The 54,467-nt window shown below is 43.6% G+C and carries 69 protein-coding genes, 2 tRNA genes and 2 pseudogenes (2 of these 73 running past the window's edge); 54 read left to right on the top strand and 19 right to left on the bottom strand.

Annotated features, from left to right (window positions below; all coding sequences use genetic code 11):
- The 4 genes from L2D08_RS03470 to L2D08_RS03455 all read left to right on the top strand — a co-directional run.
- Positions 1–269: the final stretch of a general stress protein gene (locus L2D08_RS03470; RefSeq protein WP_242232333.1), read on the top strand. It extends 283 nt beyond the left edge of the window; 269 of the gene's 552 nt are visible here — the last part of the coding sequence; its start codon lies beyond the left edge, outside the window; its stop codon occupies positions 267–269.
- A 144-nt stretch (positions 270–413) separates the two neighbouring features.
- Positions 414–920 (top strand): hypothetical protein, encoded by a 507-nt coding sequence (locus L2D08_RS03465; RefSeq protein ID WP_242232332.1) that lies wholly within the window; start codon positions 414–416, stop codon positions 918–920.
- 494 nt (positions 921–1,414) lie between these two features.
- Positions 1,415–2,803 (top strand): glycoside-pentoside-hexuronide (GPH):cation symporter, encoded by a 1,389-nt coding sequence (locus L2D08_RS03460; RefSeq protein ID WP_242232331.1) that lies wholly within the window; start codon positions 1,415–1,417, stop codon positions 2,801–2,803.
- A gap of 77 nt (positions 2,804–2,880) precedes the next feature.
- Positions 2,881–3,882, top strand: a complete 1,002-nt coding sequence (locus L2D08_RS03455; protein WP_242232330.1) for a LacI family DNA-binding transcriptional regulator — start codon at positions 2,881–2,883, stop codon at positions 3,880–3,882.
- A 106-nt stretch (positions 3,883–3,988) separates the two neighbouring features.
- On the opposite strand, the gene L2D08_RS03450 is transcribed toward L2D08_RS03455, so the two are convergent.
- The 3 genes from L2D08_RS03450 to L2D08_RS23980 form a co-directional block, all read right to left on the bottom strand.
- Positions 3,989–4,074 (bottom strand) — tRNA-OTHER (locus L2D08_RS03450).
- Positions 4,075–4,245: 171 nt separating this feature from the next.
- A complete protein-coding gene (locus tag L2D08_RS03445) occupies positions 4,246–4,509 on the bottom strand; it encodes a DUF3243 domain-containing protein (RefSeq protein WP_375337560.1) in 264 nt (87 codons plus the stop codon).
- 197 nt (positions 4,510–4,706) lie between these two features.
- On the bottom strand, positions 4,707–4,835 hold the full coding sequence (locus L2D08_RS23980; protein WP_255821798.1) for a hypothetical protein: 129 nt from the start codon (positions 4,833–4,835) through the stop codon (positions 4,707–4,709).
- 222 nt (positions 4,836–5,057) lie between these two features.
- On the opposite strand from L2D08_RS23980, the gene L2D08_RS03440 reads away from it, so the two are divergent.
- A complete protein-coding gene (locus L2D08_RS03440) occupies positions 5,058–5,204 on the top strand; it encodes a hypothetical protein (protein ID WP_242232328.1) in 147 nt (48 codons plus the stop codon).
- Positions 5,205–5,408: 204 nt separating this feature from the next.
- Here L2D08_RS03440 and speD read toward each other — a convergent pair whose 3' ends face one another.
- Together speD and L2D08_RS03430 are read right to left on the bottom strand one after the other, a co-directional pair.
- The gene (gene speD / locus L2D08_RS03435) at positions 5,409–6,242 is read right to left on the bottom strand and encodes an adenosylmethionine decarboxylase (protein WP_242232327.1); all 834 of its coding nucleotides are present in this window, start codon (positions 6,240–6,242) and stop codon (positions 5,409–5,411) included.
- 131 nt (positions 6,243–6,373) lie between these two features.
- Positions 6,374–7,159, bottom strand: coding sequence for an SDR family oxidoreductase (locus L2D08_RS03430; RefSeq protein ID WP_242232326.1), 786 nt, complete (start codon positions 7,157–7,159; stop codon positions 6,374–6,376).
- Positions 7,160–7,511: 352 nt separating this feature from the next.
- On the opposite strand from L2D08_RS03430, the gene L2D08_RS03425 reads away from it, so the two are divergent.
- Together L2D08_RS03425 and L2D08_RS03420 are read left to right on the top strand one after the other, a co-directional pair.
- Entirely contained in the window at positions 7,512–7,766 is a 255-nt protein-coding gene (locus L2D08_RS03425) for a helix-turn-helix domain-containing protein (protein ID WP_242232325.1), read from the top strand.
- Positions 7,767–7,858: 92 nt separating this feature from the next.
- A complete protein-coding gene (locus tag L2D08_RS03420) occupies positions 7,859–8,212 on the top strand; it encodes a hydrolase (protein WP_242232324.1) in 354 nt (117 codons plus the stop codon).
- A gap of 11 nt (positions 8,213–8,223) precedes the next feature.
- Here the strand turns inward: L2D08_RS03420 and yyaC are convergent, their stop codons facing one another.
- The gene (yyaC, locus tag L2D08_RS03415) at positions 8,224–8,805 is read right to left on the bottom strand and encodes a spore protease YyaC (RefSeq protein WP_242232323.1); all 582 of its coding nucleotides are present in this window, start codon (positions 8,803–8,805) and stop codon (positions 8,224–8,226) included.
- A 534-nt stretch (positions 8,806–9,339) separates the two neighbouring features.
- Between yyaC and L2D08_RS03410 the strand changes: the two genes are divergently transcribed.
- A complete protein-coding gene (locus L2D08_RS03410) occupies positions 9,340–9,534 on the top strand; it encodes a hypothetical protein (protein WP_242232322.1) in 195 nt (64 codons plus the stop codon).
- Between the two features lie 361 nt (positions 9,535–9,895).
- Positions 9,896–10,056 (top strand): annotated as a pseudogene (locus L2D08_RS03405) (low molecular weight phosphatase family protein); the annotation flags it as partial.
- A gap of 285 nt (positions 10,057–10,341) precedes the next feature.
- Here L2D08_RS03405 and L2D08_RS03400 read toward each other — a convergent pair.
- Positions 10,342–10,485: a hypothetical protein gene (locus tag L2D08_RS03400; RefSeq protein WP_242232321.1), complete on the bottom strand. Its 144-nt coding sequence runs from the start codon at positions 10,483–10,485 to the stop codon at positions 10,342–10,344.
- A 240-nt stretch (positions 10,486–10,725) separates the two neighbouring features.
- On the opposite strand from L2D08_RS03400, the gene L2D08_RS03395 reads away from it, so the two are divergent.
- Both L2D08_RS03395 and L2D08_RS03390 read left to right on the top strand, forming a co-directional pair.
- Positions 10,726–11,109, top strand: a complete 384-nt coding sequence (locus L2D08_RS03395; RefSeq protein WP_242232320.1) for a sporulation protein — start codon at positions 10,726–10,728, stop codon at positions 11,107–11,109.
- A gap of 67 nt (positions 11,110–11,176) precedes the next feature.
- Complete coding sequence (locus tag L2D08_RS03390) at positions 11,177–11,698, top strand: cupin domain-containing protein (protein WP_242232319.1); 522 nt, start codon at positions 11,177–11,179, stop codon at positions 11,696–11,698.
- Between the two features lie 63 nt (positions 11,699–11,761).
- Here L2D08_RS03390 and thiT read toward each other — a convergent pair whose 3' ends face one another.
- A complete protein-coding gene (gene thiT, locus L2D08_RS03385; RefSeq protein ID WP_242232318.1) occupies positions 11,762–12,295 on the bottom strand; it encodes an energy-coupled thiamine transporter ThiT in 534 nt (177 codons plus the stop codon).
- Between the two features lie 286 nt (positions 12,296–12,581).
- On the opposite strand from thiT, the gene L2D08_RS03380 reads away from it, so the two are divergent.
- A complete protein-coding gene (locus L2D08_RS03380) occupies positions 12,582–12,875 on the top strand; it encodes an HNH endonuclease (RefSeq protein WP_242232317.1) in 294 nt (97 codons plus the stop codon).
- A gap of 41 nt (positions 12,876–12,916) precedes the next feature.
- On the opposite strand, the gene L2D08_RS03375 is transcribed toward L2D08_RS03380, so the two are convergent.
- Positions 12,917–13,903, bottom strand: coding sequence for an S-layer homology domain-containing protein (locus tag L2D08_RS03375; protein WP_242232316.1), 987 nt, complete (start codon positions 13,901–13,903; stop codon positions 12,917–12,919).
- A 162-nt stretch (positions 13,904–14,065) separates the two neighbouring features.
- Here L2D08_RS03375 and L2D08_RS03370 point away from each other — a divergent pair, with 162 nt between their 5' ends.
- Entirely contained in the window at positions 14,066–14,308 is a 243-nt protein-coding gene (locus L2D08_RS03370) for a hypothetical protein (RefSeq protein WP_242232315.1), read from the top strand.
- A gap of 82 nt (positions 14,309–14,390) precedes the next feature.
- Here L2D08_RS03370 and L2D08_RS03365 read toward each other — a convergent pair whose 3' ends face one another.
- A complete protein-coding gene (locus L2D08_RS03365) occupies positions 14,391–14,570 on the bottom strand; it encodes a hypothetical protein (RefSeq protein WP_242232314.1) in 180 nt (59 codons plus the stop codon).
- A gap of 256 nt (positions 14,571–14,826) precedes the next feature.
- On the opposite strand from L2D08_RS03365, the gene ltaS reads away from it, so the two are divergent.
- The 13 genes from ltaS to L2D08_RS03305 all read left to right on the top strand — a co-directional run bounded on the left by ltaS (position 14,827) and on the right by L2D08_RS03305 (position 26,471).
- A complete protein-coding gene (ltaS, locus tag L2D08_RS03360; protein WP_242232313.1) occupies positions 14,827–16,740 on the top strand; it encodes a lipoteichoic acid synthase in 1,914 nt (637 codons plus the stop codon).
- Between the two features lie 715 nt (positions 16,741–17,455).
- Positions 17,456–17,779: a PadR family transcriptional regulator gene (locus L2D08_RS03355; RefSeq protein ID WP_242232312.1), complete on the top strand. Its 324-nt coding sequence runs from the start codon at positions 17,456–17,458 to the stop codon at positions 17,777–17,779.
- The gene (locus tag L2D08_RS03350) at positions 17,772–18,332 is read left to right on the top strand and encodes an HAAS signaling domain-containing protein (RefSeq protein ID WP_242232311.1); all 561 of its coding nucleotides are present in this window, start codon (positions 17,772–17,774) and stop codon (positions 18,330–18,332) included. Before L2D08_RS03355 ends, L2D08_RS03350 begins: the two co-directional genes overlap by 8 nt.
- Positions 18,325–19,110 carry a DUF4097 family beta strand repeat-containing protein gene (locus L2D08_RS03345; protein WP_242232310.1) on the top strand — a complete coding sequence of 262 codons (786 nt, stop codon included), beginning with the start codon at positions 18,325–18,327 and terminating at the stop codon, positions 19,108–19,110. The genes L2D08_RS03350 and L2D08_RS03345 overlap by 8 nt, the downstream gene beginning before the upstream one ends.
- A gap of 42 nt (positions 19,111–19,152) precedes the next feature.
- Positions 19,153–19,335: a hypothetical protein gene (locus tag L2D08_RS03340; protein WP_242232309.1), complete on the top strand. Its 183-nt coding sequence runs from the start codon at positions 19,153–19,155 to the stop codon at positions 19,333–19,335.
- 31 nt (positions 19,336–19,366) lie between these two features.
- Positions 19,367–19,489, top strand: a complete 123-nt coding sequence (locus L2D08_RS23975; protein WP_255821797.1) for a hypothetical protein — start codon at positions 19,367–19,369, stop codon at positions 19,487–19,489.
- Positions 19,486–19,980, top strand: a complete 495-nt coding sequence (locus L2D08_RS03335; protein WP_242232308.1) for a hypothetical protein — start codon at positions 19,486–19,488, stop codon at positions 19,978–19,980. Before L2D08_RS23975 ends, L2D08_RS03335 begins: the two co-directional genes overlap by 4 nt.
- 43 nt (positions 19,981–20,023) lie before the next feature.
- Entirely contained in the window at positions 20,024–21,580 is a 1,557-nt protein-coding gene (locus tag L2D08_RS03330) for a histidine kinase N-terminal 7TM domain-containing diguanylate cyclase (RefSeq protein WP_242232307.1), read from the top strand.
- Positions 21,581–21,801: 221 nt separating this feature from the next.
- The gene (locus tag L2D08_RS03325) at positions 21,802–23,022 is read left to right on the top strand and encodes a PD-(D/E)XK nuclease family protein (protein ID WP_242232306.1); all 1,221 of its coding nucleotides are present in this window, start codon (positions 21,802–21,804) and stop codon (positions 23,020–23,022) included.
- Between the two features lie 771 nt (positions 23,023–23,793).
- Entirely contained in the window at positions 23,794–24,399 is a 606-nt protein-coding gene (locus tag L2D08_RS03320; protein WP_242232305.1) for a hypothetical protein, read from the top strand.
- Positions 24,400–24,561: 162 nt separating this feature from the next.
- Positions 24,562–25,449, top strand: a complete 888-nt coding sequence (locus tag L2D08_RS03315; RefSeq protein WP_242232304.1) for a TIGR01777 family oxidoreductase — start codon at positions 24,562–24,564, stop codon at positions 25,447–25,449.
- A 66-nt stretch (positions 25,450–25,515) separates the two neighbouring features.
- A complete protein-coding gene (locus L2D08_RS03310; protein WP_242232303.1) occupies positions 25,516–26,142 on the top strand; it encodes a TVP38/TMEM64 family protein in 627 nt (208 codons plus the stop codon).
- 179 nt (positions 26,143–26,321) lie between these two features.
- Positions 26,322–26,471 (top strand): hypothetical protein, encoded by a 150-nt coding sequence (locus L2D08_RS03305; RefSeq protein WP_242232302.1) that lies wholly within the window; start codon positions 26,322–26,324, stop codon positions 26,469–26,471.
- A gap of 35 nt (positions 26,472–26,506) precedes the next feature.
- Here the strand turns inward: L2D08_RS03305 and L2D08_RS03300 are convergent, their stop codons facing one another.
- Complete coding sequence (locus L2D08_RS03300) at positions 26,507–26,887, bottom strand: hypothetical protein (protein WP_242232301.1); 381 nt, start codon at positions 26,885–26,887, stop codon at positions 26,507–26,509.
- Between the two features lie 178 nt (positions 26,888–27,065).
- Between L2D08_RS03300 and L2D08_RS03295 the strand changes: the two genes are divergently transcribed.
- Together L2D08_RS03295 and L2D08_RS03290 are read left to right on the top strand one after the other, a co-directional pair.
- Positions 27,066–27,761, top strand: coding sequence for a hypothetical protein (locus L2D08_RS03295; RefSeq protein WP_242232300.1), 696 nt, complete (start codon positions 27,066–27,068; stop codon positions 27,759–27,761).
- A 99-nt stretch (positions 27,762–27,860) separates the two neighbouring features.
- Positions 27,861–28,301: a hypothetical protein gene (locus tag L2D08_RS03290; protein ID WP_242232299.1), complete on the top strand. Its 441-nt coding sequence runs from the start codon at positions 27,861–27,863 to the stop codon at positions 28,299–28,301.
- A 16-nt stretch (positions 28,302–28,317) separates the two neighbouring features.
- Here the strand turns inward: L2D08_RS03290 and L2D08_RS03285 are convergent, their stop codons facing one another.
- A complete protein-coding gene (locus tag L2D08_RS03285) occupies positions 28,318–29,037 on the bottom strand; it encodes a hypothetical protein (RefSeq protein WP_242232298.1) in 720 nt (239 codons plus the stop codon).
- Positions 29,038–29,271: 234 nt separating this feature from the next.
- Between L2D08_RS03285 and L2D08_RS03280 the strand changes: the two genes are divergently transcribed.
- The 4 genes and pseudogenes from L2D08_RS03280 (at position 29,272) to L2D08_RS03265 (ending at position 31,474) form a co-directional block, all read left to right on the top strand.
- Complete coding sequence (locus tag L2D08_RS03280) at positions 29,272–29,703, top strand: MarR family winged helix-turn-helix transcriptional regulator (RefSeq protein ID WP_242232297.1); 432 nt, start codon at positions 29,272–29,274, stop codon at positions 29,701–29,703.
- 19 nt (positions 29,704–29,722) lie between these two features.
- Positions 29,723–30,357, top strand: a pseudogene (locus L2D08_RS03275) (nitroreductase family protein).
- Between the two features lie 20 nt (positions 30,358–30,377).
- The gene (locus L2D08_RS03270; RefSeq protein ID WP_242232296.1) at positions 30,378–30,674 is read left to right on the top strand and encodes a putative quinol monooxygenase; all 297 of its coding nucleotides are present in this window, start codon (positions 30,378–30,380) and stop codon (positions 30,672–30,674) included.
- A 293-nt stretch (positions 30,675–30,967) separates the two neighbouring features.
- Positions 30,968–31,474: a GNAT family N-acetyltransferase gene (locus L2D08_RS03265; protein ID WP_242232463.1), complete on the top strand. Its 507-nt coding sequence runs from the start codon at positions 30,968–30,970 to the stop codon at positions 31,472–31,474.
- 162 nt (positions 31,475–31,636) lie between these two features.
- On the opposite strand, the gene L2D08_RS03260 is transcribed toward L2D08_RS03265, so the two are convergent.
- Positions 31,637–31,707 (bottom strand) — tRNA-Cys (locus tag L2D08_RS03260).
- Between the two features lie 342 nt (positions 31,708–32,049).
- Between L2D08_RS03260 and trhO the strand changes: the two genes are divergently transcribed.
- Entirely contained in the window at positions 32,050–32,994 is a 945-nt protein-coding gene (trhO, locus tag L2D08_RS03255; protein WP_242232295.1) for an oxygen-dependent tRNA uridine(34) hydroxylase TrhO, read from the top strand.
- Positions 32,995–33,246: 252 nt separating this feature from the next.
- Here trhO and L2D08_RS03250 read toward each other — a convergent pair whose 3' ends face one another.
- Genes L2D08_RS03250 through sspK form a run of 3 tightly spaced genes read right to left on the bottom strand, consistent with a single transcriptional unit; the run spans position 33,247 to position 33,802 of the window.
- Positions 33,247–33,435 carry an H-type small acid-soluble spore protein gene (locus L2D08_RS03250; protein WP_242232294.1) on the bottom strand — a complete coding sequence of 63 codons (189 nt, stop codon included), beginning with the start codon at positions 33,433–33,435 and terminating at the stop codon, positions 33,247–33,249.
- Between the two features lie 16 nt (positions 33,436–33,451).
- Complete coding sequence (locus tag L2D08_RS03245; RefSeq protein ID WP_242232293.1) at positions 33,452–33,628, bottom strand: YfhD family protein; 177 nt, start codon at positions 33,626–33,628, stop codon at positions 33,452–33,454.
- A gap of 18 nt (positions 33,629–33,646) precedes the next feature.
- Positions 33,647–33,802, bottom strand: a complete 156-nt coding sequence (gene sspK, locus L2D08_RS03240) for a small, acid-soluble spore protein K (protein WP_242232292.1) — start codon at positions 33,800–33,802, stop codon at positions 33,647–33,649.
- A 509-nt stretch (positions 33,803–34,311) separates the two neighbouring features.
- Here sspK and L2D08_RS03235 point away from each other — a divergent pair.
- Positions 34,312–35,166 carry a glycerophosphodiester phosphodiesterase gene (locus L2D08_RS03235; RefSeq protein WP_242232291.1) on the top strand — a complete coding sequence of 285 codons (855 nt, stop codon included), beginning with the start codon at positions 34,312–34,314 and terminating at the stop codon, positions 35,164–35,166.
- A gap of 181 nt (positions 35,167–35,347) precedes the next feature.
- Here L2D08_RS03235 and L2D08_RS03230 read toward each other — a convergent pair whose 3' ends face one another.
- A complete protein-coding gene (locus tag L2D08_RS03230; protein WP_242232290.1) occupies positions 35,348–36,091 on the bottom strand; it encodes a gamma-glutamyl-gamma-aminobutyrate hydrolase family protein in 744 nt (247 codons plus the stop codon).
- Between the two features lie 252 nt (positions 36,092–36,343).
- On the opposite strand from L2D08_RS03230, the gene L2D08_RS03225 reads away from it, so the two are divergent.
- From L2D08_RS03225 to L2D08_RS03215, 3 genes are all read left to right on the top strand, one after another.
- Positions 36,344–36,649, top strand: coding sequence for an iron-sulfur cluster assembly accessory protein (locus L2D08_RS03225; protein ID WP_242232289.1), 306 nt, complete (start codon positions 36,344–36,346; stop codon positions 36,647–36,649).
- Between the two features lie 271 nt (positions 36,650–36,920).
- Complete coding sequence (locus L2D08_RS03220; protein WP_242232288.1) at positions 36,921–37,901, top strand: BMP family ABC transporter substrate-binding protein; 981 nt, start codon at positions 36,921–36,923, stop codon at positions 37,899–37,901.
- 18 nt (positions 37,902–37,919) lie between these two features.
- Entirely contained in the window at positions 37,920–39,713 is a 1,794-nt protein-coding gene (locus tag L2D08_RS03215; RefSeq protein WP_242232287.1) for a sensor histidine kinase, read from the top strand.
- Between the two features lie 50 nt (positions 39,714–39,763).
- On the opposite strand, the gene L2D08_RS03210 is transcribed toward L2D08_RS03215, so the two are convergent.
- Positions 39,764–40,363 (bottom strand): TetR/AcrR family transcriptional regulator, encoded by a 600-nt coding sequence (locus L2D08_RS03210; RefSeq protein WP_242232286.1) that lies wholly within the window; start codon positions 40,361–40,363, stop codon positions 39,764–39,766.
- Positions 40,364–40,481: 118 nt separating this feature from the next.
- Between L2D08_RS03210 and L2D08_RS03205 the strand changes: the two genes are divergently transcribed.
- Complete coding sequence (locus L2D08_RS03205) at positions 40,482–41,033, top strand: hypothetical protein (protein WP_242232285.1); 552 nt, start codon at positions 40,482–40,484, stop codon at positions 41,031–41,033.
- 14 nt (positions 41,034–41,047) lie between these two features.
- Here L2D08_RS03205 and L2D08_RS24230 read toward each other — a convergent pair whose 3' ends face one another.
- Positions 41,048–41,935, bottom strand: coding sequence for an exonuclease domain-containing protein (locus L2D08_RS24230; RefSeq protein ID WP_242232284.1), 888 nt, complete (start codon positions 41,933–41,935; stop codon positions 41,048–41,050).
- A gap of 120 nt (positions 41,936–42,055) precedes the next feature.
- Between L2D08_RS24230 and L2D08_RS03195 the strand changes: the two genes are divergently transcribed.
- From L2D08_RS03195 to L2D08_RS03120, 16 genes are all read left to right on the top strand, one after another.
- Positions 42,056–42,232, top strand: a complete 177-nt coding sequence (locus tag L2D08_RS03195; RefSeq protein ID WP_242232283.1) for a hypothetical protein — start codon at positions 42,056–42,058, stop codon at positions 42,230–42,232.
- A gap of 99 nt (positions 42,233–42,331) precedes the next feature.
- On the top strand, positions 42,332–42,472 hold the full coding sequence (locus L2D08_RS03190; protein ID WP_242232282.1) for a 3-methyladenine DNA glycosylase: 141 nt from the start codon (positions 42,332–42,334) through the stop codon (positions 42,470–42,472).
- A 79-nt stretch (positions 42,473–42,551) separates the two neighbouring features.
- Complete coding sequence (locus tag L2D08_RS03185; RefSeq protein WP_375337559.1) at positions 42,552–43,505, top strand: TRM11 family SAM-dependent methyltransferase; 954 nt, start codon at positions 42,552–42,554, stop codon at positions 43,503–43,505.
- A gap of 126 nt (positions 43,506–43,631) precedes the next feature.
- A complete protein-coding gene (locus L2D08_RS03180; RefSeq protein ID WP_242232280.1) occupies positions 43,632–43,775 on the top strand; it encodes a hypothetical protein in 144 nt (47 codons plus the stop codon).
- A 162-nt stretch (positions 43,776–43,937) separates the two neighbouring features.
- Complete coding sequence (locus L2D08_RS03175; protein WP_242232279.1) at positions 43,938–46,418, top strand: bifunctional 2',3'-cyclic-nucleotide 2'-phosphodiesterase/3'-nucleotidase; 2,481 nt, start codon at positions 43,938–43,940, stop codon at positions 46,416–46,418.
- A 99-nt stretch (positions 46,419–46,517) separates the two neighbouring features.
- Positions 46,518–47,543: a Delta(5) desaturase DesA gene (gene desA, locus L2D08_RS03170; RefSeq protein ID WP_242232278.1), complete on the top strand. Its 1,026-nt coding sequence runs from the start codon at positions 46,518–46,520 to the stop codon at positions 47,541–47,543.
- Positions 47,544–47,613: 70 nt separating this feature from the next.
- Positions 47,614–48,747 (top strand): sensor histidine kinase, encoded by a 1,134-nt coding sequence (locus L2D08_RS03165; protein ID WP_242232277.1) that lies wholly within the window; start codon positions 47,614–47,616, stop codon positions 48,745–48,747.
- Positions 48,744–49,343 carry a response regulator transcription factor gene (locus L2D08_RS03160; RefSeq protein ID WP_242232276.1) on the top strand — a complete coding sequence of 200 codons (600 nt, stop codon included), beginning with the start codon at positions 48,744–48,746 and terminating at the stop codon, positions 49,341–49,343. The genes L2D08_RS03165 and L2D08_RS03160 overlap by 4 nt, the downstream gene beginning before the upstream one ends.
- Positions 49,344–49,447: 104 nt before the next feature.
- Positions 49,448–49,744: a DNA-binding protein gene (locus tag L2D08_RS03155; RefSeq protein ID WP_242232275.1), complete on the top strand. Its 297-nt coding sequence runs from the start codon at positions 49,448–49,450 to the stop codon at positions 49,742–49,744.
- Between the two features lie 61 nt (positions 49,745–49,805).
- Positions 49,806–50,201, top strand: a complete 396-nt coding sequence (locus L2D08_RS03150; RefSeq protein ID WP_242232274.1) for a hypothetical protein — start codon at positions 49,806–49,808, stop codon at positions 50,199–50,201.
- Positions 50,202–50,573: 372 nt separating this feature from the next.
- Positions 50,574–51,203: a GTP pyrophosphokinase gene (locus L2D08_RS03145; protein WP_242232273.1), complete on the top strand. Its 630-nt coding sequence runs from the start codon at positions 50,574–50,576 to the stop codon at positions 51,201–51,203.
- 67 nt (positions 51,204–51,270) lie between these two features.
- On the top strand, positions 51,271–52,155 hold the full coding sequence (locus L2D08_RS03140; protein WP_242232272.1) for a foldase protein PrsA: 885 nt from the start codon (positions 51,271–51,273) through the stop codon (positions 52,153–52,155).
- Positions 52,156–52,397: 242 nt separating this feature from the next.
- Positions 52,398–53,201, top strand: a complete 804-nt coding sequence (locus L2D08_RS03135) for a GDSL-type esterase/lipase family protein (RefSeq protein ID WP_242232271.1) — start codon at positions 52,398–52,400, stop codon at positions 53,199–53,201.
- Between the two features lie 67 nt (positions 53,202–53,268).
- Positions 53,269–53,862 (top strand): TerD family protein, encoded by a 594-nt coding sequence (locus tag L2D08_RS03130; protein WP_242232270.1) that lies wholly within the window; start codon positions 53,269–53,271, stop codon positions 53,860–53,862.
- A gap of 91 nt (positions 53,863–53,953) precedes the next feature.
- Positions 53,954–54,376 carry an organic hydroperoxide resistance protein gene (locus L2D08_RS03125; RefSeq protein WP_242232269.1) on the top strand — a complete coding sequence of 141 codons (423 nt, stop codon included), beginning with the start codon at positions 53,954–53,956 and terminating at the stop codon, positions 54,374–54,376.
- Between the two features lie 15 nt (positions 54,377–54,391).
- Positions 54,392–54,467: the beginning of a glutathione peroxidase gene (locus L2D08_RS03120; RefSeq protein ID WP_309241324.1), read on the top strand. It continues 404 nt past the right edge of the window; 76 of the gene's 480 nt are visible here — the first part of the coding sequence; its start codon is at positions 54,392–54,394; its stop codon lies off the right edge, out of view.

Below are 54,467 nucleotides of genomic sequence, written 5' to 3'. Positions count from 1 at the left end.
CGGGCATTGGACCGATTGTGGCGGCTGGCCCAATTGTAGCCGGCCTGACGGGAGCGGGTGTCGGCCTGGGAAGCGGCGGTATTATTGGAGCGCTCGCCGGAGCCGGTATACCGGAGGAAAAAGCAAAAGAGTATGAGCGTTATTTAAAAGAAGGAAACATTGTAGTGCTTGTGGATGCTAGAGAAAACCATGAAGCCGAAATCAACCGTATATTCGAAACACATAATACAGCTACAAGAGCGACGTATCGGAACCATAGAGAACGATAATTCAGCTCGAGCATGATCCATAAAAGAAAGAGCCGCCTTACGCTGACAGCAGGGCGGTTTTCTCATTTTTTTCCTCATTGTCCACTTTGTCAAAACTAATGAGGTGCTTCGATCGTACAGGAATAAAATAAAGCGGGGGATGACATGCAGAAAAAAGTAGAGAAAAAGTTAGTCAGCTTATGTACAGGTGAACTATTCGCTGCCCTTCTTTTTGCAGGTATGTGGATTATGTATATAGGGATAATGGAATGGACACAACCATACTTAACCTCTTTGCCGCCTTTATATGCGTTTGGTTTATTAGAACTGATTCTGCTGCAGGGAAGCATGTATTGGTTTTTGAAGCTGAGGCAGATCAGGCGCAAGAGCCGTACCCGTTTGCCCGAAGGCCAGCGGCAAATGTTCCAATGGTTTAAACGGATCGATCAATGTTTGATTGGCGTTGGCGTTCTCATTCTTATCAAGCAGCTGCTCGACTTTCCTGCAACATTTTATTGGTTTTTGTTTTTATACGTATTTGCCCTTATTGAATACATTAATTATTTTCATATTCGGCTTTCTTACCAAACGAAAGAGGAAATTAAAGATTTCCTTCATCAAAAAGAATTTAGGCGGTCGAAACTGGCGGACGAATTAAAGTATTTTAACTGATTGATTAAGGCTTCAAGACAAAAGCTTTCCTCTTGAGGGAAGTTTTTGTTTTGGCCCATATCAGCTTGTTCTTTGCGCACTGCGGCGGTTTTGATGGGAGCGCAAGAGAAGGGAAAGAAAATAAAGGGATTGTATTTAAAGGAAGATTTGATATAATACCTCTATAAATGTTAACGTTAACATAAAAAGAGATTTTAGTTATTCTGCTCAATATTAAGGTTCATATTGAAAGCTTTCTGTTTGATATGAAAAAATGTTAACGTTAACATTTTGATGAAGAGGAAAGGAGCTGAGGTGAAAAGCCGCCCGCAGGTCAAACATCATAAGGCAACAGAAAATAAGTATCGTCTTTTTGTAAGCGTTTTAGTATTGTGGGGAGGAAAGACTTTCTATTCGCCAGTCGCCAAACCAAGAATAGAAAGCCCTTTTGAAAAAATATTTGTCTCCAGTATAGCAGATTTCAAGCAATCACTTCAATGCACAGGAGGGTTATGATGAGTACTGTTTTTGCAGCTGATCCTGCGCCGAAAGGACAGGAGACCAAAAAGGAAAAGCTGAGTTTAAAAGAAAAGGTTTCTTATGGCATGGGCGATTTTGGAAACGGTTTTATGTTCGATTTAGGCCAGTTATATTTGTTGAAATTTTTAACGGATGTAGCCGGTATTTCAGCCGCTGCAGCAGGCACTATTTTTCTGGTCAGCAAATTGTTTAATGCAGTTATGGACCCGCTTGTCGGCTCCTCGATTGATTATCGAAAAAACATCGGCAGGCGTGGAAAATTTCGGCCGTATCTTTTATTCGGCAGCTTAGCACTTGCCGTTGTAACCGTACTGCTTTTTATCTCGCCATCTGTACCGCCCGCAGGCAAGCTTGCGTATGCATATGCTATTTACATGATGTGGGGCGTTGCTTATTCGTTTACAAATATTCCGTACGGCTCGCTAGGTGCGGCCATTACGCAAAATGCGGAGGAGCGGACGTCTCTTGCCACATTCCGTCAAATTGGTTCCCTAGGCGCCCTGCTCATTACAAGTGTAATTGTGATGCCGCTGATTGTGCAGTTTGACCGTGCGGAAGTCGGCTATCCAGTTGTAATGGGGATTATGTCGGTTATCGGCATTATTGGATTTTTCATTTGTTACCGGAATACAAAAGAGCGCATCGTCGTAAAAGGAGGGCCAAAAGAAAAGCTGTCGTTTAAGTCAATTATCAAAACGTTCGTTACGAACAAGCCGCTTTTGACACTGATCTTGATGACAATTTTCTCTATTTCTGCTTATAATATCAAATCAGCATTGCTTGTGTATTTTGCAGAATATAACTTAGGCAATGTGACACTCGTTGCCAACATGAGCTTTATTATTATCGGCTCTTCCTTTCTAGGTGTGATCTTAATGCCGAAGCTTGTAGCCCGGTTTGGGAAAAAGCGGACGGCCATGCTTGGGTTCGGCATTTGTATTGCAGCCGATTTGCTGAACTTTTTTATTCCGACGAACATTTACTCATTTACCATCTTATCTGCGATTGCGTTTATCGGAATCAGCATTCCGAACGGTATTACGTGGGCGCTTGTTTCCGATATTATCGATTATGGCGAATGGGTTTCGGGAGAACGGAAAGAAGCGACTACATACTCGTTGTTTAACTTTTCACGCAAGCTTGCCCAGTCTCTGGCTGGTTTTTTATCCGGTATGAGTTTAACACTGGTCGGCTATGTGCCAAATGTGGCGCAGTCAGCTGGTACGCTGCTCGGCATTAAAGGGATGCTGACGCTTTATCCGGCCGTAGCGCTGACTATTGCGGTTTTAATCATTGGATTTATGTACAAGCTTACGGATGAAAAGCATGCGCAGATTATTAAAGATCTTGAAGCAAAAATATAATGGGGATGTAAGGTGCTGGGGGAACGGCTATGGTACTATTAGAGGGAGTAAATCTTGAGTTCTAAAGGGTGAATGGAATGGTCACGATTAAAGATATCGCAAAACTCGCAAACGTATCCCATACCACTGTTTCAAGAGCGCTGAATAACAGTGTATTGATCAAGGAGGATACGCGGAAAAAGATACTGGATTTAGCCGCCCAGCTGAACTATACACCCAACTACAGTGCTAAAAGCCTTGTTCTAAAAAAATCGTATACGATAGGCTTGTTTTTTACGAGCATTTCAACGGGAACGTCGCCAAGCTTTTTTGCCGAAACGGTAAAAGGAGTAAACAGTGTAATTGGCGAGGAATTCAACTTGTTTGTGCGCGGGATCGATGATTATAAAGATTATGCGTCTATTACAAAGCTGCGGTTTGATGGAATTATTTTAATGAGCCAAAGTGAAGTGGACAACACGTTTGTATATCATGTTCTGCAGCAAAAAATCCCGCTTGTGGTCTTGAACCGGCAGGTCGAGGAACAAAAAGCGATCAATATTTTGTCCAACGACCGGGAAGGGTCATTTCAGGCGGTGGAGCATTTAATTCAAAACGGCCATACAAAAATTGCGATTATCAAGGGGATGAAAGGATTTAAGTCGACCGTAGAGCGGAAAGAAGGATATATGGAAGCGCTTATTCGCCATCAGCTTCCTGTTGAGCGCCATTATATTGAATGCGGAAGCTATGATATGCGGAGCGGTTATGCGGCAATGGAACGGCTTCTGGCACAGATGGACCCGCCGACGGCCGTTTTTTGTTCCAATGACGATATGGCGATCGGCGCAATGAATGCCGTGTTTGCGCATGGACTAAAAGTGCCGGACGATATCTCCATTGTTGGCTTCGATGATATTGGCTTTTCCCAATATACAACGCCAAGCTTAACGACTGTAAAGCGTCCGATTGAAAAAATAAGCGTTCAAGGTGCGAAGAAGCTTTTGGGGCTTATGGAAGGGTCGGCAGAAACAGGGGAACGGATTTTTGTAAATACGGAATTGATGATCAGGAATTCTGTCAGTAAACAAAAAAAATAAACCGAGGCAGCCTGTTTTTTATACGGTAAACAGACAGCTCGGGTCCGCTTATTCCGTAAAGTAAAGAAATGCAGCCGGGAAGCTTTTTGCTTTTTCGTTTCATGAAAGGACTTGGCGGGATTTGAACCCGCAAGATACACAATAGTCATTCCAGGAAGCTATTGGCCGCTCTCGCCGTTGAGCTACAAGTCCGTGTTTTTAGTATAAACAAATAAACAAATCTTATACACAGGTGAGCGGAATATTAAAGCCTGCGCCTATGAAAAAGGACTGATATGATTCATATCAGTCCTTTTTTACATCATGAATCGTACCTCTAGAGATCGTTGAGCTGTTTTAAGCGTTGACCAAATGAACGGCGAATTACTGCTGAACGAGTCTAACGAGCAGATGAGCCAGCTGGTGCTGCTGCTCTTCGTTTCCGACTTTCCAAAGCTCTTGAAGCAATTTTTCCTCGCGGTTGCGCGGTTCCTCATGCGCTGCCAGATAATTGGCTACTTTTTGAGCTGTTTTTGCAAGCTGCTCTTCATTCATACCCAGCTTTTCACCTTTTTCCACTTTCTCGCCAAGGTAATTTTTAAAGGTATCAAAACTTGCCAGAATGTCTTCTTTTTTATCTTGACCCATTGACTGTACTTTTTCTTCTACTTGACCTTGCGTTTCTGGAATTTCATTTCGATTTAAGTCTGCCATGTAACATCTCTCTCCTTTCGGTATTCCTTATTTGGTTGCCCCATTTTGAGAGAAATCAAACATAAAAACACATCTCAATGTGCTGGTAAATGATGCAGCCCTCCACAGCGGCAGGTCTGGCGAAAAAGTTTTTATTCACAAAAAACATATTTCTGAAGAACATCAAGCGCATGAGCGAACGTATCCACTTTGTCGTTTGATACGTCTCCAACTCGTTCCAAAAATCGTGCGCGAATTTGCTTAAACACTTTATCCAGCATGGCTCGTCCGTCCGCTGATAAGTGAATGAACTGTTTTCTACGGTCTTTTTCGTTTTCTCTTCGTTCAATCAGCCAACTTTAATCCAGCTTTACTATTTAATGAAACAAAGCGGCGTGAAGATCTACATAAGGATCCGAACCTGGGCTCCTACAGAAAGCTGATCACCTTGGCAGATAAGCTTGTGTTTGTTTACCCGATCCTGGTGGGGAAGGTCGCGGACCATGCTGCTTGGCTTTATTAACCAAATGTTTGCAGCAAACTTTGCGTATCGTGACGGGCTTGGACTTTTCCCGGAAGGGCTTCTGGCAGGAGAATCGGCGGTTTGTGTATCAACGATGAAAGGCCTGGCATATTACCCACGGTTTTAGCTCAATAATACGCACCAAGTATTGATAAAAAGGGACCTGTTTGGCTTTATCGGCATTAAACAGGTAACCTTTTTTGAGTTTGGCAATAGGGTAAAGAAAAATAGGAATCAGGAAAAAAGCCCGACCGCATTTACCGGTACTTTAAACCAATGAAGCGGTAACACTTAAAAAAGCCCTCCCTTACCAAGGAGGGCCCGGGCTATTTTATTCAGATTCAATATCTGCATCGCGGACGATATTTTTTCCGTAAAAAATTTCATCCATTTCATGATGAAGCTTTTCGGTAATATTTTTAATTTCTTCTTTGTCTAAATCGTTTTTTGTATGACCGAACAAATAGTTATCCAGGTCAAATTCGCGCAGCTTACATTTTGTATGGAAAATATTTTCCTGATAAATGTTCACATCAATCATATGATACAGATCTTTTACATCCTTCGGAATGTAGTTTTGAATGGAATTAATATCGTGATCAATAAACAGCTTATTGCCGTTAATATCACGCGTAAAACCGCGCACGCGGTAATCCATCGTCATAATGTCTGTATCAAATGAATGAATAAGGTAGTTGAGTGCTTTTAGCGGAGAGATTTCGCCGCAGGTGGATACATCGATATCAGCCCGGAATGTGGAGATTCCTTCGTTTGGATGATACTCCGGATACGTATGAACGGTAATATGGCTTTTATCAAGCGCCATCACGACCGTGTCAGGCAGGGGACCTGGTGACTCTTCCTGTGATTCCCCGCGCGAGTCTGGGTGAACAGGCCCTTCTGAAATAAGCATCGTTACGCTTGCGCCCTGCGGGATATAATCCTGCTTGGCAATGTTTAATACATGAGCGCCGATAATATCAGTTACCTTTTTTAAAATTTCTGTCAGCCGGTCTGCGTTGTATTGTTCATCGATATATTCAATGTACGCTTTTCGTTCTTCTTTTGTTTTTGTCCAGCAAATATCGTACATATTAAAGCTGAGCGATTTTGTCAGGTTATTAAAATCGTGCAGCTGGATACCCTGGCTTTGTTTAATGACCATTGTTACGCACTCCTTTGTTTCCATAATGGATATGTTTATGTTACCCGTCCAGACGAGGAAAAAACAACCCTTTCCCTTTAAGAAAAAATTTCACAAAAAAGAAGCGGAAAAGCATCCGCTTTTTTGACTCATTAAATGTCCATTTCCCAGCGTGCTTGTTCGGTTTTCTTTAGCTGGTCTTCTGTTTCCTTCGGGTGAACAGTGCGGAATTTATGATGATCCGCCGGTATAATTTCTACCATCTTGGCAATCATATCCGCTGGATCAAATTGGTTCTTCAGGGCTTCTTCCTGCCGTTTCATATCCTCTTTCCGGGTAAAATGCGTTTCTTCATTGAACCATTTCCATTTTTCTTCAGCGCTTCGGTCGTTAAAGCCGGTTGCATACGCTCCAGGGTTGATCGTCGCCACCTGCACGCCGAATTCCTTCAATTCCGCCTGCAGCGTTTGAGCAACCCCTTCAATCGCATGCTTGGTCGCGGTGTAAGGACCTACATAGGGTGTGGCTGAAATACCGGCCATGGAGCTCATAAACACAATTTTGCCCTTGCCGCGCTGGACCAGCTGTCGGGCTGCGATCTGAACGGTTTCGAGCGTCGCAAAAACATTTACTTCAAACAAGGCCCGAAAGCGGTCCATTGGCACTTCGGCAAGCGGGCCACCTTCGTTAATCGCCGCATTGGCAACGAAAATGTCAAAATCATAGTCCGCAATCTGGGCAGTATCACGCGGGTTGGTAATATCAAGCTTAATTACATCGATATCAAGGCCCTGCTCCTGAACTTCCTGAAGCAGGTCCGTTTTTTGGGCGGTAATTTCAGTGGCCGCGATTACACGATGGCCGGCTTGGGCCAGGCCGATCGCAGCTCCTCGTCCGAGCCCTGTTCCTGCGCCCGTGATGAAGATGGTTTTTTCCATATGTATGCCTCCTGTTAAAAGAACGTGTTTCTTTTGACGTTCCCTCTTTACAGGCAGTAAAACATTAAAGTGGAACAGAAAAAACACAGCAGATTAAGCTAACGCAATTTTTCCGGCATACAGTTTCAAAAAAATGGCTCTAACAATAGGGCCGACTACAAGCAGCTGCAGAGGAAGAGCAAACAGAAAGAGTTATTTACCGGATTTGCTGAGTGACAAACACTTGCTGCTCCGCCAAAAGGTTCGAATGCTGTGGCAAAAGTCAGGCAGGGAAGATGTGACACTGGCAGAGTCCCACTTACTCAGCCTGCTTGAGTAGCAGCCGGAAACCATCGCCGGTGCTGCAAGAAAAATGAATATTTCACGCCAGGCCGTTCATCGATGTGCTAAAGGGCTGATTGAAAAAAACTATATTGATGACAAAACGATACAAAAAAATGAGCGTGACAAAATGCTGGCACTCAAGGACAAAGGCAGCACTTTTTGCAGGGGGATCATTGAGGTGAAGCAGCAAGTAGAAAAAGAGATTGCCGAAAAGATTGGTCATGAAAACATAACCTGGCTAAAAAAGCTGCTGGAGGAGAACTGGGATAATAAAATCATGTAAATGGGCGGCGGCTTATGTGCAAACGGTGTCCTTTTTTCGTTTGTGTTTGAGGAGCAGGGGGTACAGGATAAAAAAAGCGGGAGATGATTAAGGTGGAACAGGAAAAGCAGATATACTATGTGGATTTAAACAGTGAAAGTATCCTGCCCGAGCCGATAGACAGCCCAAGCTTTATTATTCATGCGACCCCAAAAGAAGCCGATGTGTTAAAAGCGGTAATGGATGATAAATACGGAGCTGATGTGGAGGCGTTTGTTCGTGCACATATTCCTTATTTAGAATATCACCATGATCCGCAAAATGACCGTTATGACGCTTCACAAAGGGTTCTTTATTCTCTGATTTATTTGTTGGGAGACCAAGCAGCAAAACAGCATATTGAGCAGATGGGGATTTTAACAGACCGGAAAGAGGACGAACCGGATGAAATTCAGCGTTTCAGATAAAAAGGTGCGTGTTATACGCACCTTTTTTCATGGGCAGCAACAGTTGTCCGTTTCTTTTCATACTCTAGTTCTACAAGTGCCCGCGTAATAAAATCAGCCGTTTTATTGGCCATTTTGTAAACAAGTGAAAGACGTGTGCCTTGAAGTACCTGAATCGGAAGAAAACCGCCGACATTAACAATCCCGGAAATATGGTAATCGCCGATTGGCGGCAGGTCTTTTTGAACGCCGGCCCCAGGTTTTAAGGCCCCTTGTTCTAAGCTGACGGTGCCGATGTTAGCAGCGGACCCAAGGCAGGCGTCAATCGCGATAATAAGCGGATTTGCATGCTGCTGCCGGATCTGTTCAACCGTTTCGGCTAAATTTTTAGCATGAACTGGGTGATCCAGACACCCATACACAGAAACATGCGTGTATTTACGGAGGGAAAAGGTTTGTTTTAATTTAAAACCGACGAAAGGACCATAGCTGTCACCGGCCGACCGGTCCGTGCCTATGCACACAAAAACGATCTCCCGGCGGCTGGATAAAATAGGTTTTAATTCGTTTTTTAAATCGTGCACAAAAAATGTATCGTCTACGCATTGTCGCATTGCTGACAAACCCCCTTTTTGTTCTTTATTAAGAATTAAATTCATTATATAGTTCTCTATAAAGAAAGTCATCTTTGACCATAAGAATGGTAGGAACATGCTTGGCAAAACAGATAAAACGGCATTTGATTCACATCTTTTTGAGCGAGGCAGTGCAGGTAGAAAAAATAATTGGAATATTTTACTTGATATCTGAGCTGATTATGGCAGCGGCGTACATCCGAACAGGCCGGCACGTTCTCGATTGGACCGCTTTTTAAAGCTTCTTAAATATAGTATGCCCATTATCGCAAGTTATTATATGAAACGGTTTTGCATATTTTTTAAGAAGGATGCTGCACGTTTAAGAATGTTTCTTGCGGCAGGCAGCAATGGCAGATGCCCCTTGTTTTGAATGCGCTGCAAGAAGACAAAAAAAGACAGAAAAGGGAGCGCGGCCTTTTCGGAATGCGCTTTTTGTCGGCATTTGATGAACGATTTTTACAGGTAAATCTTGTATTCTAGCGAAATAATTAAAAAAGGAGGATGATTATTGTGAAAACGAGCAACCTTACATACTTACAATCGATTACGTATCATGTGGTAAACCGGCTGGGGAAGTCAAAATGTGCTTTATGTAAAACAAAAGGAGAGCCACTGTTTCAAGTGAATCAGCACAATCGAAAGCGAAGTGTCTGCTCGAAATGCGCTGTATACGCAGAAGCAAGAATCTTCCGGAAACATGCATAATGAAAGACTTTGTCAAAGTCTTCAGACGTAAAAGTATTGAATTCCCTGCCGTTATATGCTTTATGAATAGTCATGCTTTATCCTATTAGGAGAGAAAATAAACCAGTTTCTGCAAAGCTTGCAGGAACAAGCTTTAAAAATGGGAAGAAAGTGCCGCGCCAGCTCACATTCAACTGGGCGGGCTGGCATGTGTTTATTTATAATCAGTATTTAACACCGTTTGCAGCAGGCCAACGGTGTTAAAGCTGTTTTTAGCTTTAATGTAGTGTAACGAGCGGTCTTTTTGGGATGATTAAAAGATTGATAGTGCTTTTTTATTTGTAAAATCAGATGAAGGCAGCTGCAGCAGACAAGCGGGACGGATTATTGCCAGGTAACACCTCCCCACAGTAAACGTGTTCGTTGGGGATTTAACGATCCAGCCAGGGCTGAAGGAACTAAAGAAGAAATACGGGCTTTTTTTGGCGGGTATGTGACGAAGTTGATGAACGTGTCAGCCGCTTTGCGCAAACAGGCGGGTAAGAAACATTTAGGAGGCTTTTCTCTCAGCTTTTTTGCTGGGAGGGCAAAGCATAGGAGCCTGGCGGGCATCCTGGTTTTAGAAGCGGTGCCAATAGGTAATACTATAGGCGGGAAGCGGATCAAGACACCGCCGGAAGGCTTCCGCACGTTTTTATGCAGGGAGCACATTCCGGCGGAGCAGCAATATAACATTGAATGGCGAATCTTGCCTAAGAAGCATTTGTTTTAGCTCTGCTGCAGGAATAAACGGTACTGCCGGTGAAGATTATATTTGTCAGCTTGTTCTCATTTGCCGCCTTTTGACCTTTGCAGTTCACGTAAAAATCCCATGGAAGCAGCGAAAGCAGCAGCACGCGGCGGAACTCCTTGCTTCATTAAAGCATCTGTTGTTTCCTGAATGCGCTGGCCTGTATTTTGCGGTTTTTCCATCCTGTCCACTCCTTTCTCTATTTACGTTTAGCTTGGAGCTGGCCGTTCTTTTTTATGTGGGAAAAATACTGGTTTATGAAGTATTTTTGTGTTTTTATTCCTTAATAAAACGTTTACAGTTTTTTAACAATATAAATTTTTCCATACCCCTTTACAAATGGGCAAAACCGGCGTATAGTACGTGTTTATCAGGCGTTTGCGCCAATCTTTATTTACGAGCAATGGAGGGAACAGCGAGGTATGTTGACTAAGTTAATGAACCAGGTAAAAGGCCGCATCGGTTCACCGCATATCGACTTGTTGCTGGATAAAAATGAGTTTATACCCGGCGAAAAAGTGACGGGTTCATTTGTCATAAAAGGCGGTTTGTTTGAACAAAAATTAAGCCGGCTTGAGTGTGATTTACTGACAGGAAGCGATGAGGCGCCCGCTGGAGATGCGATTATGATTTTTATGTCAGAGCATATTCCACCGAATGCGTCCAAGTGTATTCCGTTTTCGTTTCAGCTGCCAGAGCAATTAAGTGAAAGCCGTTATTATTTCCAAACGAAGCTTTGCTTTGGTGAAGGAAAAAAATGCATTGGACAAGATCCTATTCGTGTTGTGCAGCCGTCTTTTTCTTAAATCGTGAGTAGACGTTCCAAAGAAGGGTATAACGAAAGAACCGTTATACGAAAAGGAGCGGACATATATGAAACCGGATATACAGACCTTTCAATGTAAAGATGATGGTGAAATCCCGAATAATGGGAGGTTCCCGGTCATCGTTTATAAGCAGGTATTTACGGATACACCAAGCGAGATAGAACCGACATTTAACCGGCATGGCTGGACGAACAGCTGGGTGAATGGTATTTTCGATTATCATCATTACCACACCAATACACATGAAGTGCTTGGAGTAAAATCTGGAGACGCGGTTGTACAGATCGGCGGGGAGCAGGGCGAACGGCTGAAGATTCAAACGGGCGACGTAATCGTACTGCCCGCTGGAACGGGCCATAAGCGGCTCAGCCAAAGTCCGGATTTTTCTGTCGTCGGTGCGTACCCGAATGGGCAAAGCCCTAATTTAAAAAAGCGTGATACAGGTTCCCGGGCACAGTCTCCTAGCGAAATGAAACAAGTGCCAGCAGCCGAAACGGATCCCGTTTTTGGCGAAAGAGGGCCGCTGCTGGACTATTGGAAGGATTGTAAGGAAGACGGCTGCGATTGAGCAGCTTTTTTTTATGCCAAAAATGCCGAACGGCAGTGCTTCTTCGGAAAACCGTCCGCAAAATTATACTTTAAAAAGCCGCGATGCGGTTTTTAAAAGAAAGACAAGAACAATGGTGCATACTAAAAATGTGAGAAGGGCGGCGCTGCCGTTGATAGCCAGAGAGTAAAGGGCAGCCGGCATGTCTTCCGGTGCAGCCTCTCCAAAATACACCCATCCGGCAAGGAAATGCCAAAAGTAACGGGCCAGGCAGCCGACGAACACAGCCACGACAATAGATTTTGCCGTAATATTACGGCTGGCGAACAGGCCGGCAAGACCAATAAATGAAAACGCAATAAAGTATTCAATAAATGCTTGAAGTGGTGTTAAAACGTAAGCAGTGCCCAGTACAATCTGTAAAAGCCCCCAAACAAAGCCGGAAGCCATTCCCGCTTTCCATCCCCAGCGCAGTGACAAAAGCAGAACGGGAATCATGGCAATTGAAATCTTTACCCATGGAAAAGGCTCAATAGCAGGCAGAACATCAATAATATAGGCAAGAGCAGCTATGATCGCTGCTTCAATTAAGGCTTGAAGCGGCAGTTTTCGATTCAATGTTTTTCCTCCTTTTTTTGCCGTGCGCGAAGAAGGAAGAAAAGGTACAAATCCTTGCGCCGGCATAATCCGACAGGCTCCATGGAACCAGATAAACACTGTTTTCTGCCCGAAGGCTCCCCATATGGCCTTGTTCATTGTAGCAAAGAACAAGAAAAGACAAAAGGATACAGTAATGGGCACATTTATAAAGGGCAGGATTGGCAGTTGAACAGCCAGATTTTCTACGCTCCGGCTGTAAAAACAGATTTGTTACAATAGAAGGAAAATGGAGGCGACATATTGGATGAGATCATCTGTTTGCGAGCTATGCGGCCGCTCGCCGGTTGAAACGACCGTTCACCATTTAACGCCGAGGGAAGAAGGAGGGTCGCATGGGCCAACGGCTGACTTGTGCCTGCCGTGCCACAAGCAGATTCATGCACTTTATACTAATAAAGAATTGGCTGTTCGTCTCCATTCGATCGAGCGGCTGCGCCAGGATGAAAAAATCAGCAAGTATATAAAATGGATCCGTAAGCAGCCGGCAGAAACGCTTGTCCGTGTGCGTAAGTCAAATGAACGAAAGCGGTCCAGATAAACGCAAAGACGGCTCTTAAAGAAAGCCGTCTTTGCGTTTCGTTAGTTTGTTGGTGTGATGCCTTTTATCATATGGGCAAGCTTATACTGAATCCGCTCATAAGCTTTTGCTTCATTTGTGTTTCTTTTATCAACACGATTTTGATCATCCATAAACAAATACGGGTGCTCGCTCGGTCCCTGATAGAAATAATACGTCGATCCCTGCTTCTTCAGCAGTTCGAAAGGTGCGCCTTCATAGCGAGGCAGCTTCGACTCTGATACGGCCCAAATAATAGCAAGTATCGGCTTGTGGCCCAGATAGGCCGTGTTATTGTAATGAAAATGCGTTCCATATGAACCGATTTTATCTTTTTTATTTTCTGTCGTTACCTGCGTTTTCATATAGTTAGGCAGTTCCAGCTTATATTTAAGTGCTGTATTCGTGTAGGTATATGTTTTATAGTCGTCATTTAGGGCACGCGCTAGAAAGACCGAAAATTGCGAGCGTGTCAGAGCTTGATTCGGCTTAAAGGTTCTATCGGGATAACCAAGCGTAATATTTTGGCTGGCAAGCGCAGTAATATAAGGATGCCCCCAGAAGCTCTTCGGTACATCTTTAAATGAAACAGCATCAGATGCTTTCCATTTGAATGCGGCAGTCAGCATACGTGCCATCTGGGCGCGTGTGATCGGTTCTGCCGGTTTTAAAGATGTGCTTTTGGGAAATAATCCTTCGTGCACAACCGCTGCTGCTTCTGCATAGCCGCTGCTTGATTTCGGCAGGTCGTTAAATCCTGGAGCCGGGCGGTTTGTTAAATCCAGATTCAGCGCTCTTGCTGTCATAATTATGGCTTGAATTTTAGTAACAGGCGCATTGGGCTGAAACGATTGATCCTTAAAGCCGCTAATAATTTTTTTGTTCGTTAAGTAAACAATTTCTTCGTTCGCCCAGTACGACTGGCTGACGTCTTTGAACGCAGCTGATGTGGAAATGGACTGGGTAAACAACAAGCCTGCAGTAAGTAAAACAGCAAATGCTTTCTTCATGATTTTTCTCCTTTTGTAAGAAAATAATATATATGGAACCGTTTTACAATAACATTATTTTACACTTGCTGCTACCTTTAATTGGCAGATGGTTCAAAAAGAGCAAGGGAACCAGACTCTATAAGCAACGCCTGCTGAGATAAAAGAGGATGGAAGGAAGCATTGCAAAAAGTGGTTGCCTTTTGTGGAAAGGGATATAACGTAATCTATTACTATCGAAGTTGGTTCAAAAGAATCGGTACTTCTCTGTTTTATTTTTTAGAGGGTGACCATTGCGGATTATTTGTGAAGACGCCCGTAGCAATCGGGGCAGTGAAACTAGGGGCTAAAGAAGATTTTTTTGGAGATGCAGATATAGGAGAAAGAGAATGGGAACCGTTCAAAAGAGCCGTTTGTTTGGTTTGACAATAGAGAAATACCTATCAGGCAAAGGAGCCCCGGATTTGAACATTATCCTTAAGAAGATTTTGATCAGGGTGATTCGTACTCAGAAATCCTGAATTCCTGTTGAATAAAAAACGGTCCAGCATGAATGAACTAAAATGCCGACTGCTATCGCTAGAAACAGGACATGAGTGATCTGTAGATGGTGTTCCCGCTTTGTTTTCACAAATAAGATAATCCACAGCACAGCGAGCAGATTATGTAAAAAAAATAGTCCTTCCATTAAAAACAGCTCCTTCCTTACCGCTTATTGTGCCTTGGAATCACCGCGAAGACAACGAGTCTGTCAGGTTATCTGACCAAGAACAAAACCGGCTGTTCTTAAAGTGTTTTAGACTCTTCCATCCTTGCGTGATAGAGAAGATACTCGACGGTAGCAGCAAAATGTTGTATATTTTATAAATGCGCTTCTCATTAAAAGATAATTTTATAAAAAAGACTTTGGATGACTATGAATAGGTTGGAAGAAGGGAATTAAAATGAATCGATTGTTTTTAAAGCCGTTACACTTTTTTGTTTTAGCGGTTATTTTGGTTTGGCTAAAATCGTACATTGCCTACCTCACAGAATTTCAGCTGGGGATCAACAATGCGATGCAGACATTTCTTCTATTTTTAAATCCGCTCAGCTCAGCGGTTCTCTTTTTAGGGCTCGCCTTGTTTTCAAAACGAAGCGGCAGATGGATTCTTGTATTCAGTAGTATTATGACGCTGATTTTATACAGCAACATCCTATACTACCGTTTCTTCAATGACTTTGTTACGCTGCCGACACTGTTTCAAACGAGCAACGCCGGGCATTTGGGCGGAAGCATTGCCGATTTAACAGAATGGCATGATGTCATTTATTTCGCGGATTTAGTGATTCTTGCAGTGGTTCTTTGGATGAAAAGAAAAGAATGGAAGCTTCAGGTTACACCGAAAAGAAAAGTACTGGCGATTTTAGCGGCCGGTGCAGTAATTTTTGCGGTAAATCTGGGTCTTGCGGAAGCAGACCGTCCGCAGCTTCTGTCTAGAGCGTTTGACCGCAACTATTTAATCAAATATTTAGGCGCATACAATTACACGGTATATGATGCAATTCAAACAGTGAAAAACGAGAAGCAAAGCGCTTTTGCGAGCAGTGATGACTTAACAAATGTGGAAAACTACACAAAGTCTCATTATGCAGCGCCAAACGAAGAGTATTTCGGGAAAGCAAAAGGGATGAATGTGATTAAAATTCACCTTGAGTCGTTTCAAACATTTTTGATTGATTACAAGCTAAACGGCCAGGAAGTCACACCGTTCTTAAATTCACTGGCGCACAACAACGAGTATATGTATTTTGATAACTTCTTTCATCAAACCGGCCAGGGGAAAACCGCTGACGCTGAATTGATGATGGATACTTCGCTGTTCGGCCTGCCACAGGGATCTGCGTTTGTTCTCAAAGGCCGCAACACCTATCAGGCTGCACCGGCAATTTTGAACCAAAAAGCAGGTTATACAAGTGCTGTTCTGCACGGTGACTATAAAACATTCTGGAACCGGAATGAAATTTACAAGCAAATGGGTGTAGACACGTTTTTCGATGCCAGCTATTACAATATGGAAGGCGACCGGAAAATCAACTATGGTTTGAAAGACAAGCCGTTTTTTGAAGAGTCTATTCCAATGCTTCAATCAATGGAGCAGCCGTTTTACGCGCATTTAATGACGCTGACTAACCATTTCCCTTTTGTTATGGATGAGGGAGATGCAACGATTGAGCCAGCGGCAACGGGAGACGGCACTGTAGACCGGTACTTCCAAACGGCACGTTATATGGACGAAGCACTCCAGTCATTTTTTGCAGACTTGAAAAAAGCTGGTTTATACGATAACTCCATGATTCTCATTTACGGTGATCACTACGGCATCTCCGAAAACCATAACAAAGCGATGGCGCAAATTATGGGCGAAGAAATTACGGACTTTAAAAACACACAACTGCAACGCGTACCGCTGTTTATCCACGTGCGGGGCGTTGAAGGCGGAGTGAAACACCAGTATGGCGGCGAAATTGACGTCCTGCCGACGATGCTTCATCTTTTAGGCATTGACAATAAAGAATTTATTCAGTTCGGTACGGACCTCCTTTCACCGGAGCACGATGAAGTAGTAGCATTCCGCAACGGCGACTTTGTATCACCGAAATACACATCGATTGATGGAACGTACTATGATTCAAAAACAGGTGCAACACTAGAACCGACCGCCGATATGCAGGCGGCTAAAAAGAAAGTAGCTGATCAGCTGTCTTTCTCTGATCAAGTATTATATGGTGATTTACTGCGCTTCCATGATATAGAAGGCATGGAGCCGGTTGACCCAACTCAGTACCAGTATGGAAAAGAAACAGCCGAGGAGTAACATTGTAATGAAAAGCCCGCAGAGCCATTCTGCGGGCTTTTTTATATAACAAATAGATGCTTTTTTACTTTAGTTGATAAGAATAAATGATCCTGCCTGATAACAGCCGCTTCAGCTTTGCAGATGCCTGCATATCTTGTTAATAGATTCATTGAAAGGAGGAAAAGAGATGTGCTCCAGTTGCAAGAAGCAGAAGAGGCGCCGCGTTTGCTTTCATGAACAGATCAGTCATTGTGGCTGTTTTGATAAACATGTTCATGACTGTGAAAAACACTTCAGACGATGTGGGTGTCTAGGTTTACACGATGACTGCGTAAAATGGATTGATGATGATTTCTTTATCGTGTCTAGCGATCACAGTTTCAAAGGATGTAGTCACAGCTGTACAAGACAAAGATTTCTTCACGATGTTCATCATTCTCTTTTATGCCATCGGTGTAAAATCAGATTTCGCAACCCATTTTGTTGTTAACCGTTGGGGCGGGTGTTTCTTTTTGTTTAGCTAATGGAATGATCGTGGATAAAAAGGCTTGAGGATCTCCTCCTCAAGCCTTTTTTTATAAAACGTCTAAAACGAAAAATGTGGATAAAAATAGGAGAAACAAAATCGGTACCTTGTAATAATCAGTACTGAATGATATTATGCTTTTAACAGGTACTAATTTTAAATCACTACTGTATAATGTACTATAGCGAGAATAGAGGTGAAAACAGATTGAACGTCCAATTTAAAAAAGGGGTTCTTGAATTGTGTGTACTGGTGCTTTTGGATAAGCGGGATCGGTACGGCTATGAATTAGTACAGAAGATATCGGATCAAATCGAAATATCGGAAGGCTCAGTTTATCCACTGCTAAGACGGTTGACGAAAGAAGAGTATTTTACTACATACCTTCAGGAGTCAACAGAAGGCCCTTCACGCAAGTATTACAAATTAACAGATAAAGGAAGAGATTATCTTCACCAGCTTATTGCAGATTGGAATGAATTTTCAAGAGGCGTTAACCAATTGATTAAAGAGGGTGGGAATGATGAATAAACAGCAATTTTTGCGTGAGCTTGATTCGTCGCTGGAAGCTATTTCTTCAGCTGAGCGGTGCGAGATTCTGCAGGATTACGAAGAGTATTTTTCCATTGGGCTTGAGGAAGGAAAGACGGAAGAGGCTATTGCTTCTTCACTTGGTTCACCGCGCCAGATCGGCAAAGAACTGGCCGCCTCGTATCAGGTAGAAAAGGCAAAAACGTCTGCCACGGCCGGCAATATAATGCGGGCTGTCTGGGCGGTTATCGGACTGGGCTTTTTCAATTTGGTTATTGTACTTGGACCACTGGCGGGGCTTATTGGAGTTTTGGCAGGCGGGTGGGCCGCTGGCAGTGCGTTTGTCGCTTCTCCCCTTTTAGTTCTTGTTAATGCGGTCATCAACATGGGCACATTTGAATGGTTTGACCTGTTTCTTTCCATTGCTCTTTGCGGTACAGGGCTGTTTATCCTTATTGGCATGTTCTTTGTGACCAAAGCAATCTTAAAAGGATTTCTGCGCTACTTAAAATGGAATGCATCACTTGTGAAAGGCGGGCTGCAGCATGATTAAAAAATTGTCGGTCGCAGGGCTTATTTTGCTGCTTGTCGGCGGTGCCGGAAGTGCACTGACATTCAGTCAGGCGGAGGTAGCAGAAAAAAGAACAATCAGCGTCCTGCCTATCAGAGCGGTGGAGCTTGAAACAGATAATGCAGAGGTGGAAGTCCTGCCAACTAAGGAAACAGCTGTGCGGGTGGAACTCGCCGGAAAGCGGAAACCGAATGATAATGTAACCTTCCAGGCAGAAGCGAAGGGGGATACCTTGGTCGTCAAGGTGAATGAAAAACAAAATAAACTATTCACCGCCGATTTTGTGGTGGCAGATCTGACACTGCATGTATACCTTCCAGAAAAAACGTACGACTCCATTGATATTGCAAATCATAACGGCCAGGTAGAGCTTGGACAATTAAATGTCCGTAAGGTAAATGTTCAACTGAACAATGGAAAAGTAAATGTAAAAAACACAGCATCCAACGAAGTAAAAGTGAAAGCTGACAACGGAGAGGTTTTGCTTGAACATGTGGATGGAACAATAAACGGAAAAGTCGCCAATGGGCGGATTCGTGTTTTAACAAAAGATTTAGACCGGCCGATGCGGCTGGAGAGCTACAATGGCAGCATTACTGTACAAACCGGACAAGAACCAACGAATACGACATTTGATGTGCATAAGGACAACGGTGAAATTAATATTTTAAATAAGTACAGCGGTAATACCCGTTTCGGTGACGGGGAAAATATCATTAAGCTGAAGACAAACAACGGGAAAATTACCGTTACAAAATAAAAGTGGGAAGGAGGATCGGGAAAATGACGCTGTAAAAAGTGTGTGGAGGGAAGAGCCGGCCCTTACAGCGGCCGGTTGCTGGGATTTACGCTGGCTGCTTTTTGTGCAGTTATGATGGCTGTTCAAGGAGTCATTGTACCGCCAGAGGGAAATTTACTCAGCGCTCGGCTTGTTTTTGATTACAATCGCTTTTTTAGTACCGCTGGCCGAATTTGGCTGGCGTAAGCGGCAGACTTTTGCTGGCTGATCCTAGCTCGTGTGCGCTTTTTACAGCTATGGAGCCGAAACAGTTCAGCGTATGCGCGGCTTCTTTCTTCGGTACAATCAGGCCAGCGGGGCTGCTGATGCGATTGCCGGCGCACCGGTGTATTTGGATTGATAGCCGTTTCGATGATGGTTTATTACGTTGTACTTGCCTGGCCGTTTTTCCACTCGCGCCTCTTAAAGGACCGGCCGCTTTTAACGATTGGTATTCGGTATGGCATGGCAACGACGATGCTTTCATTTTCTGGATATCTCTGGATGATTACCCTTCAAAGCCGCTACACTGGACTTGAAGGAAATGTAATTTGGTTCCACGGCCTTGGCTTTCATGGCCTGCAGATGATGCCGATTTTGTCCCTACTGGTTGAAAGAAATCAATCTATCGCCGAAAAAAGCTGGCCGCGCCTCCTTCATGCAGGCGGCACTGCCTGGCTGTTATTGGTTATCCTGATTGGATGGGTCGCCGTATTGATCATGCCCGTTATACCGGTTTTGAAAAACAGACATCTTTCTCCATATCGAATACATGTCAAATTACGAAGGAGTTATGCTTCAACTAAAAAATATATAAAAGCATTCGTCCAAAGTGATGTGAAGATGATATAGTAATAAAGAACGTCATGCTTTTTTACTAAATGAGGAGAAAGATATGCCGCACTACATACTGATTTATATCCTAGTATTGATTGCAGGTGCCTCCGTGAGTTCTTTTTTAGGAATCTATGCTTTTATAAAAATTAAACATGCACCCGGTGGAAAGTACTTTTGCGTGGCTGCCTTTCTGGCTGCTTTTTTTGCGGTAGCTTATGCGTTTGAGCTGATGTCTCAATCATTGAAGGATATTTTGTTTTGGGTCGCCGTTGAATATGTGGCGATTTCTTTTCTGCCAGCGGTGATTTTGCTTATGTGCCTTGATTATACCGGGCGAAACGTCAAAAGATGGGTGTATATTCCCCTGCTTGGCATTCCGGCTGCCACGCTTATTCTGCATTGGACAAATTCTTTTCATCACCTTTATTACTACTCCGTCGGTTTGCGCACCGATACGGCTTACCCGCTGGCAAACCTTGAAGGAGGATTATGGTTTTTTGTTCAATCCGTGTTTCTTTATTTCTGCATGGCAGCAAGTGTATGTACTCTGCTTTGGCAGCTGAGAAAAGTAACTTTTCGTTTTCGAATGCAAATTTTATTAATGGTAACGGGCCTTTTGGTCCCGCCAGTTTCAAGTATTTTTTATATAAGCGGCTGGAGCAGGGGAATCGATCTCGGTCCGGTGTCTATGTGCCTTGCTTTTTTGTTTCAAGGAGCAGCGCTTTTGCGCTTTCAAATGTTTGATGTAGTTCCTATCGCCCGTGAAATCGTTTTTGAAGGACTGGAAGAAGGAGTAGTTGTTTTAAATGAAAATGAGATTGTCGTAGATTACAACCAGGCAATGAAAACCGTTCTGCCTGCTTTGACCGTTCACACGATTGGCCGGCCGCTGAGAGAGGTGATTTCGGCAAACGATCAGCTCGCCTCCATTCTGTGCCAGGGGGAGGAAGGTGATTATAAGCTCGATCAGTCCGAAGAAACGCTTCATTTCCAAGTCCGCTTTACCCCTTTAAAAGATGAAAAGGGGGAGAAGATTGGCAAAATCATCATGTTTATCAACGTAACCGAGCGGGTGCAAATGGAAAAACAATTGCAAAAACTGGCTCGCCTGGACGGCTTGACCGGTATACTAAACCGGACTTTCTTTTTAGAACAGGCAGAAGCAGCCTGCAGGCAGCTTCAAAAAGAAGAAGGCGCCGTTTCGATAATTATGTTTGATATTGACCATTTTAAGCGGGTGAATGATACATTCGGCCATGAAGCAGGAGACCGTGTGCTCACAAGTATTGCACGCCGGGTTGGGAAGAACATGCAGGCAAACGATTTATTCGGCCGTTATGGCGGAGAGGAATTTATTATTTTCCTTCCCCATGCTTCTTTATCGGGAGCACGCGAGCGGGCAGAAGCCATTCGTACAGCTATCGCAGAAACGGTCATCCAGCTGGGAGAAGAGACGCTCAGTGTAACATCAAGTTTTGGCCTGTCCCATAAACGGATCCAAGCAGGCAGTCCCGATTCTCCGGTACAGGAACTGATGCGTGAAGCGGATCAAGCCCTTTATACGGCTAAACGAAATGGCCGAAATCGTGTGCAGGTTTTTAAGCAGGCACTTTAAGGAAAAGCAGCTTCCAGAAGACAAGGAATCTATTAGAGAAGGAGAACATCACGCCTGTTCTCCTTTTTCTATGTAGAAACTATCGATTAAGGTGCTTACTTTTATAGGAGATGTATATTTAAACAAAGATAAATTGTACAGTATGGTGATTATCAGGAGCTTTTATAAATATTTTTTATGATCATATTCATGATACAATAGAATGAAAAAGGAGGAGGGAAATGGAAAAAGAAACATACTTAGACCTCGGATGTGGAGAACAGACAGAGGATAGAACAGCTTATCCGCAAGTCATCGCAGACCGGGGAGATGCCCTGCTGCTTCTCTACTCACATGATCAAGGCCGCGTATACATAAAGAATGAAAATAAACTGTATGCCGCGATGTATTACAAGGCTATTTTAAAGTCTGGCTGTTGGAATGAGTACAGGGGAGAAAATGTGGCCGCCTGGATCAATGCTTATGCGGAAAAAGTGGATGAGCCAAAAAGCTTATTCCAGTTTGCGGCAAGTGAGCTGTCACAAGATGCGTTTTTGTGCTGGTTTGCGCAATGGGCGGCACCATATGGGAAAACAGCAGATGAGGTTTTACATAAATGTGCGCTGTTGTTTTTGGGGCGGATGTTTAAAAAGCATGGAGAAGCACTTCCGGAAGTGAAGTCCATTGGGATAATCCAGCAGTTTCAAGGGATGGATGTGTTACTGCTAGTAAATGATCATGCCGCTGTTTTAATTGAAGACAAAATGAATACAGGCGATCATTCCGATCAGCTGACCCGTTATTTGGAAGCGGTTCAAAAAACGTATCCTCACCGAAAGCCGCTGCCGATTTACTATAAGCCAGCAGGCCAGAGTCATGATCGGCCGTGCGACAAAGCGGGTTATGCGCCATTTTTACGGGAAGACATGATCGATGTGCTGAACGAAGGAAAGAGAGCAGGTATTACAAATCACATTTTCCTTGATTATTTAAAATGGCTGGAGGAAATCGAAGCAGGGTATCAATCATACCGGTGGCTTCCGGTTTCAGCTTGGACCCCCTCCTCATGGCAGGGATTTTACCGGCTGCTTCAACGTAAGCTTCAAAATGGAAATTGGAGTTATGTGGCCAATATGGCCGGTGGATTTGAAGGCTTCTGGTGGGCAAAAAGCAGCAAGCATGCGTGTTATTTCCAGCTTGAACAAAGCCGTCTATGTATCAAGCTAGCAGAGCCAGATCCGCTCCGCCAGCGGGAGGCACGTATGAAGACTTTTGCGCGTCTGCTGGAGCAGCCAGCAGTGAAAGATCTTGCCTTTGAAAAACCGGGACGACCCCAAAATGGAAAAACAATGACGATTATGGTGAAAAACGATTATTTGCAAACGAATGAAGATGGAACTATAAATGTGGAAGCGACGATTCATTTATTAAAAGAAGTAGAAGAAAAAGTTGCATTTTTTTAAGCCTATCTGTCTCGGGAAACGATAACGCTTCGCCGCTAGCAGGAGAGGCAGCGATAGATTGCACCGCTGGACTCAGTTCTGGCGGTTTTTTCTTTTGTTTTTATTTTGCATGACGAAGTGAACAGCCTGCCTTGCTTATAGGAGCAAACAGGCTTTTTTTACAGATGTTCATTTCCATTAAAAGGGTGAAAATAAAAAGTTAAACAAAGAAAACCTACTGTTTGGAAGTGTTATATTAGAAAAGTAGTTTTTTGGCAGTCCAGAACAATGGCGGGGAATGTTTGTGAATAATTATGCAAAAAGCTGTTTTTAAGTACCGAACAAAGAAGATGCTGCTTACCTCAATTTTTGTCGAATTCATTCAAAAAAGCAAGGCTTCTTTTGAAGGGAATCTCTTTTTTCTGCTATATCAGCCAGTTTTCGTTATATAAGGGTATACAGTTCTAAAAAGCGACAAAATAGGATCGGGTTTATAATGGCTGACTGTTTAAGTTCTTATAAAAACAGTTTAAAGATATTCGTTATAAGATGGATAACTATGGGGTTTGCTATCTGTTTAAGTTCATACTATGATATGAAAAGTGAAACTGTGACAATGAACCTATAAATCTATTTGTAAAAAAGTGCGTATTTTAAGCTTGGCATTCATTGCTGAAGCTGCGGCTGTCTTAAATAGGAAAGTACCATTTATAATCGAATCAAAAGAGAGCGTGGTCATTGGTGGGAGCCTTATCTGCAAAAATAAAAAGGATCTTGTTTGTTTGTCTCATAATGGCCATCGCAGTTGTTATGGCTGTTGGGGCAGTCAGATATTCGGACACAAAGGAAGCGATCAACCGTATTGCCCTGGATGCGAGAAAAACGGCGGACGCGTGGTCAAAAGAGATAACAAAAGAAGAAATAAAGAAGGTTATTCAAAGTAAAAGCCGGAACAGCAAAGCAGCCCGGAGGCTTGAAGATCATTTTAACCGGCTGTCTCGGTATGAGCCGCAGCTGGCACACGGATATATATTTGGTGCAGAACTGAAAAACGGTACTGATACCCGCTTCGTAGCAGCATCAACAGATTTAGCCGATGCAGCGGAGAAAAACGGTTTAGAAACGGGAGATTTTTATACACAGCCTGCCAATATTGCAAATGTAATAGAAGAAATGAAAAAAAAGAAAACCACTATCATATCTAAGCCTTATTCAGATGATTATGGAACCTGGCTTACAGTCGTTAAACCATATTTGGATGAGAACGGAGAGGTTTTTGCGTACTACGGTATTGATTATGATGTTAAGCCTTATATGGATGATCAGCGGAAGGTTCTGCTGATGACCGGGGGCATTCTTTTAGTCCTGCTGCTCGCCGTCATTTTTCTTGTGATGTAAAAAAATGAAAAAGAGCAGCCTGTATTCTTTGCGGGCCCGCCTGCTCCAACAGTTGTTGGAGTATTTTTTTACCGGAAAATATTGCCTTATTATGCTAAAGTAAAGAAGAATCAGCGAAGCACTTTTCAGAAAAACCAATCTTTCAAAAAGCGGGGGTTTAATATGAAAAAAGTTGTATTAGCAGGCGGAACGGGATTTATCGGCCGGTACATGGAGGAACGATGTAAAGAGCTTGGCTATACAGTACACATCATTTCTCGGCAGGAGCCCCACATTTCTTGGGAAAACAAGGATCGTATGATCGAAGCACTAGACGGGGCGGAGCTGCTTGTAAACTTAGCGGGAAAATCGGTCAACTGCCGGTATAATGAAACAAATAAACGAGCTATTATGCTTTCTAGGACAAATACGACGAAACGGCTTGGTGAAGCTGTGCAGGCATGTGAACATCCGCCGAAGATGTGGATTAATTCAAGCACAGCTACCATTTACCGGCATGCAGAAGACAGGCCAATGACGGAAGAAGCAGGAGAGGTTGGATCAGGATTTTCAGTTGATGTTGCCAGGGCCTGGGAAGAAGCGTTTTTTTCATTTGATCTGCCGAAAACGCGGCAAGCTGCCCTGCGCATCGCCATTGTGCTTGGACCAGGGGGCGGCGTTATGACGCCTTACCGGAACTTGGTGAAATATGGTCTTGGAGGTCCTCAAGGAAGCGGCCGGCAGCGGTTCAGCTGGATTCATCTCGAGGATCTGTTTGGTATTATCATGTTTTTAAATGAACGGCCTGAATTAAACGGAGTATTTAACTGCGCGGCCCCTAACCCTGTTCAAAATGATGAATTAATGGCAGCCCTGCGCAGAGCGGCAAATGTGGGCTTTGGCCTTCCTGCGCCCGAATGGCTGCTCGAGCTTGGCGCTAAAGTAATCCGGACAGAAACCGAGCTCGTGCTTAAAAGCCGATGGGTGCTTCCAGAGCGACTGGAGCGTGCAGGCTATACCTTTTTATTTCCAACATTAGACAAAGCCCTTCAATCTATTTTATCCTCTTAAACGAGCCTTACGCAGGCTATCTATGGTAAAATAAACACAGCAACGTGAGGAAAGAAGAGGTGCAGTATGATCAAAAGAATCGTCAGCATTGCCGTTCTGGCCGGCATTCTGCTGCTTGGTATTACACAAAAAGAAGGGCTGCTTGCTATTGTAAATGAAGGAGGCACCTATGCTGTTTTAGTCAGCATGCTGCTCGTGGCGATCTGTGTGTTTGTTCCAATCGTACCGTTTCCGGTGCTGGCCGGACTCATTGGCGGTATTTTCGGCACGGCAGAAGGCGTACTTGTTACACTCAGCGGTTCAATGATTGGGACGATGCTGTTTTTCTACATTGCCCGGTACGGTTTTAAAGAATGGGCACAGGCAAAACTTGACCGGTATCCACAGGTGAAAGACTATGAAGACAAGCTGCACAAAAATGCGTTTCTGGCGATTCTGCTTGTGCGCTTAGTGCCGGTTGTTCCATCTCCTGTTGTCAACATTGTCTGCGGATTAAGCCGTGTTAACGGATTTGTGTTTTTACTCGCTTCAGCGATTGGAAAGCTGCCGAATATTCTTCTGCTGTCATTTGCTGGTGCAAGCTTTGCGGAAAACAAATGGTTTTCGTTTGGGCTGTACGGCGTCTATGTGCTGATTATTATGGCTGTCAATTATGTAATTGTTTATAAACGAATGAACAAAGTGCCGGAATAATACCGGCGCTTTTTTATTTTAAAAAAAGAGGAAAAACAAAGAAAATGAAAGCAAGAGTTAGAAAAAGGGCGATGATGCACGCTTACATAGCCAATGTTTCCGTTTTCTTAGGGTTTTTCAATTTTGAGGGTGTGTAGGATAATAAAGGCAAGATACGAGCGATGAGGGGAGATAATAAAATGACTAAATATATGATCGATACAGCAATGGTATTAAAAGAAAAAGCAGGTTTTGGAAAATATGTACAGGCAATCGCTACAGCAGTAAACAGCTTCCGCCAGTCTATGGACCAATATGGAGAAGCAATCATTAAAGTAAAATCAAGATAATCTTTTTATATAAACAAAAAAGCCAATTCTCTTTTTTAATGAGAATTGGCTTTTTTCATGGAACGCCGTTTTAATTTCGCCGGCTGAACGCCTTTTTTGGAAGCCCTGTCCATAAAAAAGATACAGGTAAGGGAAAAGCCGATAAATGAATGTACCCAGAAAATACCCGAAAGCCCATTAATCCCGGCGGCAAGGAGGGTTACAATAAGCAAATAAAACGCGCCCAGGCACTGTACAATGGTTCGAAATCCAATCTTCTTTTGCGCTCTTGCCGTTTTAATTGCTGCAATGGAGCGGAACAGCTGCCAGAGAAACACAGCGATCGTTACAAAGAAGAAGCTATAAGAGACCACACGCACGATATTTTGTTCAGTGAGCCACTCCATGGACAGAACCAAGCGAATTGCCTCATTCATTTTTTTGCTCCTTTCTTTTTATGACAGGTAAAAATCAGCATGCCCGTCCAAAGGATATTTCAAACAACAGTACCCTATTTTTCCAATCATTCTTTCTGCACGGAGGGATCTTCCAGCCTGCATCGAATACTATAAAAGAGCAGCGAGACGAAGCCATTTACAAGGCAGGAGGGATTTGTTGAGACACTACGCTTTTTTGATTCTGTTAGCTGTTTTGCTTGCAGGCTGTCGTTCCGGTGATCCGGAAGAAGGCCAGGCAGATGCCATTGATTGGGTTGATTTTGTTAAATGGAATGGAGTGGAGTATCACGGCATTCATACCGGAATTTTGGCAGACAAAAATGCAGTTGGCGAAAAAGTTGGACAGGTCACCTTCACGGTAGCGGGCCATATTACCGAGCCATCCTATAAACCAAAGGACGGCGATGCCGCTTTTTATGGAAAAGGCACAGGGCTTTATACCGTTAAAGAACATCCGGGTCTGCTGGCTGTAAAGGACAAACAAGCGAAGAATGGATACAAGCTCTATTACTCAACAAAAGCGGGCGGCTATAGATGGCATTTTGATAATGTGCCGATTGAAAAGGTAATCCGGGCTGAAGTTTTCCCGGATGGCCAAAAACAGGGAAGGAGCATCTCCGGTTCAGATTTAAAGCATTTATTAAAACTGTTAACGACGAGCGAACCGGTTGATTCCTTTATACCAAACACGAAAGAAGAAGGTGTCTCGTATCATATCGTACTGTATACCGGCGAGGCGGTTGCGTATCAATACAGCGTACAGTATGATGGAATAACCTATTACTGGCATCCATGGGATACGGCGATTTTGGATGATGATATTAAGCCGTTTCTTGAAAGCTGGAAGGAGTAAAAAGGAGCGCTTGCCGCTCCTTTTTATTGTATCAAATTTTAAACTGCATGTAGCATAATAGTAAAAAATACATAGGATCCCCGAAGGAGAAATACGTATATGCGAAATCATTTTATCACTTATGTCAGTGAGGCCGCACCGTTCGCAGTCATCGGGCTCATTGGCTTTTTTCTTTGGAAAACAGGCAGGCTGAGAGTAAGGACTGTAACGAAAATCCGCTACGTGTATAAGCAGAGCTTTGAACACCTGCGGATTTCCTATAAAAGGTTTCATGGCGTTGATGAATATTCCTTCTACTTCAGCAAAGGGAGTACACTCACGCTTGCGTATAAAGTGAAGGTCGAAGAAGGAGAACTGCACCTCAAGTGGCGGGGGCGAACATCTCCTATCTGGAGCCGGACGTTTACAAAAGACGAAGAAGGCACTATTGTGTTTACCGCCGAGCATCGGCTGCATTCACTTATCGTTGAGGGCAATCAAACAAAAGGCGGGTGCCGTATTGACTTTGCTCACCAGCGTGAGAAAGCAGGCATACTGTAGCAGTCCGGCAGATGATTCAATTTTCCGAGATGGTTTCTGCTGTGAAAAGTGCTGGATTCCATCCTGTGTTCATCGCCTGAGTAGAGGCCCATAAATTTTCGAGCAGCCTGGCCATCATTTGTTTAGAAGGAACATGCCCGTATCGATGGTAATAAACAAAATACTGTAAATAAAGAGAAGCCGATGCGGGCAGGTGCACCTGCTCGAGGTAGAAGCGGTTTTCGGTAATGGTAGCGATCGAGTACGTTTCAAATCCAGACAGAAAGCGTGTCCGCTTGCCCTTATACAGGTTATCGATAAAGTGCAGGTTCCGAATAACTGCGGGATCATCTTCTCCGTCCGCATTGGCTATTCGCAGCTGCCGGTCTGACGGCACCTTCTCCAGCCCGTCGGCAAAAACCGTTGTATGAACAAACGCTTTGTCGAAGTCAGCCATCCTGGCGCTGAAGCCTGTTTCATTCATATAATCGACTAACTTTAATGTTGTTTGCTCGTCCATATAGGAAGGGCGGTGAACCTGACGTGCATATTTCACCTCGGTCAGCGATTCACATTCCCAGCGTACAGCAAGATACCATTGATGATAGTCATCTTTCATAAGTGTATAAGGAAAATCCTCGTGTCGATAGCTTGTAAACCGGTCCTGCTGGTCAAACATATATGGTTCTGGCGCAACAGCCTGGAAGCCCGGTAAAAAACCAGGGCGGTCAATCGGTACCATGATATCTATCCACATAAAAAACACTCCTTTTGGGACACTTTTTCCTATAAACGTCGTGTTCATTTTTTATCCAAATAGTGCCGGTTGAAAACATTCAGGGCCTGCTCATTTTTAATATAGCCGTTGTTTAATACCGTATCCGCTGTCAGGGCAAATAATTTGACGCACATATACACATCCTGTATATTAGTTGATGGATCAAAGGTTGACCCGTCAATGAATTGAGGAGACGGATAGGAGAAGGTGTTTTTGGCCAATTTATACGAGGAAGATGAGCGAATCATTTACCGCTTGCACGAAATCAACAAAGGGATTATGCCAAAGTTTGAACGATGTACAGGTGTAAGCCAGTCTCGCTTAGGGCTGCTGCATGTGTTGTTTGAAGTAGAAGAGATCAGCCAGACGGCTTTACAGAAAAGGATAAATATTGATCATGCGGCTGTAACGCGGCATCTTAAGCACCTGGAGGAGCGCGGCACTGTTGTGCGGCGCAAAAACCCGGCTGACAACCGCGTTACCTTTGTTCGCTTGACCGAAGAAGGGCGCAGCCGGATGGAAGGCTACTGCAGCGAAAAAAAGCGGTTTATTCAGCAGGTTCTGCAGAATGTGCCGGAAGCTGACCGTACTCATCTTGCTAACCTGCTTGCCCATATACAGCAAAACGTCGAAAACATAGAGTGAATATAAAGGGAAAACATCGATGAACCATATCAAAACAAATGATTTTCAGGAAATTGTAACCGGCCGCCGTTCGAGTCGGTATTATGATCCGTCGGTTAAAATTAGCCGTGAGGAAATAAAGAGATATGAGAAACAGCATCGCTTGCACCTTCTTCGGTGAACCTGCAGCCAGGGCGTTTCTTGTAATCGATACACGGGAAGGAAAAGAAATGCTTGCGCCGCTTGCCCGGTTCAACCAGTCCCAGGTCGAAACGTCTGCTGCTGTAATCGCCGTATTTGCTGATATGAACAGCAGTAACTATTTGGACGGAATTTATGACACAGCCGTTCAAAAAGGGTTTATGCCAGAAAATGTGAAAAATCAGCAGGTCAAATTAATCAAAGGTTTTTTTGAAGTTAGACAACACGGATCAGTTAAAGAAAATGAACTTGATCGATGCCGGGCTTGTGTCCATGCAGCTTATGCTTGCAGCCCGGGCACATGGGTATGATACAAATCCAACTGGCAGATTTGAGAAAGCTGAGATTGCCCAGACATTTGGCCTGGACAAGGACCGCTATTATCCAGTTATGCTTATTTCTGTTGGCAAAGCGGCAAATCAAGGCTATCAGTCGGTTCGGCAGCCTGTTGACCAAATTACAGAGTGGCAATAAGAAAAAAGGGGGATATAAAAATGATTATTATTCATGCACGCTTTCAAGTAAATCCAGCAAAAGAACAGGCATTTTTGGAGGAAATTCGTCCGCTTATTGAAGGATCAAGAGCGGAAGATGGAAACATTGCTTACGATTTAATGAAAGACACCGAGCAGGCGCATGCTTACACGATGGTAGAAGTATGGAAGGATGCAGATGCAGTGGCCTTCCATAACAAGAGCAGCCACTTTACGGCTTTCGTTGGTAAAGCGTCTGAATTTTTAACAGCGCCTTTGGATGTAAACAGCTATGAAGCGTCTCCTTTATCCAAATAAAGAATAGAAAAAACAGCCGGAATAATTTCGGCTGTTTTTTATTTTGCACCTAAAGTCCTGTGTTCAACAAAAAAGATTCCATCCCTCTTAATCCAATGGTAACATGTTTATAAAATCAGCGGCAGTTGTGTTTATTCGTAGGTATAAAGGGAGCGGCTACATAATTTCCCGACATTGTGCGGGAATCTGTTTAGTTTGTCAGCCCACAAACAAATTAAACAAAAAGTGCTGCTGCCAGCTGGTCGGCTTATAGATAAAATAATCAAAAAAGGAATGTGAAAAGGGTGGATCAGATGATTACGATTCGGCAGGCATTACCAAGTGAAAAAGCATCTATTCGTAAGCAAAGGATAAAATCTTATGAAGAGCATGCAAAAAAAATCCCTCCCGGGCATTGGGAGGCATTAAAAAGCGCTGTCTCATCTAAAGCAGATGAGCAAGAAGGCGTTGAACTGATTGTAGCGGTTAAAGAAGGGCAAGTGATCGGCAGTGTAGCTCTGTTTCCGGCAAAGTCAGACGCGTATACGGGGCTTGTTGATATGCTGGATTACCCGGAGATCCGAATGCTGGCGGTTGATCCGCAGGCCCGAAATAAAGGGGCAGCCAAAGCGCTCATCAATGAATGTATCCGGCGGACAAAAGAAAGCGGTCTTCCTTATATCGGCCTTCATACAGCTGATTTTATGGAAGCAGCTGTGCGCCTTTATGAGCGTTTGGGCTTTGAGCGCATGCCTCAGTTTGATTTTGAACCAGCTAACGACGGAATTATTGTCAAAGCATACCGGCTTTCTGTCACATAAATGCATGTAGCTGTCCGTACAGAAACAGGCAGTGAATGGTTAGCCGGCAGGAAAAGAAAACAGAGGCAAAAGGTTCTTTTCCTTTTTGCAAAGGATGTCCGCATCTGCATAAGAAAAGGCCGGATCCACATACTAACTGTGGACCCGGTCTTTTCTTTTGAAAGGTAGTACTCGGAATTGAACCGGGAATGAAGGTTTTGCAAATCTTTGCCTTACCGCTTGGCTATACCACCATATTTTTCTTGAAGATTGATAAAAAAATCCGTTAATTCCTGTACATTTTGCTATATTTATGTAATTATTTTCTTTTAAAATTTTTATCTGTTTTTTTTAGTTGCGCATATTCTATTCATCTATTTGATCTCTTATTCCTATGAAAAAGAAAAAGTTTTATGAAATGGATACAAGGAAGTGAAAGGTCATTGAGCTGATAAACAGCTTGAGGCAGTGGAGGACAAAGAATGAAAAAGTGGATAAAACTCCTCTCCTGCACCCAGTGCATCAAATCCCCATAATGCGGATAAACATGATATGATACCAAAAGAAAAAAGAAGTAAATAGGTGGAGGAAAAAAGATGTACAGAGTATTGCTTTATTATCAATATGTACCAATAGATGATCCAGAAACGTTTGCGAAGGAACATAAGCAGTTTTGCGAGGGGCTTGAACTGAAAGGGCGTATTTTGGTTGCCAAAGAAGGCATTAACGGCACTGTATCCGGAACAGTCGAGCAAACGGAGCGATATATGGAGGCGATGCATGCGGATCCGCGTTTTAAAGACATGGTCTTTAAAATCGATGAAGCAGAAGAACATGCTTTTGCAAAATTAAAAGTGCGTCCGCGTCCTGAATTGGTGACGCTTCGCCTTGAAGATGACGTAAACCCGCTTGAGCTGACCGGTAAATATGCAGAGCCAAAAGAATTTTTGGCGGCGATGAAAGAAGAAAATACGGTAATTCTTGATGCGCGTAATACGTATGAGCATGAACTTGGCCATTTCAAAGGCGCCATCCGACCGGATGTAGAAACATTCCGCGAACTGCCGCAATGGATCCGGGATCACCGGGAAGAACTTGAAGGAAAGAAAATTCTTACGTACTGTACGGGCGGCATCCGCTGCGAGAAGTTTTCAGGTTTCCTCAAAAAAGAGGGCTTTGAAGATGTTGTCCAGCTGCACGGCGGTATTGTGTCTTACGGAAAAGATCCGGAAGTACGTGGCGAGAATTGGGAAGGGCAATGCTTTGTGTTTGACGACCGCCTCAGTGTGCCGATCAACCGCGTAAACCCGAATGTAGTAGGCAAAGATTACTTTACCGGTGAACCGTGCGAACGGTATGTCAGCTGTGCCAATCCGGAATGCAACAAAAAGATTTTGGCATCCGAAGAGTCCGAACACCGCTTCCTGCGTAGCTGTTCAGACGAATGCCGGACACATCCGCGCAACCGGTACATCGCTGAGCACGGACTAACAGCAGAAGAAGTAGAAGAGCGTCTTGAAGCATTAAAGCAGACGATGTAAATTGGATAGACATATAAGGAAGAAGCCCCCTGTTTTTTTAAAAACAGGGGGCTTTTCTCGTTCCTTTGAAGTGAAAACCGATTTGTTCCTACAGCAGGAAAAGGTTATGACAAGGAAAAGGGCGGAAGTGCCCAGCTGGCCCGGCTTAAAAAATTTCATCAGCCGGCTGAAACAGCGAGTGTGTTGAAAAATGTGAATAAAAGCTCCAAAAGAGAGGGCTGTTTCCTTTTAATGGGAAACAGCTCTCTCTCATTAGTGTGTGACTTCTTTTAAGTCTTCAATCCCAACTTGTGTCCGTTCTTCGCCAGGACCACGCAGGTGAACAGTCGCTGTATTTGTGTCTTCGTGTACTTCGTCAATCCAAACAGACACGCCGTTAAATTCAACATCAATATCAACGGATGAATTGGAAACGATTTGTTTAGCGCGCTGTAGTTCCATGCTGCCACCTCCCGTTTTATGATTTTTCGGAATGGCCGGCTTTGCCGAGCCGTTTGTTTCGTAAGCGGGTGATTTCCGCCAGCTCGCGGGCATATTCCTCATTCACGCTGTCAGCCGGTATTTTTAAATTTTTTGGTGTTTGTGAAAGACCTCGGTCACCATGGCTGCCTGTTTTATGCTCGTCTCTTCCCATTGGTATAATCTCCTTCCGCTATTCTGATCGATGCGAGGAAGCATTCATTCTTTCCTGTGGATGGGTATTAATGGAGCCGTCAGCCCGTTTAGAGGCGTAAACCGCTTTAGCCCGTGCTTTTCCGGCTTCACCTTTCATAGTTGTTATTGGAAAATCTTTTGCTTTATTTCTCATTTCCATCCCTCCCAAGTGAATGAACTTTGCGTGTCCGCTGATATAGTATGGGGAGTTGGACGAAAATTATCAGGCCGTTTTAAATGAAAATGATGGCTCGTATGAGTCAGGCAATTGAGGAGATACTGTAAGTAAAACGTTTTCGCCGCATACAGAGAAGCCGGCTGGCGAAGACAAGTGATTGAATATGAAAGAACAGTTTAGCTTATCCTTGTTCTTGATTTTTAACCATAGTGTGCCCGTTTTATGTCAAAAGCCGCTTTATGTTTTGGTTATTCACAGAACCGCTTCAGCTTATAGAGGGGCTCTTAATCCAAACAAAGATACCTCTCCGCTTTGATCCCTTTGGCTCATTTAATTGCCTCATTCATACTTCTCTTCTAGGTAAATCTGCTTTAATTGTTAAAAATTAACCTTATCTTCTAATAAACTTCATTTTAAATTAAAAGAGAATTAATAATATACTGATAGAGTTTAAAACGATAGAAAAACAGAATGGAGCTGAAAAAATGAAGAAAAAATGGATGGCTGCAGCTTTGACGCTTTTAGTGGGAGCAAGCATTGTCTCAGGCACGGGCGGGGCTATGGCAAAAGAAAAACAAAAAGACATTATCAACGTAGCGCACCGGGGTGCTTCCGGGTACGCACCTGAACACACTCTTGTATCCTATGAAATGGGGGAAAAATTAAAAGGCGACTATATTGAAATTGACCTGCAAATGACAAAAGACGGCCAGCTCATTGCAATGCATGATGAAACGGTCGACCGTACGACAAACGGAACAGGGCTTGTAAAAGACTTTACACTAAACCAAATTAAAGAACTCGATGCAGGAAGCTGGTTTAATGAAACCTACCCACAGTATGCAAAAGCATCGTATGAAGGATTAACAGTGCCAACGCTTGAAGAGGTTTTTCAAAAGTTTGGAAAAAATGAATTCTATTACATTGAAACGAAATCTCCTGAAGTGTATCCAGGCATGGAGAAAGAATTGCTTCGCCTTGTAGAAAAATACGGAATTGACAAAGATAAGCTTCTTGTTCAATCCTTTAGCGCGGAAAGTCTTGAGAAAATGCATGAGCTTGACCCTTCCGTTAAGCTTGTTCAATTGCTCTGGTATACAGCCGACGCTGTGATTACAGATGAAGAAATTGAAGAGATCAAAGACTATGCCATCGGCGTTGGCCCGAACTATACGTTTATTGACAAACACTATGTGCAAAAGGTAACGGCGAGCGGACTCGAAATTCACCCGTATACAGTGAATGATAAAGAAACAATGAAAACATTGATTGACTGGGGTGTAACTGGAATCTTCACTAACTTTCCAGGCTTACTTCACGAAGTGAAAAAAGGGAAATAAGGTAAAGGCAGCCGTTTGAGAGATGGCCGGTGAAAGAACAAACCGGCTTTAATCAAAAAATTTCAAGGATCAGACAAAGGATACAGTTAAAACAAGAAAAGCGCCCGGATGAAAAAGTCCGGGCGTTTTTTAAACCAAGCCTGTAGTGCCTGCTGCAGGGCACAAAGCATTTAAAAGGCTATTATGCACCTCGTTCATTATCTTTATTGCCATGGGCGGCAGCACAAATAAAAGAAGAAAAAAGACGGTTCATCTCCGTGCTCCCTGGCACCATCGATTCAGGGTGCCACTGTACCCCGATTACAAAAACATCTCCGTCCATCTCTACCGCTTCAATTAAGTGATCCGGACTGTGGCCGACAACTGAGAGTCCTTTTCCTAAGGCGTCGATAGCCTGATGATGAAGACTATTAACGTTTACTTTATCTGCTTCCATCATTTTGGCTAATTGTGAATGGGGAACGAGAGTAACCTCGTGAATGGAAAGAGAGCGGTGATACGTTTGTGCATGTTGAATGTGGCTGCTCACCTGGCTTGGAACATCCTGCCAGAGTGTGCCGCCGAGTGCGACATTTAATACCTGCAGACCACGGCAAATGGCCAAAATCGGCTTCTTCTTCTTTAAAAGCAAAGCTGTCAGCTCGAGCTCAAATTCATCGCGCTCTGCAAACACTGAACCCATTTTTGCATGAGGAGCCTGGCCGTAGTACATCGGATCCACATCTTCCCCGCCGCTTAAAATAAAACCATCACACAGATCAAGATAGTAAGGAATAGTGTTTGGGGGGACAGACGGCAGAATAACGGGGATACCTCCGGCTTTCAGTACAGCACGATGGTAATCATGATGAACGTAAACTCCTTCTGAATTTAACGTTTGGCGGACATATGAACTGGTGATGCCGATAATAGGCGCTTTCTTCACGTGAATCCTCCTTTGGCCATTTAGCTGGGGTGTTTTCATGGAAGCTGCCGCATTACGAAAACTGTATGCTTATTTTTTGCAAGAGGGTACAAAGGGTTGTTGATTTAGTTTATTCAGCACCCGGCTTCCTTGTGAGCGGCAGTGAAGCTGGTTGTTAAAATAAAGGAAATAAGAAGAAAGCAGAACTTTAGCATTCTCCGCTGTGAAGCGTTACACTGGAAGAAGTCCTTACAGTGGAAGGAGAAAAAGAAAATGAGATGCAAGGTCAACCAAAAAGCTGCAAAAGCATTGAAAAAAATGCTTGATACACCTGAAGCGGAAGGAAAAATGATTCGTGTTGCAGTCACGGAACATCACGGTAATCACGCGCATTATGCAATTACGCTCGATACGCCAAAAGAGCATGATGTAGTCGTTCACACTGATAAAGATATTGATATTATCCTCGACAGCCGTGAAGAGTTTCTTGATGGAATTTTCGTTCAGTACTTCTATGTACCGCAGGAAGGGTTTGTTGTAACGAACTCATCAAAAGGCGGGCACCACCATCACCATTAACAAAAAGGCGCCGCATGGTGTTTAAGAGTGTAGACAACGTAAGAAAGCAGGCGTTTGTCAACAGCCTGAAAGCGCCATTACGGCGTTTTTTTTATTTTGCCGGGTTCGTTCTATCCTTTCATTGAAAATTAATCACGATAAAGCTTAAAAAAATAATCGATAAAGCGGTTCCACAAAGAAAAAATGTCGATTTTTACAGATTCATCATTTACTATCAAAGTAGAAATAATACTTTTCGATAAATAAACCGGTTAGAAGGTGTTTAGTACTTATGGTCGAACGGGGAAGGCTCATTTTAGCGGCAGCTTTGACTGCAGCTGTCGCGATCCTGGTTATGGTTAGTTTAAAAGCAGAAGAGATTGTACAGAAGGAAACAGCTGTCCAAACAGAAAAAAAGGTGAAAGTTTATATTTTAACAGCTGATGCCATAGAAGACCAAAGCTGGAGCAGCCTTGCTTACAAAGGGATGCTTCAAGTAGAAGATGAGTTTCCAGTAGAGGCGAAGCTGGTGAGTGAGATACGGTCCGAGGCGCAAATGAGGAAAATTATTGACCAGGCCGTTAAAAGCGGGGCAAAAGTCATTATTGGCCACGGACGTGAGTACAGCCTGCCTTTTGATAAAGCTGCCGCCGATTATCCGGACGTGCAGTTTGCAAATTTAAATGGTGAGTCAAAAGAAAAGAACCATACTGCTTATATGTACAAGCAGAATTCGGTTAATGTTGAGCGAATCGCCGCTCTGGCCGCTGCTATGAAAACAAAAACGGGTAAAATAGGCCTTATCGATCCGGTAGAAGACCGGCTGTTTCATCCTGGATTTGAAAAGGGGCTTAAAAAAGCGGCTCCACAGGCGGAGTTTTACTATAAGGTCGTGGGTGATTGGGAAGATGGGACAAAAGCCGTTCAAATAGCCAAAGAAATGATTGACGATGGAGTGGACGTTCTTTACTCTAGAGGGAATGAGTTTAACCGGGCAGTCATTGATTATGCAATGAAGCGGGGAGTTTACGTAATCGGCTATATGGATGATCAGTCTTACATGGGAAAAGAGGTTGTCTTAACCAGTGTGGTGAACGATATACCACAAGTTTACAAGGCCATCATGGATGATTATTTCAGCCGGGAAGGGATGCCCGGCGGGATTGCCATGTTAACCAATGAGGACGGTGTGTATTCCCTTGCGCCGCTTGGCCCCATGTATACAGAAAAAGAAAAGCAGCGGATTCAAGAGGAAACGGATAAGTTGAACTGATGCAAAAGGAAGCAGGTTATGAAAAAACAATTTCTTCATATGTCTTTCCGTCACAAAATCTTAACCGTACTGTTAGTCAATACCCTCTTATTAAGCGGGTTTTCACTTGTTTTTGTACGGTCTATTGAAGACGTTCAAAGCGTTGGTCAGCAGATTAATAAAAACGATATCCCTGAAATGGTTTGGATTTCTTACTGGCAGGAAGATCTTAATGTTAAAAAGTATATCGTCGAAAGTTATCTATCCGGCGGTCTCAATGATACGCTTGTAGAAGTATACAAGGAACAGGACAAAAAAGCTGCCCAGTTGCCCGGGAACAAGAAGGTCATGATTCCGCCGGCACTTGAGTCGTTTAGCCGGGATATCGACCGTTTAGACTTTTTAATCGAAAACAATGTCCAGGGGCTTTTACTTAATGGTAATACTGATGAAGCAGCAGTGTATGTAACGGAGCGATACCTTCCGGAGCTGGATCGTTTAAAATTGAGCCTTAGAGAAAAAGAAACAGAGACACTCTCTTCGCTAAGCGGGCAGGCAGACCAGTTTTCAGGAATTATTGAAGCGGCTCTCGTAATTTTATTATTTCTGACAACGGCTGCATTGATCATGTCGATTTATGGGTCACACTGGATCAGCAAGGGGCTGACAAAACCAATCGAAAAAATGGTTAAAAGTGTAGATCAAATTGCAGGCGGCCGCTACGGCTTGACAGTGACAGAAGTGGAGCAGGAAGAGCTGAAACGGATTGCCGACTCTATTAATAAAATGTCTGCCAGTTTAAAAGAATCGTTTCATACCATTACAGAGGGCAAAATTTATCAGGAACAAATTTTAAATTCATTGCCTGTTGGAATTATAACCAGTGACGATAAGATGGACGCCTTTTCTTTAAATACGTTTGCCAAGCACTTATTGGAGGCAGGAGAAGACACCGTACAGCATTTAGCTCAAACAGATCACAAAAACAAAAAGTTCTGGGGAATATTAAAAGATAAGTGCATTTGCCAAAATGAAAAAATTCCTTTTGTGACTGGTAAACAATCTTATCAGCTGCTTGTGTCTCAAGCCGAATTAGTAAATAAACGGAAAGAGAGAATTGGCCGCATTTTTTATTTTATCGATTTTACAAAAATGAGCGAGCTTGAACGGCGGATGCAGCAGTCGGAAAAACTGGCAGTGGTAGGTGAAATGGCAGCTGGTGCTGCCCATGAAATACGAAATCCACTTGCTGTTATTCAAGGCTTTCTTTCTTTAATGGATCACTCTTTCTCCAGAGAAGAAAAAGAGCAGTATTATCTGCCCCTTCTTTTAAAAGAGCTGGACCGGATTAATACGATTATTGAAGATATGCTGCTGATGTCGAAGCCAGAGGCCCCGAGATTAAAAGAAGTCAAAATAGAAGATTTAATCCAGGATATCCTTCCGCTTATCACACAGTCACTGCAAAAAGATATTGAGTTTACTTTTTCACTGGATCCGCATCTTCTGCAGGTGGATCCTAATCAAATGAAGCAGATTTTTCATAATTTGATACGCAATAGTATAGAAGCGATAGAGGAAAAAGGCCATATTTCCATTCAATCAACGATTGAAAAAGGCTGGTACCGCATTTACTTGCAAGATACGGGTACAGGAATAGACGACGGGATGCGAAAAACGCTTTTTGATCCTTTTTCAACCTCTAAAGAAGACGGGACAGGGCTTGGACTGCCGCTTGTCCAGCGAATGGTGGAAAGCCACGGCGGAACGATCGAATTAATGTCCACCTCAAAAGCCGGCACGACATTTTGTGTGACTCTGCCGGTTTCATAAAGAAAAAAGAGCAGGGTTCACAAATCAGCCGTTTGTAACCCTGCTCTTTTTTATATGTTTGCTTCTTCGACGGGCTGGTGAAATAGTGTGTTCATATGATGAACAATCACCTTTTTTATTTTCTCCTTTGACAGCCGCTTAGGGTGAAGCATCACATGAAGGGCAAGACCATCCACTAGAGCATAAAGCCGTTCGATTTCCAGGTTTACATCCACTTCTTTTTTCAGCAATCCGCCCTCGAACAGTCCTGTCATAATCCGCTCGATCCCTTCACGTATACCATCCTCCTCTTCCCGGGCATGCGGCAGGCTGTTCATGACAAAGTGAAACCAGACAGACATTTCTGTCTGGCTTTCAGCATCGTATGGAATAAGCTCAAGCAAGATGCGAATACTAATTTGTTCTGGAGAATCCTCTGATTGCAAAAGGCGGTTAATCCGGATAGATACCCGCTCTTTAACGAGATCCATCGCGTATAGGAGCAGTTCCTCCTGGGAGGAAAAATAATGACGGAGCGAGCCGAGAGAAACGCCGGCTTCAGCAGCAATGGCACGAACGGTCGCCCCTTCTATTCCCTTTTTTACAATAATAGTCCAGGTTGCTTCGGCAATTTGTTTTTTTCGCTTTTCGTGATCGACGATTTTTGGCATATACCGATTGTAACAAAAAAGAGGGCAAGAAACCATTTTTTTAATACGATTGTATTTAATAAAAAAATGTGTTATCTTTTAAATAATACAACTGTATCATTTAAAAGAGGAGGAAAAGATGGATACCATTGCCTGGCTTATTATTGCGTGCGAAGCAGCATTTTGGGTGGTTATCGGAGTGGGTTTAACGATAAGATATGTATTTCAAAAAGAAAAAGCGGGTCTGCTTTTTTTAGCACTTACCCCCATAATAGACTTGCTGCTGCTGGCATTTACAGTAACAGATATTCAGAGAGGAGCATCGGCCAGCATAGCTCATGGCATTGCGGCCGTTTATATCGGTGTTTCCGTTGCTTATGGGAAAAGCATGGTCAGATGGGCTGATGAGACATTTCGCCACTATGTGCTGAAAGAGGGCAGCAAGCCGGTGTCGAAAACAGGATTTGCTTTTGCTAAGCAGGATTTAAAAAACGCTGTACGCCATGTTTTTGCTTACGTAATTGGGGCCGGGCTGCTGTACGGCATTGTCCTGCTGGTTGGAGGGGGAGAACGAACAGAAGCACTCTGGCAGATTTTGCGCATTTGGACGCTCATATTAGGGATCGATCTTGTCATAACAGCCAGCTATTTCATTTGGCCAAAACAGAGCAAAAAGAACGCACTCAAATAAGAAGTGCGTTCTTTTTATAAACGGATTGCTTTGAAAAATTTTTGCTCAGAAACGAGCTTGATGGCTCCGCCCTTTGACTGCCAGTTTTTTGCCCTTTGAATTTGGACGGAAAGCTGCCCATTTCGATATTTTTTTGCATCGGATTCACCGACGATTAAATAATCAGTGTTTTTTTTAACGGTAGGATGAATGCTGGCACCAAGGCTTTGGACAATTTGGATGGCGTCCTGCCGATTCATGGACGTAAGCGTTCCGGTAAATGAAATGGCTTTTTGCGCAAAAGGATGTACGACAGAATCCGTTTTTGGCTTTTGAACTGGAGCCCGCTTGTCCGGCTTTTTTTTGCGAAAAGAATCGCCGTGAATATAGCCGAATCCATACTGCGCCTCCTGGAGAAAGGCAGCAAGCGAAGCGTAGCGTTCCATCATACCGTTTACCACGACTGCACAGGCAACGGCATCTTCCAGCGCATTATGATGATTGAATGTAAAGTTAAAGCGCTCGGCTACTACATTCAATTTGTTAGAAGGCAGCTTCAACATAGATTTTGCCAGCATACAGGAACAGAAATATGGATTATTTGGCAGGGACAGCCCATGTTTTTGAGCTGTGCTGCGCAGGACACTAATGTCGAATTGAGCAAAGTGAGCCACAATCGGATCATCCCCGATAAAAGCCATTACTTCATCGAAAATATCACTAAACGAGGGAGCGTCCGCTACATCTTCCGGCCGGATGCCATGCACGGCGATATTCCGGCTGTCAAACCGCTCTTTCGGGTTAACAAGCGAATAGTACGTTTTTTTTATTTCTCCATCGACTACTTTTGCCAGCCCAATTGAACAAACACTGCTTCGGCTGGCGTTCGCCGTCTCGAAATCAAGTGCAGTGAAATTTTTCACGTCTGGATCATCCTTTACGTTAATTATAGTTATAGTAGAATAAGTGTACTGGTTTTAGGTATGAAATACAATCGGGCGTATGGTACACTAGCAGAAAAAGCAGCTAAGGCAGGTAAGATAATGATTAAATTCGGCTGGGCATTAACAGTTATTGGACTAATCGCTATTTTGAGCGGGCTTCTTTACCCGGTGGGCGTCATTCCAAAAAATACGTTTCTCATCCTGCTCGTTGCAGGCGCACTCGTCATGTTTATTGGATCAATGGTGCGAACGGTAGGTATCTTAAAAAAGAAGTAGTCCTTTTGCTTTTACATGGTGCCAGATTATAATCTTTGTTTATTTTCAAGAAAATGTGGAAATAACGTAAAAGAGACAGATCAAAGGAGGCACATTCATATGACAGAAGAAAACAAACAGTCCAATGACTCGATAGAGCAGCAACGAAAGAAAGAGCGCGGTGAAGATATCGAACCGCAGCGCGCACAGGATAAAAAGGAAAAGCGTCCTGAAGATAAAAACCCTGACGATTTCGAATAATCGTCAGGGTTTTTTATTTTCCATGAAAAAAAGGAGCTGGATGGAGAAAAGTATGTCAAAATAAATGAAGCAGAGGATAATAGAAAGAAGGATCAATGTGAACGAATTTATTTATACAGTGAATTATAGTGAGGAAGACGAAGAACTGGCTGAAATGGAGCTGCGCGCTTTTTTCGGTTCGTCTGCCTCCGGGCCGGTAGTGAAAAGCAGTGTCGATCTGGATGTAAATCGAAGCCCGTTTATACGGGAAAAAGTAGAAGTGCTTCTTGAGGCAGATTCGGTGGCTGACATCGTTCAAAAAGCTGGCAGCATCGATATAGGAAGTGAAACTTTTAAAGCGATTTTTGTAAAAACGAACGACCTTCCGCCTGAAAAAAAGGTGGAATATCAGGAACGGCTGGAAATTGAACGGGCCATTGGCTGGGAAATTATTGGAGAAGCGGACTTGAAAAATCCGGATCACCTTTTTGGCCTTGTGGCTTGCGGCGGACGCTGGTATCTGGGGCGTTATGAGAAAAACAAGCGTGTATGGATGAAGCATATTCAAAAGCCGCGTGAATATTCAACAGCGCTCAGTGCCCGGGATGCCCGGGTCATGGCGAATATTGCTGTACCAGAGCCGGAAGGCATTCGGGCTGTCGATCCATGCTGCGGGATTGGGACTGTTTTAGTGGAAGCTTTATCAATGGGGATGGACATTGAGGGGCGTGATATCAATCCGCTTGTTGTCGGAGGCTCGCGTGAAAACCTGGCTTACTTTGGCCTCGAAGGCTGTGTCACACTCGGACCGATTGAAGAAGTAGAAGAGCATTATGACGTAGCGATTATTGATATGCCATATAATCTGTATACACATGCAACGCCTGATGAGCTGCAGTCTATTTTAACGCATGCACGGCGCATTGCCGACAGGCTCGTTGTCGTGTCGATTGATCCGATTGAAGAAATGGTTGAGAAAGCAGGTTTTGCTATTCAAGACCGCTGCATTGCAAGAAAAAGTACTTTTTCCAGACGCATTCTCTCCTGTTCATAAGAAGGCCCTTCCCTTCAAATGTAGCAGGCTTCCCATAAAAGCCTGCTTTCGCATTTTGCTCGAATGCTGATACAATTCAGTTGAAATGTATCAGACTGCAGACAAATTATACGGACGGCCGTGCACATGAATGGGATGGATCGGCGGTGTCCAGGCAGCTCTGCTTTCCATGGGGCAGGCGCTGAGCCCGACCCCGCCTGGCAGCTCAACCGGTCTCCGCTGCCCGTGGAACGCGAAGTCCGGCCGGCTTCACTTATCGGCTCTTTTTAAAAGCGAAAGACTTTGTCTACGCACTGAGACATTTCAGCTGAAATGTCTTTTTTTAATTAACATAGTGTAAATTTTTATTTAGATAATTGTAAATTTTCTCATTTCTTTTTGCTGATCATGCTATAATTCCTATATTGAAAAAATAGTTTAGGGGGCAGTTGAATGAAAAAAGCGTGGACAGTAGGAACCGTTATTGCAGCAGGGTTATTTGTGCCGCAGATGGCACAGGCAGCCGAAGATACTGTAAAGCTGCGTATTGTAGAAACATCCGATCTTCATTCTAATGTAATGAACTATGATTATTATAAGGATTCGGCGACAAACGCCTACGGGCTTGCTAAAGCGGCTGCCTTAATCAAACAGGTGCGCGGGGAAGCAGACAACAGCATGCTTTTTGACAACGGCGATTTAATTCAAGGAAGTCCGCTTGGTGATTACGTATATAACAACGGATTAATGAAGGAAGGCTATATTCACCCGGTATACAAAGCGATGAATCAACTTGGCTATGATGCAGCAACAATCGGCAACCATGAATTCAACTATGGGCTTGAGTATATGGATACAGCGCTTAGCGGAGCAGCGTTCCCATACGTAAATGCGAATGTTTATGACACGGAAGGAAATCCTTATTTTACGCCGTTTAAAATCATTGAAAAAGAAGTGAAAGATACAGACGGAGAAGTACATACAATTAAAGTCGGCGTTACCGGTTTTGTACCACAGGACATTATGAAATGGGATGCCAAGCACCTAGAAGGAAAACTGGTGGTGGAGGACATTGTAAAGTCCGCTCAAAAGGTGGTGCCGCAAATGAAGGAAGCGGGAGCGGATGTGATTGTGATTCTTTCGCATTCCGGCATTGCCGAGTATGACCAGAACGGCGCTATGAAAGAGTATACAGAAGGCATTGAAAACGCTTCTTACTATTTAACGAAAATTCCAGATGTGGATGCTGTTTTAACAGGCCACCAGCATTTGAGCTTTCCGAATGCGGCCAAGCCGTCTTTTCCGGATGGAAGCGGTATCGATAACACAAATGGGACCATTAATGGTGTTCCGACAGTTATGCCTGGCTCGTGGGGCAATAACGTTGGGCTGATTGATCTCCAGATTCAAAAAGTGAACGGAAAATGGGATGTAACAAGCGGAAGGAGCTCTCTTAAGCCGATTACATCCGGTGATGTGACTGTAGAAGCGGATTCTGCTGTTGCAGCATCTGTTCAAGCCGAGCACGAAGCGACGATTAAATATATGGAGACACCAGTAGGGGAGCTCAAAGGAAATTTGAATACGTACTTTGGTCTTGTGCGGGATAATGCGGCAATGGAAATTTTAAACCGGGCACAAACGTGGTATGTACAAGATGCACTGAAAGGTACGCAGTATGAGAACCTTCCTGTTCTTTCAGCAGCGGCACCATTTAAAGCAGGACGCGGCGGCGCAGAAGATTATACAGATGTCCAAGCAGGTACGCTCGTGCTGAAAAACATTGCGGATCTGTACCTATACGACAACAACGTCGTCAATGCCATTAAAGTAAACGGTGCTACTTTGAAAGAGTGGCTTGAATGGTCAGCAGGACAGTTTAACACGATCGATCCGGCAAAAGGAGATGGACAAGCACTGATTAACCCGGATTTCCCGACCTACAACTTTGACGTGATCGACGGCGTTACCTATGAGATCGATGTGACATCCCCGCCGAAATATGACAAAGGACAAAATGTGATCAACGCATCGGCAAACCGGATTAAAAATTTGGAATTTAACGGAAAACCGGTAACGGATGAGATGGAGTTTATTGTAGCCACCAATGATTATCGGGCAGCAGGCAGCAAGCTGATGAATCCAGGCGGCGTAAACACGGTATTAAAAGCACCAGATTCCAACCGCCAGGCTGTAATGAATTATGTAAAGGAATTCAAAGAAATAGACGCAGCAGTGGATAACAACTGGACATTTGCCAAAACAAAAGCGAAAGCAACATTTACCTCTAATCCAAAAGCAGAAGCACTTGCCAAAGAAACGGATAACATTACGTATACGGGCAAAATCGATGAAAAAGGATTTGGCATTTTTGAGCTTGACTTAAACAAAGGCACAGCAGGTGCGCCGTCCTTTGCAGACGTGCCAGCGGATCACTGGGCAGCTGAGCATATCGCGGCACTCGCTGAGGCAGGCATTATTAAAGGCAAAACAGATGCAACATTCGATCCCGAAGGCAATGTGACACGCGGCCAGTTTGCGAGCATGCTCGTCCGTACCATGAAATGGACGGCCCAAAAAGAAACACCGTTTGTCGATGTAAAGGGCCGGCTGAAGCAGGATATTACGGCTGCATTCGAAGCAGGCGTTGTGAAGGGCACAACAGCTAAAACGTTTGAACCGGCTAAATCGATCAGCCGTGCCGAGATGGCAGCCATGCTCGTGCGCGCTTATGAAAAAGAACACGGAGCAGTTAAAGTAACGGCCTCAATGCCGTTTACCGATGTGGGCCAATACCGCACATCTATTCAACAATCCATCCAGAAAGCGTATCAGCTCGGCTTGATGGAGGGAACAGGCAAAACTTTTAAGCCGGGCAACACGGCGACACGGGCCGAGGCGGCAAAAGTGCTTTATTTGCTCGGCCAAAAATAAATATGACACTTGTCATATTTATTGTATGACGGGTGCTACTGCACAACACGTTTTCCTTCCGGTATAGTAAAGTTATTACTGAGCGGAGGGAACGTAAACATGAGCAAAGAACATACAAAAATTTTACGAAAACAAGTAGCTCCCTATGAAAAATCTGATACGCATAAAAGCATCTTTCAATTAATCAATACAATTGGCCCGTTTTTGCTGGTCTGGTTTCTTGCATACCAAAGCCTGCAAATTTCCTACTGGCTGACACTCGGGTTATCGGTAATCGGTGCCGGATTTATTACACGCATCTTTATTATTTTTCACGATTGCTGCCACCACTCCTTTTTTAAGAACCGCAAGCTGAATCGGATAGTAGGCACGATCACAGGTGTTTTAACGTTTTTCCCGTATGACCAGTGGCAGCACAGCCATAATGTCCACCACGCAACAAGCTCAAATCTTGACAAGCGCGGTACAGGAGACATGTGGATGCTGACGGTTAATGAATATTATGAAGCGCCATTGAAAACACGTATTGCATACCGTTTATATCGCAATCCGTTTATCATGTTCGTTATTGGCCCAATATGGGTGTTCTTGATCACCAACCGTTTTAACGTGAAAGGCGCCCGCAAAAAAGAACGCATGAACACATACTTAACGAATGTGCTGCTTCTTCTTGGCGTCGCTCTTATGTGCTGGCTCATCGGCTGGCAGGCGTTTCTTCTTGTACATGGCCCGATGTTCTGGATCGCCGGTGCGATGGGGGTATGGCTGTTTTATGTGCAGCATACCTTTGAGGATTCGTACTTTGAAGAAGATGAACATTGGAGTTATGTAAAAGCAGCAGTGGAAGGAAGCTCGTTTTACAAGCTGCCAAAGCCGCTTCAATGGATTACCGGTAATATTGGCTTTCACCATGTGCATCATTTAAGCCCGCGCGTGCCAAATTATCAGCTCGAAGAAGCGCACTCAAATTCCGAACCGCTTCAAAGTGTTCCGACTATCACACTCTGGACCAGTATCCAGTCTGTAAAGTTTCGCCTTTGGGATGAGGAACAGGATAAATTCGTTACATTTAAACAAGCTAAAAAAACATATGGCTCATTTGGTAAACGAAGTGCCATTCAGTAGTTTGAAAAGCTGTCCCCACTCAAGTGAGGGCAGCTTTTTTATGGTAAAATAAAAACAAAAAAGGTGTTGTATGAAAAAAAGATTTGCATCGTTTGGGAAAAGCTCCGGCTTGTCTCCTTATATATGGATTATTTTAAGCTTTCTGCCGTTTTATTTTATTTTTCAGTCGTCATCCACGAATGAAATTGTCATCGGCATTACATTGACAATTTTGTTTTTTATCAGCTTCAGGTTTGCTTTTTTATCATCCAGGTGGCCGGTTTATCTCTGGGTCTGCCTTCTTGTCGGCATTTCTGTTGCCATGACGGTTATGTATCAGTTTATTTACTTTTCATTCTACATTGCCTATTACAATGGAAATATCCGTAAGCGTGCGGCTTTTATAACAGCTTACGTGATTCACCTGGTCAGCACCATTGGTTCTATTAACTATAACCTTGTGGTTCAGGACCCGCTGTTTATCCAGCAGATTCCCATTATTGTCATCGTATTTATTGGCATTGTGCTGCTGCCCTTTTCATTGTACAACCGAAAAAAACAGGATAAGCTTGAAGCGGAGCTGCAGCTTGCCAACAATCGGATTGCTGATCTTGTGAAACAGGAGGAACGCCAGCGGATCGCTCGTGATCTGCATGATACGCTTGGCCAGAAGCTTTCCCTCATTGGATTAAAAAGCGATTTGGCGCGCAAGCTGGTCGAAAAAGACCCGGAACGGGCAAAGGGAGAGCTGCTGGATGTGCAGCAAACGGCACGAACCGCACTGAATGAAGTGAGAAACCTTGTTTCATCCATGCGGGGCATCCGGGTGAATGATGAAATTGTGCTTGTTCAGCAAATGCTTCGGGCTGCACAAATTGAGTATACAGGCGCTGATTCTTTTCAGCTTGTAAATGTATCGCTGTTTGTGGAAAATGTGCTCAGTATGTGCATGAAAGAAGCGGTAACGAATATCGTAAAACACAGCCAGGCCTTTTCCTGCCATATATCGATTGAGCAGCTTCAGGATTCCGTTCGAATGACCGTAAAAGATGATGGTGTAGGGCTCAGCCGCCAGGATATCGGAAAAGGAAGCGGACTGCCTGGTATGCGGGAGCGGCTTGAGTTCGTAAATGGAAGTTTAGAGATCCGAAGTGAAAATGGCACGGTTTTAATCATGACGGTACCGAACAATGTCACACAGCATGACAGGGAGGGAATGAAATGATTCGCATTGTCATTGCTGAGGACCAGCGCATGCTTCTTGGAGCACTTGGGTCGCTGCTCAGCTTAGAAGATGATATGGAAGTGGTTGGACAAGCTGCAAATGGAGAAGAAGCCGTTACACTTGTGCGGGAGCTGCAGCCGGACATTTGTATAATGGATATTGAAATGCCGCTGAAAACAGGGCTTGAAGCGGCTGAAGAATTAAAAAATGATGCATGTAAGGTGATTATTTTAACGACATTTGCCCGCACAGGCTACTTCCAGCGGGCGCTAAAAGCAAAAGTAAGCGGATATTTACTAAAGGACAGTCCAAGCGATGAACTGGCGAGCTCCATTCGTAGTATTATGAATGGCCGAAAAGTGTATGCGCCGGAATTGATGGATGACTTATACAGTGAAGAAAATCCGCTGACGGAACGTGAAAAAGATGTGCTGGCTCTTGTTTCCGAAGGAAAAAGCACAGGAGAGATTGCGAAGCAGCTGAATTTAAAAAACGGGACCGTCCGCAATTATATCTCTACGATTTTCGATAAGCTGGAAGTGAAAAATCGAATAGAAGCCATTTCTCAATCTAAAGAAAAAGGCTGGTTTAAATAAAGGAAAGCGTGCAGAAGCACGCTTTTTTTTATGGAAGAAAAAGAGATGAGGCAAGCTATTGGCTCATAAGATAAAAAAGCACAGAAGAAAAAGGAGGACAAGTTGTGAGTTTATTTTTAGGTGCTGGTATTGCACTGGCCGGCTATTTTATTGGGGACGGGCTTAAAAATTGGAAAAATCCATCTGAAAAAACATTTATCGATCATTTTAAGCGAAGAGATCAGTCTGAGCTTATTCAGGAGGATACTTTGCATCGTTTTTTTGGCGCACCGAAGCAGGATACGAAAGAACTGCTTCAAAGATATCGGGATATTCCATCTATTGATGTAAATGGAAAAACGTATTTTTCAAGAACTTCTCTCCGCCAGTGGCTGGCAGCACGTAAGATTCGTTCCGATTAACAGGCCCAAGCTGTATAAATAGCGTTCATCTGCCTAAAACTAAAGAAAAAGGAGGGATAAAGTGGATACAAACCTGACATTAATCCTCGGAAAAATAATGGGAGAACTATACGATCTTCAAAGCCGGCAGGGCATTGAAAAAGCCGATAAAGGCCATATTTACGGACTTAAGAATGGATTTGAAGAAGCGCTGGCGAAAGAATTTGGGGAGCTCTCCGTTGTCCGGAAAGAAGAAGTGGAGACGGTATACCGGTATTTTTCTCCTTTTATGGAGGCAAAGACAGAAACAGACGAGCTTCCCCCCATTGAAGAAATGCGGGCGCAGATGGAGAAGAAGGGGATTTCTCAAGACCGGTTTATTATCATTTTAAGATACTTGAATGCATGTGACAGGATTAATGTTGATGTAAACCAATTTGGAGACTTTATGTTAATAGGCGGACATGACGAAAAGTAAGTATCCTTTATGGATGCTTCAGACTATAAACAAATTATATGGATAAGATGGATCGGCGGCGTCCAGGCAGCTCCACTTTCCGTGGGGCAGGCGCTGAAGCCCGCTAGTCCCAAAGAAGTCTATGCAGCCTTCCCGCCGCCAAGTGGCTTGTAACAAGATTGTATAGAGCGCGTCGCATCTTTTGTTTAAAAAAGAGAAAATGTCTATTCGGTCCTTGTTTATTGGTCTTCAACACCACTTATCGGCTCTTTTTTAGAAGCGAAAGACTTTGTCTACACACTGAAGCATCCTTTAAGGGTGCTTTTTTCATTTTATTTTCACTTTCCTCCGCTACGATAAAAAGCAGATCATGTTACAAAGGAAGTGCGATAGATGGAGCAGGAAATGGATGAATGGAAAAAACTGATGCTGATTCACAAATTTGCGCTGGATGAAGTAAATACGAAGCTGAATATTTTAAATGAAGAGTTTCAGCATATCCACCAATACAATCCGATTGAACATATTAAATCGCGATTGAAAAATCAGCATGGCATTATTCAAAAGGTAAAACGAAAAGGGTACGCGTTAACCCCGGAAAATGCACGGCGCCACGTGCACGATATTGCCGGCATTCGCATTACATGTTCGTTTGCATCCGACATCTACCATGTGCTGCAAATGCTCAAGCAACAGCGGGATATTCAACTTGTACATGTAAAAGATTACATCAAACAGCCGAAACCAAATGGCTATCAAAGTTTACATGCAGTCATTGGAATCCCTGTTTTTATGGCGGCTTCAACCGAAAAAACGATGGTTGAAGTGCAAATCCGTACGGCTGCGATGGATTTCTGGGCGGGACTGGAGCACAAGCTGTTTTATAAATTTGACGGTGTCATTCCGCCCCGCCTGCAAAAAGAACTGAAAAGTGCAGCGGACACAATGACCGCGCTTGATCAAAAAATGGAAGCGATCAAGCAGGAGATGGATTTTGTTAAAAACGGCGGGACATTCATTTGACTTTCACCGTTTTTTCACTTTTGTTTTTTATACTGAGCTCGGAAACTAAATAGCAGGGAGAGAAACAATGAACACTTTAAAAAAAAGAAAAACGTATGTATGGGCTGCGATTATCGCAGCAATAGCGGCGGCTGGATTCTTTTTTGCCACAGCCGGCAGCAGTGCAGAAACGATTGCGGAGGTAGGCGGAACCAAAATTACGAAAGATGATTTGTATGATTCACTCGTAAAAATGTACGGAGCAGACGCAGTGGAATCGTTAATTGCGAACAAGATTGTGGAAAAAGAAGCCACTAAGGAAAAGGTGCAGGTGACAGATAAGGAGATTCAAGAAGAACTGGACGCAACCATTGAGTCGTACGGAGGAGAAGAAGCGTACAAGTCAGCGCTTGAATCAAGCGGCATGACCGAAGCAGATATGGAGGAAGAAATTAAAGTATATCTCGAGACGGTGAAACTGCTTGAGCCACGCATCGAAATCACAGATGAAGAAATCGAGACTTATTTTAATGAAAATAAAGATACGTTTGCCACATCCGAACAGGTAGAAGCAAGCCACATTTTAGTAGATGACGAAGCGACTGCAAAAGAAGTTACAGCGAAGCTTGCAGACGGGGAGGACTTTGCAGCGCTGGCAAAAGAATATTCTACCGATACAACAAGTGCGGAAAATGGCGGTGAGTTGGGCTACTTTGGTACAGGGGAAATGACCGAGGAATTCGAGAAAGCCGCTTTTGCGATGGAGATTGGTGAAATCAGCGAACCGGTTAAAACCGATTACGGCTATCATATTATTAAAGTAACAGGAAAGAAAGAAGCGAAAGCCGCTAACTTGGAAGACAGCAAAGAGGAAATTAAAGAAACGCTCAAGCAGGAAAAAATGTCGAGTGAATATACAACCTGGCTGGAAGAAAAAAAGGGAGATTATGATATTTACAATTCATTTGAATAAAAGAAAGAACTCTGTCCCTGGGGCAGAGTTTCTTTTCTTCTCGACAGCATGGGTCTTGTTTTTGAAAAAAGTGGGTATGGATAAAAGAAGATGGGAGAAAACGGCTTTTGGGACGTTGTTTTGCAGCCCTTTTTCCTCAAACAGATTAGTTGTGAAAACAGCGAAATCGTACGTATAATGAACAATTAATACGGCAACAATGAACAGTATTTCCGAATAAAAGGAGGAACAAAGAAAGAGGCATGAAAGTCATCGCCACCATTTTAAGTGTTGTTGCAGTGTGTGTGGCAGGTTTCGCGATTTGGATTTATTACCCGCAATATCAGATAGAACAATTAAAAGAAGGACCGCAGACGCTTGCAAGTGAGCAGAAAAAGACATATATCGATTATTTCCGCGAAAGTGACAAGCAGGTACTTCGCCACCTGGCAATTGGAGATTCTATTATTACCGGTTTTGGTGCACCGCCGAAAGAAAATCTCGTGAAGTCTTTTTCGGAGAGCCTTGAGTCATCCATCCAAAAAGAGGTTGAATTCCAAAACGAAGGCATTAATGAAATCACAAGCACTGAATTAAACCGTCTCGTGCAGGGCGGAGAGTTTGATGACCAGATCAAGAAAGCGGATATTGTGACGATTAATATTGGCGGCAATGATATTTTGCAGCTTGGCTTCCAAAAAGGGTTCTATGAGGCTGTTCAATCCGTTGATTCGCTTCAAAAAACATTTAACGCCAATCTGACCGATATCATGGAGCGGGTGCATACGTTGAACCCGGAAGCTACAGTTTTGCTATTAGAATTGTACAATCCGCTTGATAAAGAATTTGAATTGTATTCAATGGCAGACCGGCTCCTGCCAAGATGGAACCTTCAATTTTACGAGCTGGCAGCCAAGCACGATTATGCGGTTGTCGTGGATACAACTGAAGTAATCAATAGTGAAACACCGCAGAATGTGTCAGATGATGGAATTCATCCGAACGAGTTTGGCTACCATGCTATTGCGGATCAAATGCTGTTTCAGCTTCAGCAGGAAGTGCGGTAAAAACGAGCGGGCTTTTGCTTGGAAAGAAAGCCCGCACCTGTTAGGATGAAACAAAAGGGGGATTTGCATGAAACCGAACCGGCTGAAAGGATCTATGAAAATTGCGTTAGGATGGGATGGAAGTGCTTCGCTTTTTGACCTGGATATGATGGCGCTGCTTGTAGATAGGGAGAACCGTGTGCGCTCAAGTGAACATATTGTTTTTTACAATCAGCTCACTGCTTTTGACGGAGCGCTTCTTTTATCGAGCGATAATCAAACAGGAGCCGGCAGCGGTGATGATGAAGAGCTTTACGTACAGCTGTCGATGCTTCCTGATACAGTGGATAAAATTGTTCTTGCTATTGCCCTTCACGAATCGGGCGGGCGGACATTCCACGATGTGAACGCTGCATTTGTCCGGATGATCAATGATGAAACAAAAGAAGAAATTGTCCGGTATGAATTAGGAGAAGACTTTTCGGACGCAGCCGGCGTCGTGATTGGTGATGTCCGGCGGGCAGAAAAAGACTGGAGAATCGTTCTGACCGGAAGTGGTGTATCCGGCGATTTTCGGTCTATTTGTCGTGCGTACGGTCTCGCATCCTTGCCGGAAGGGTTTTTCAATAAGAAAAAAGGAATGAATAAAATCTCCCCGCTGCATATTGAGAAGCTGTTTTAAATAAAACAGCTTTTTTAGTGGTGTTTTTTATTTAAATCGTGTACGATTTAATCGTAGAAGATTTAAATGAACGATTAAAGGAGTTTTTCGAATGAAACCTATTTTTGAAACAACAATTATTAACACAGGCGGACGCGACGGAGAAGTTCATTCACCGGACAATATTTTTAATTTAGACGTTGAAAAACCGCAGGCACTTGGCGGCAATGCGACAACAGCTACAAATCCAGAGCAGTTATTTGCAGCGGGCTACAGTGCATGCTTCAACAGTGCACTTGAATTGATGCTTGAACAGGGAGGCGTTGAATTCCACAGCAGCCAGGTTATAGCAACCGTTGCTCTTTACCCGGACAAAGCCGATAAAGGTGTTAAGCTTGGTGTTAAGCTTGAAGTGTCCATTGAAGGAGTAGACCAAGCAACAGCAGAAGAATATGTGAACAAAGCGCACCACTTCTGCCCGTATTCAAAAGCGATCAGCGGTAACGTTGATGTTGAATTGTCTGTAAAGCAATAAGGAGGAGGGAATTCTGTGGCAACTGTTTACGATTTTAGCGTTAAAAAACCGAACGGCAATGAAATGCCGCTAAAAGAGTACGAGGACAAAC

This window comes from Domibacillus sp. PGB-M46 (genome assembly GCF_022668875.1).
Taxonomy (GTDB): Bacteria; Bacillota; Bacilli; order Bacillales; family Domibacillaceae; genus Domibacillus.
Note: the sequence above shows the minus strand (reverse complement) of the source record. Positions and strands in the feature narration are given on the sequence as shown.

Bases quoted from the DNA above. Each gene is read 5' to 3' on its own strand.
- ltaS (WP_242232313.1), top strand. From the start codon at position 14,827: ATGAATCGATTGTTTTTAAAGCCGTTACACTTTTTTGTTTTAGCGGTT.
- L2D08_RS03390 (WP_242232319.1), top strand. From the start codon at position 11,177: ATGAAACCGGATATACAGACCTTTCAATGTAAAGATGATGGTGAAATC.
- yyaC (WP_242232323.1), bottom strand. From the start codon at position 8,805: ATGCGACAATGCGTAGACGATACATTTTTTGTGCACGATTTAAAAAAC.
- L2D08_RS03250 (WP_242232294.1), bottom strand. From the start codon at position 33,435: ATGGAACTACAGCGCGCTAAACAAATCGTTTCCAATTCATCCGTTGAT.
- L2D08_RS23980 (WP_255821798.1), bottom strand. From the start codon at position 4,835: ATGCTGGATAAAGTGTTTAAGCAAATTCGCGCACGATTTTTGGAACGA.
- L2D08_RS03445 (WP_375337560.1), bottom strand. From the start codon at position 4,509: ATGGGTCAAGATAAAAAAGAAGACATTCTGGCAAGTTTTGATACCTTT.
- L2D08_RS03225 (WP_242232289.1), top strand. From the start codon at position 36,344: ATGAGATGCAAGGTCAACCAAAAAGCTGCAAAAGCATTGAAAAAAATG.
- L2D08_RS03205 (WP_242232285.1), top strand. From the start codon at position 40,482: ATGGATACCATTGCCTGGCTTATTATTGCGTGCGAAGCAGCATTTTGG.
- L2D08_RS03320 (WP_242232305.1), top strand. From the start codon at position 23,794: ATGGCCATCGCAGTTGTTATGGCTGTTGGGGCAGTCAGATATTCGGAC.
- L2D08_RS03345 (WP_242232310.1), top strand. From the start codon at position 18,325: ATGATTAAAAAATTGTCGGTCGCAGGGCTTATTTTGCTGCTTGTCGGC.
- L2D08_RS03380 (WP_242232317.1), top strand. From the start codon at position 12,582: ATGAGATCATCTGTTTGCGAGCTATGCGGCCGCTCGCCGGTTGAAACG.
- L2D08_RS03235 (WP_242232291.1), top strand. From the start codon at position 34,312: ATGAAGAAAAAATGGATGGCTGCAGCTTTGACGCTTTTAGTGGGAGCA.
- L2D08_RS03375 (WP_242232316.1), bottom strand. From the start codon at position 13,903: ATGAAGAAAGCATTTGCTGTTTTACTTACTGCAGGCTTGTTGTTTACC.
- L2D08_RS03190 (WP_242232282.1), top strand. From the start codon at position 42,332: ATGACAGAAGAAAACAAACAGTCCAATGACTCGATAGAGCAGCAACGA.
- speD (WP_242232327.1), bottom strand. From the start codon at position 6,242: ATGGTCATTAAACAAAGCCAGGGTATCCAGCTGCACGATTTTAATAAC.
- L2D08_RS03160 (WP_242232276.1), top strand. From the start codon at position 48,744: ATGATTCGCATTGTCATTGCTGAGGACCAGCGCATGCTTCTTGGAGCA.
- L2D08_RS03140 (WP_242232272.1), top strand. From the start codon at position 51,271: ATGAACACTTTAAAAAAAAGAAAAACGTATGTATGGGCTGCGATTATC.
- L2D08_RS03430 (WP_242232326.1), bottom strand. From the start codon at position 7,159: ATGGAAAAAACCATCTTCATCACGGGCGCAGGAACAGGGCTCGGACGA.
- L2D08_RS03290 (WP_242232299.1), top strand. From the start codon at position 27,861: ATGCGAAATCATTTTATCACTTATGTCAGTGAGGCCGCACCGTTCGCA.
- L2D08_RS03135 (WP_242232271.1), top strand. From the start codon at position 52,398: ATGAAAGTCATCGCCACCATTTTAAGTGTTGTTGCAGTGTGTGTGGCA.
- L2D08_RS03300 (WP_242232301.1), bottom strand. From the start codon at position 26,887: ATGAATGAGGCAATTCGCTTGGTTCTGTCCATGGAGTGGCTCACTGAA.
- L2D08_RS03310 (WP_242232303.1), top strand. From the start codon at position 25,516: ATGATCAAAAGAATCGTCAGCATTGCCGTTCTGGCCGGCATTCTGCTG.
- L2D08_RS03270 (WP_242232296.1), top strand. From the start codon at position 30,378: ATGATTATTATTCATGCACGCTTTCAAGTAAATCCAGCAAAAGAACAG.
- L2D08_RS03325 (WP_242232306.1), top strand. From the start codon at position 21,802: ATGGAAAAAGAAACATACTTAGACCTCGGATGTGGAGAACAGACAGAG.
- L2D08_RS03265 (WP_242232463.1), top strand. From the start codon at position 30,968: ATGATTACGATTCGGCAGGCATTACCAAGTGAAAAAGCATCTATTCGT.
- L2D08_RS03425 (WP_242232325.1), top strand. From the start codon at position 7,512: ATGAATATTTCACGCCAGGCCGTTCATCGATGTGCTAAAGGGCTGATT.
- sspK (WP_242232292.1), bottom strand. From the start codon at position 33,802: ATGAGAAATAAAGCAAAAGATTTTCCAATAACAACTATGAAAGGTGAA.
- L2D08_RS03125 (WP_242232269.1), top strand. From the start codon at position 53,954: ATGAAACCTATTTTTGAAACAACAATTATTAACACAGGCGGACGCGAC.
- L2D08_RS03245 (WP_242232293.1), bottom strand. From the start codon at position 33,628: ATGGGAAGAGACGAGCATAAAACAGGCAGCCATGGTGACCGAGGTCTT.
- L2D08_RS03180 (WP_242232280.1), top strand. From the start codon at position 43,632: ATGAATGGGATGGATCGGCGGTGTCCAGGCAGCTCTGCTTTCCATGGG.
- L2D08_RS03400 (WP_242232321.1), bottom strand. From the start codon at position 10,485: ATGGAAAAACCGCAAAATACAGGCCAGCGCATTCAGGAAACAACAGAT.
- L2D08_RS03145 (WP_242232273.1), top strand. From the start codon at position 50,574: ATGGAGCAGGAAATGGATGAATGGAAAAAACTGATGCTGATTCACAAA.
- L2D08_RS03195 (WP_242232283.1), top strand. From the start codon at position 42,056: ATGATTAAATTCGGCTGGGCATTAACAGTTATTGGACTAATCGCTATT.
- L2D08_RS03210 (WP_242232286.1), bottom strand. From the start codon at position 40,363: ATGCCAAAAATCGTCGATCACGAAAAGCGAAAAAAACAAATTGCCGAA.
- L2D08_RS03215 (WP_242232287.1), top strand. From the start codon at position 37,920: ATGAAAAAACAATTTCTTCATATGTCTTTCCGTCACAAAATCTTAACC.
- L2D08_RS03285 (WP_242232298.1), bottom strand. From the start codon at position 29,037: ATGTGGATAGATATCATGGTACCGATTGACCGCCCTGGTTTTTTACCG.
- L2D08_RS03465 (WP_242232332.1), top strand. From the start codon at position 414: ATGCAGAAAAAAGTAGAGAAAAAGTTAGTCAGCTTATGTACAGGTGAA.
- L2D08_RS03305 (WP_242232302.1), top strand. From the start codon at position 26,322: ATGACTAAATATATGATCGATACAGCAATGGTATTAAAAGAAAAAGCA.
- L2D08_RS03460 (WP_242232331.1), top strand. From the start codon at position 1,415: ATGAGTACTGTTTTTGCAGCTGATCCTGCGCCGAAAGGACAGGAGACC.
- L2D08_RS03220 (WP_242232288.1), top strand. From the start codon at position 36,921: ATGGTCGAACGGGGAAGGCTCATTTTAGCGGCAGCTTTGACTGCAGCT.
- trhO (WP_242232295.1), top strand. From the start codon at position 32,050: ATGTACAGAGTATTGCTTTATTATCAATATGTACCAATAGATGATCCA.
- L2D08_RS03330 (WP_242232307.1), top strand. From the start codon at position 20,024: ATGCCGCACTACATACTGATTTATATCCTAGTATTGATTGCAGGTGCC.
- L2D08_RS03175 (WP_242232279.1), top strand. From the start codon at position 43,938: ATGAAAAAAGCGTGGACAGTAGGAACCGTTATTGCAGCAGGGTTATTT.
- L2D08_RS03130 (WP_242232270.1), top strand. From the start codon at position 53,269: ATGAAACCGAACCGGCTGAAAGGATCTATGAAAATTGCGTTAGGATGG.
- L2D08_RS03395 (WP_242232320.1), top strand. From the start codon at position 10,726: ATGTTGACTAAGTTAATGAACCAGGTAAAAGGCCGCATCGGTTCACCG.
- L2D08_RS03165 (WP_242232277.1), top strand. From the start codon at position 47,614: ATGAAAAAAAGATTTGCATCGTTTGGGAAAAGCTCCGGCTTGTCTCCT.
- L2D08_RS03365 (WP_242232314.1), bottom strand. From the start codon at position 14,570: ATGGAAGGACTATTTTTTTTACATAATCTGCTCGCTGTGCTGTGGATT.
- desA (WP_242232278.1), top strand. From the start codon at position 46,518: ATGAGCAAAGAACATACAAAAATTTTACGAAAACAAGTAGCTCCCTAT.
- L2D08_RS03315 (WP_242232304.1), top strand. From the start codon at position 24,562: ATGAAAAAAGTTGTATTAGCAGGCGGAACGGGATTTATCGGCCGGTAC.
- L2D08_RS03440 (WP_242232328.1), top strand. From the start codon at position 5,058: ATGCTGCTTGGCTTTATTAACCAAATGTTTGCAGCAAACTTTGCGTAT.
- L2D08_RS03350 (WP_242232311.1), top strand. From the start codon at position 17,772: ATGAATAAACAGCAATTTTTGCGTGAGCTTGATTCGTCGCTGGAAGCT.
- L2D08_RS03455 (WP_242232330.1), top strand. From the start codon at position 2,881: ATGGTCACGATTAAAGATATCGCAAAACTCGCAAACGTATCCCATACC.